Source organism: Bradyrhizobium sp. TM239 (genome assembly GCF_036247985.1).
Taxonomy (GTDB): domain Bacteria; phylum Pseudomonadota; class Alphaproteobacteria; order Rhizobiales; family Xanthobacteraceae; genus Bradyrhizobium; species Bradyrhizobium ottawaense.
In genome coordinates, this window is record NZ_BTIR01000019.1 from 1 (window position 1) to 56722 (window position 56722).

The 56722-nt window shown below is 65.3% G+C and carries 54 protein-coding genes (1 of these 54 cut by a window edge); 32 read left to right on the forward strand and 22 right to left on the reverse strand.

What is annotated here, in order from left to right; genetic code table 11:
- Nucleotides 1–60: 60 nt before the first annotated feature.
- On the reverse strand, nt 61–624 hold the full coding sequence (gene moaB, locus AABA84_RS27830) for a molybdenum cofactor biosynthesis protein B (RefSeq protein WP_212249307.1): 564 nt from the start codon (nt 622–624) through the stop codon (nt 61–63).
- Nucleotides 625–847: 223 nt separating this feature from the next.
- Complete coding sequence (gene ypfJ / locus AABA84_RS27835; RefSeq protein ID WP_338308936.1) at nt 848–1783, reverse strand: KPN_02809 family neutral zinc metallopeptidase; 936 nt, start codon at nt 1781–1783, stop codon at nt 848–850.
- Nucleotides 1784–2196: 413 nt separating this feature from the next.
- Between ypfJ and AABA84_RS27840 the strand changes: the two genes are divergently transcribed.
- The 3 genes from AABA84_RS27840 to AABA84_RS27850 all read left to right on the forward strand — a co-directional run bounded on the left by AABA84_RS27840 (nt 2197) and on the right by AABA84_RS27850 (nt 4653).
- Entirely contained in the window at nt 2197–3327 is a 1131-nt protein-coding gene (locus AABA84_RS27840) for a site-specific DNA-methyltransferase (RefSeq protein WP_283814261.1), read from the forward strand.
- Between the two features lie 188 nt (nt 3328–3515).
- Nucleotides 3516–3842, forward strand: coding sequence for a hypothetical protein (locus AABA84_RS27845; protein WP_338313761.1), 327 nt, complete (start codon nt 3516–3518; stop codon nt 3840–3842).
- Nucleotides 3843–3966: 124 nt separating this feature from the next.
- Nucleotides 3967–4653, forward strand: coding sequence for a glutathione S-transferase family protein (locus AABA84_RS27850; RefSeq protein ID WP_338308934.1), 687 nt, complete (start codon nt 3967–3969; stop codon nt 4651–4653).
- 58 nt (nt 4654–4711) lie between these two features.
- Here the strand turns inward: AABA84_RS27850 and AABA84_RS27855 are convergent, their stop codons facing one another.
- The 5 genes from AABA84_RS27855 to AABA84_RS27875 all read right to left on the reverse strand — a co-directional run bounded on the left by AABA84_RS27855 (nt 4712) and on the right by AABA84_RS27875 (nt 10902).
- Nucleotides 4712–6721 (reverse strand): methyl-accepting chemotaxis protein, encoded by a 2010-nt coding sequence (locus AABA84_RS27855; RefSeq protein WP_212249303.1) that lies wholly within the window; start codon nt 6719–6721, stop codon nt 4712–4714.
- A gap of 265 nt (nt 6722–6986) precedes the next feature.
- Nucleotides 6987–9533 carry an HWE histidine kinase domain-containing protein gene (locus AABA84_RS27860; RefSeq protein ID WP_338313762.1) on the reverse strand — a complete coding sequence of 849 codons (2547 nt, stop codon included), beginning with the start codon at nt 9531–9533 and terminating at the stop codon, nt 6987–6989.
- Nucleotides 9530–10114 (reverse strand): biliverdin-producing heme oxygenase, encoded by a 585-nt coding sequence (locus tag AABA84_RS27865; RefSeq protein ID WP_338313763.1) that lies wholly within the window; start codon nt 10112–10114, stop codon nt 9530–9532. Before AABA84_RS27865 ends, AABA84_RS27860 begins: the two co-directional genes overlap by 4 nt.
- Nucleotides 10115–10240: 126 nt before the next feature.
- Nucleotides 10241–10408, reverse strand: a complete 168-nt coding sequence (locus AABA84_RS27870) for a DUF1127 domain-containing protein (protein WP_338313784.1) — start codon at nt 10406–10408, stop codon at nt 10241–10243.
- Nucleotides 10409–10458: 50 nt separating this feature from the next.
- The gene (locus AABA84_RS27875; protein ID WP_212249300.1) at nt 10459–10902 is read right to left on the reverse strand and encodes a nuclear transport factor 2 family protein; all 444 of its coding nucleotides are present in this window, start codon (nt 10900–10902) and stop codon (nt 10459–10461) included.
- Between the two features lie 91 nt (nt 10903–10993).
- Between AABA84_RS27875 and AABA84_RS27880 the strand changes: the two genes are divergently transcribed.
- Complete coding sequence (locus AABA84_RS27880; protein WP_212249377.1) at nt 10994–11917, forward strand: LysR family transcriptional regulator; 924 nt, start codon at nt 10994–10996, stop codon at nt 11915–11917.
- Between the two features lie 199 nt (nt 11918–12116).
- On the opposite strand, the gene AABA84_RS27885 is transcribed toward AABA84_RS27880, so the two are convergent.
- On the reverse strand, nt 12117–12737 hold the full coding sequence (locus tag AABA84_RS27885; RefSeq protein ID WP_212249376.1) for a glutathione S-transferase family protein: 621 nt from the start codon (nt 12735–12737) through the stop codon (nt 12117–12119).
- A 128-nt stretch (nt 12738–12865) separates the two neighbouring features.
- Between AABA84_RS27885 and AABA84_RS27890 the strand changes: the two genes are divergently transcribed.
- Complete coding sequence (locus tag AABA84_RS27890) at nt 12866–14146, forward strand: flavin-dependent oxidoreductase (RefSeq protein WP_338313764.1); 1281 nt, start codon at nt 12866–12868, stop codon at nt 14144–14146.
- Between the two features lie 704 nt (nt 14147–14850).
- The gene (locus AABA84_RS27895; protein WP_338308930.1) at nt 14851–15309 is read left to right on the forward strand and encodes a hypothetical protein; all 459 of its coding nucleotides are present in this window, start codon (nt 14851–14853) and stop codon (nt 15307–15309) included.
- Nucleotides 15310–15312: 3 nt separating this feature from the next.
- On the opposite strand, the gene AABA84_RS27900 is transcribed toward AABA84_RS27895, so the two are convergent.
- Nucleotides 15313–15732 (reverse strand): PaaI family thioesterase, encoded by a 420-nt coding sequence (locus AABA84_RS27900; RefSeq protein ID WP_338313765.1) that lies wholly within the window; start codon nt 15730–15732, stop codon nt 15313–15315.
- Nucleotides 15733–15784: 52 nt separating this feature from the next.
- Complete coding sequence (mutY, locus tag AABA84_RS27905) at nt 15785–16909, reverse strand: A/G-specific adenine glycosylase (protein ID WP_338313766.1); 1125 nt, start codon at nt 16907–16909, stop codon at nt 15785–15787.
- 199 nt (nt 16910–17108) lie between these two features.
- Between mutY and AABA84_RS27910 the strand changes: the two genes are divergently transcribed.
- The 9 genes from AABA84_RS27910 to AABA84_RS27950 all read left to right on the forward strand — a co-directional run bounded on the left by AABA84_RS27910 (nt 17109) and on the right by AABA84_RS27950 (nt 27250).
- Nucleotides 17109–17600, forward strand: a complete 492-nt coding sequence (locus tag AABA84_RS27910) for a DUF721 domain-containing protein (RefSeq protein ID WP_028141692.1) — start codon at nt 17109–17111, stop codon at nt 17598–17600.
- 138 nt (nt 17601–17738) lie between these two features.
- Nucleotides 17739–18395, forward strand: a complete 657-nt coding sequence (locus AABA84_RS27915) for a DsbA family protein (protein ID WP_038972146.1) — start codon at nt 17739–17741, stop codon at nt 18393–18395.
- Nucleotides 18396–18612: 217 nt separating this feature from the next.
- Nucleotides 18613–22077, forward strand: coding sequence for a chromosome segregation protein SMC (smc, locus tag AABA84_RS27920; protein ID WP_338313767.1), 3465 nt, complete (start codon nt 18613–18615; stop codon nt 22075–22077).
- 111 nt (nt 22078–22188) lie between these two features.
- A complete protein-coding gene (locus AABA84_RS27925) occupies nt 22189–23169 on the forward strand; it encodes a small ribosomal subunit Rsm22 family protein (protein WP_338313768.1) in 981 nt (326 codons plus the stop codon).
- 138 nt (nt 23170–23307) lie between these two features.
- Nucleotides 23308–23868, forward strand: a complete 561-nt coding sequence (locus AABA84_RS27930) for a LemA family protein (RefSeq protein ID WP_212249293.1) — start codon at nt 23308–23310, stop codon at nt 23866–23868.
- 34 nt (nt 23869–23902) lie between these two features.
- A complete protein-coding gene (locus tag AABA84_RS27935; RefSeq protein WP_338308926.1) occupies nt 23903–25129 on the forward strand; it encodes a M48 family metallopeptidase in 1227 nt (408 codons plus the stop codon).
- A 217-nt stretch (nt 25130–25346) separates the two neighbouring features.
- The gene (locus AABA84_RS27940) at nt 25347–26099 is read left to right on the forward strand and encodes a hypothetical protein (protein WP_100176303.1); all 753 of its coding nucleotides are present in this window, start codon (nt 25347–25349) and stop codon (nt 26097–26099) included.
- 60 nt (nt 26100–26159) lie between these two features.
- A complete protein-coding gene (locus AABA84_RS27945; RefSeq protein ID WP_338313769.1) occupies nt 26160–26828 on the forward strand; it encodes a hypothetical protein in 669 nt (222 codons plus the stop codon).
- Between the two features lie 89 nt (nt 26829–26917).
- Nucleotides 26918–27250 (forward strand): GIY-YIG nuclease family protein, encoded by a 333-nt coding sequence (locus AABA84_RS27950; protein WP_338313770.1) that lies wholly within the window; start codon nt 26918–26920, stop codon nt 27248–27250.
- 16 nt (nt 27251–27266) lie between these two features.
- Here AABA84_RS27950 and AABA84_RS27955 read toward each other — a convergent pair whose 3' ends face one another.
- The 6 genes from AABA84_RS27955 to petA all read right to left on the reverse strand — a co-directional run bounded on the left by AABA84_RS27955 (nt 27267) and on the right by petA (nt 34169).
- Nucleotides 27267–27806 (reverse strand): adenine phosphoribosyltransferase, encoded by a 540-nt coding sequence (locus tag AABA84_RS27955; protein ID WP_142251603.1) that lies wholly within the window; start codon nt 27804–27806, stop codon nt 27267–27269.
- Between the two features lie 119 nt (nt 27807–27925).
- Complete coding sequence (locus AABA84_RS27960; RefSeq protein WP_338313771.1) at nt 27926–30091, reverse strand: anthranilate synthase component I; 2166 nt, start codon at nt 30089–30091, stop codon at nt 27926–27928.
- Between the two features lie 302 nt (nt 30092–30393).
- Entirely contained in the window at nt 30394–30555 is a 162-nt protein-coding gene (locus AABA84_RS27965; RefSeq protein ID WP_212249287.1) for a hypothetical protein, read from the reverse strand.
- 4 nt (nt 30556–30559) lie between these two features.
- Nucleotides 30560–31234 (reverse strand): dienelactone hydrolase family protein, encoded by a 675-nt coding sequence (locus AABA84_RS27970; RefSeq protein WP_212249286.1) that lies wholly within the window; start codon nt 31232–31234, stop codon nt 30560–30562.
- Nucleotides 31235–31512: 278 nt separating this feature from the next.
- Nucleotides 31513–33576 (reverse strand): cytochrome b/c1, encoded by a 2064-nt coding sequence (gene fbcH / locus AABA84_RS27975; protein ID WP_338313772.1) that lies wholly within the window; start codon nt 33574–33576, stop codon nt 31513–31515.
- A gap of 62 nt (nt 33577–33638) precedes the next feature.
- Nucleotides 33639–34169, reverse strand: coding sequence for a ubiquinol-cytochrome c reductase iron-sulfur subunit (gene petA / locus AABA84_RS27980; RefSeq protein WP_097666153.1), 531 nt, complete (start codon nt 34167–34169; stop codon nt 33639–33641).
- A gap of 287 nt (nt 34170–34456) precedes the next feature.
- Here petA and AABA84_RS27985 point away from each other — a divergent pair, with 287 nt between their 5' ends.
- The 13 genes from AABA84_RS27985 (at nt 34457) to AABA84_RS28045 (ending at nt 45852) form a co-directional block, all read left to right on the forward strand.
- On the forward strand, nt 34457–34915 hold the full coding sequence (locus AABA84_RS27985; RefSeq protein WP_338313785.1) for a tRNA (cytidine(34)-2'-O)-methyltransferase: 459 nt from the start codon (nt 34457–34459) through the stop codon (nt 34913–34915).
- Between the two features lie 17 nt (nt 34916–34932).
- A complete protein-coding gene (gene queE / locus AABA84_RS27990) occupies nt 34933–35565 on the forward strand; it encodes a 7-carboxy-7-deazaguanine synthase (protein WP_338313773.1) in 633 nt (210 codons plus the stop codon).
- 88 nt (nt 35566–35653) lie between these two features.
- The gene (hemF, locus tag AABA84_RS27995) at nt 35654–36472 is read left to right on the forward strand and encodes an oxygen-dependent coproporphyrinogen oxidase (protein ID WP_445083425.1); all 819 of its coding nucleotides are present in this window, start codon (nt 35654–35656) and stop codon (nt 36470–36472) included.
- A complete protein-coding gene (locus AABA84_RS28000; RefSeq protein ID WP_338313774.1) occupies nt 36469–37203 on the forward strand; it encodes an HAD family hydrolase in 735 nt (244 codons plus the stop codon). The genes hemF and AABA84_RS28000 overlap by 4 nt, the downstream gene beginning before the upstream one ends.
- Nucleotides 37204–37501: 298 nt before the next feature.
- Complete coding sequence (locus tag AABA84_RS28005) at nt 37502–37699, forward strand: YodC family protein (RefSeq protein ID WP_212249281.1); 198 nt, start codon at nt 37502–37504, stop codon at nt 37697–37699.
- Between the two features lie 538 nt (nt 37700–38237).
- Nucleotides 38238–41159 carry a monovalent cation/H+ antiporter subunit A gene (locus tag AABA84_RS28010; RefSeq protein WP_338313775.1) on the forward strand — a complete coding sequence of 974 codons (2922 nt, stop codon included), beginning with the start codon at nt 38238–38240 and terminating at the stop codon, nt 41157–41159.
- Complete coding sequence (locus AABA84_RS28015) at nt 41159–41500, forward strand: Na+/H+ antiporter subunit C (protein WP_212249279.1); 342 nt, start codon at nt 41159–41161, stop codon at nt 41498–41500. Before AABA84_RS28010 ends, AABA84_RS28015 begins: the two co-directional genes overlap by 1 nt.
- On the forward strand, nt 41497–43116 hold the full coding sequence (locus tag AABA84_RS28020) for a monovalent cation/H+ antiporter subunit D (RefSeq protein WP_338313776.1): 1620 nt from the start codon (nt 41497–41499) through the stop codon (nt 43114–43116). Before AABA84_RS28015 ends, AABA84_RS28020 begins: the two co-directional genes overlap by 4 nt.
- On the forward strand, nt 43113–43601 hold the full coding sequence (locus AABA84_RS28025) for a Na+/H+ antiporter subunit E (protein WP_212249277.1): 489 nt from the start codon (nt 43113–43115) through the stop codon (nt 43599–43601). The genes AABA84_RS28020 and AABA84_RS28025 overlap by 4 nt, the downstream gene beginning before the upstream one ends.
- A complete protein-coding gene (locus tag AABA84_RS28030; RefSeq protein WP_212249276.1) occupies nt 43598–43879 on the forward strand; it encodes a K+/H+ antiporter subunit F in 282 nt (93 codons plus the stop codon). Before AABA84_RS28025 ends, AABA84_RS28030 begins: the two co-directional genes overlap by 4 nt.
- Nucleotides 43876–44226 (forward strand): monovalent cation/H(+) antiporter subunit G, encoded by a 351-nt coding sequence (gene mnhG / locus AABA84_RS28035; protein WP_338313777.1) that lies wholly within the window; start codon nt 43876–43878, stop codon nt 44224–44226. Before AABA84_RS28030 ends, mnhG begins: the two co-directional genes overlap by 4 nt.
- 357 nt (nt 44227–44583) lie before the next feature.
- A complete protein-coding gene (locus tag AABA84_RS28040) occupies nt 44584–44754 on the forward strand; it encodes a hypothetical protein (protein ID WP_154694107.1) in 171 nt (56 codons plus the stop codon).
- A gap of 195 nt (nt 44755–44949) precedes the next feature.
- Nucleotides 44950–45852: a universal stress protein gene (locus AABA84_RS28045; RefSeq protein WP_338313778.1), complete on the forward strand. Its 903-nt coding sequence runs from the start codon at nt 44950–44952 to the stop codon at nt 45850–45852.
- A gap of 54 nt (nt 45853–45906) precedes the next feature.
- Here AABA84_RS28045 and AABA84_RS28050 read toward each other — a convergent pair whose 3' ends face one another.
- From AABA84_RS28050 to AABA84_RS28075, 6 genes are all read right to left on the reverse strand, one after another.
- Nucleotides 45907–46083 carry a hypothetical protein gene (locus tag AABA84_RS28050; protein ID WP_162832244.1) on the reverse strand — a complete coding sequence of 59 codons (177 nt, stop codon included), beginning with the start codon at nt 46081–46083 and terminating at the stop codon, nt 45907–45909.
- A 150-nt stretch (nt 46084–46233) separates the two neighbouring features.
- On the reverse strand, nt 46234–47004 hold the full coding sequence (locus AABA84_RS28055) for a sulfite exporter TauE/SafE family protein (protein ID WP_338313779.1): 771 nt from the start codon (nt 47002–47004) through the stop codon (nt 46234–46236).
- Nucleotides 47001–48269 (reverse strand): CCA tRNA nucleotidyltransferase, encoded by a 1269-nt coding sequence (locus tag AABA84_RS28060; protein ID WP_338313780.1) that lies wholly within the window; start codon nt 48267–48269, stop codon nt 47001–47003. Before AABA84_RS28060 ends, AABA84_RS28055 begins: the two co-directional genes overlap by 4 nt.
- A 10-nt stretch (nt 48270–48279) precedes the next feature.
- On the reverse strand, nt 48280–48543 hold the full coding sequence (locus AABA84_RS28065) for a DUF6111 family protein (protein ID WP_097666125.1): 264 nt from the start codon (nt 48541–48543) through the stop codon (nt 48280–48282).
- On the reverse strand, nt 48540–49211 hold the full coding sequence (locus AABA84_RS28070; protein ID WP_212249270.1) for a CoA pyrophosphatase: 672 nt from the start codon (nt 49209–49211) through the stop codon (nt 48540–48542). The genes AABA84_RS28065 and AABA84_RS28070 overlap by 4 nt, the downstream gene beginning before the upstream one ends.
- A complete protein-coding gene (locus tag AABA84_RS28075) occupies nt 49208–49819 on the reverse strand; it encodes a DUF1285 domain-containing protein (protein ID WP_338308911.1) in 612 nt (203 codons plus the stop codon). The genes AABA84_RS28070 and AABA84_RS28075 overlap by 4 nt, the downstream gene beginning before the upstream one ends.
- Nucleotides 49820–50117: 298 nt before the next feature.
- On the opposite strand from AABA84_RS28075, the gene AABA84_RS28080 reads away from it, so the two are divergent.
- The 4 genes in view from AABA84_RS28080 to AABA84_RS28095 are tightly spaced (at most 7 nt apart) and all read left to right on the forward strand, a layout consistent with a single transcriptional unit that may run on beyond the window.
- Nucleotides 50118–51116: an AAA family ATPase gene (locus AABA84_RS28080; protein WP_035699913.1), complete on the forward strand. Its 999-nt coding sequence runs from the start codon at nt 50118–50120 to the stop codon at nt 51114–51116.
- On the forward strand, nt 51116–52060 hold the full coding sequence (locus AABA84_RS28085; RefSeq protein WP_038972158.1) for a DUF58 domain-containing protein: 945 nt from the start codon (nt 51116–51118) through the stop codon (nt 52058–52060). The genes AABA84_RS28080 and AABA84_RS28085 overlap by 1 nt, the downstream gene beginning before the upstream one ends.
- On the forward strand, nt 52057–54861 hold the full coding sequence (locus AABA84_RS28090; protein ID WP_338313781.1) for a DUF4159 domain-containing protein: 2805 nt from the start codon (nt 52057–52059) through the stop codon (nt 54859–54861). The genes AABA84_RS28085 and AABA84_RS28090 overlap by 4 nt, the downstream gene beginning before the upstream one ends.
- 7 nt (nt 54862–54868) lie before the next feature.
- Nucleotides 54869–56722 carry the 5' portion of a hypothetical protein gene (locus AABA84_RS28095; protein WP_212249267.1) on the forward strand. Its footprint extends 210 nt past the window's final position, so the window shows 1854 of its 2064 coding nt (coding positions 1–1854); its start codon is at nt 54869–54871; the stop codon falls past the right edge of the window.

Sequence of the window (56722 nt, forward strand, 5' to 3'; positions counted from 1 at the left end):
CGTGCTTTAATGGTTGCTACCAGACTGATGATGCGGGGAGACGCCGAGAGCTATCCGCAATCACGCCGTCGCGCCTTTCGCCTTCGGCCTTCGCAGATGCTCGTCCAGCCGCGGCATGATCTCGACGAAATTGCAGGGGCGCGTGCGGTAGTCGAGCTGAGCGGCCAGGATGCCGTCCCAGCCGTCGCGGCAGGCGCCGGGGGAGCCGGGCAGGCAGAAGATGTAGGTCGCGCCCGCGACGCCGGCGGTGGCGCGGCTCTGGATCGTCGAGGTCCCGATCTTGGCGTGGCTCAGCATGTGGAAGGCGATGGAAAAACCGTCCATGCGCTTCTCGAACAAGGGCTCGATCGCCTCCGGCGTGACGTCGCGTCCAGTGAAGCCGGTGCCGCCAGTCGTGATGACGACGTCGATGCCGCTATCTGCGATCCAGCGGCGAACGACGGCGCGGATCGCCTCGACATCGTCGGTGACGATCTCGCGCGCGGCGAGACGATGGCCGGCCGCGGCTAGGCGGTCGGCAAGCGTCTGGCCGGACTTGTCATCCGCGAGCGCACGGGTGTCGGACACGGTGAGCACCGCGATGTCGAGCGGGATGAACTGTTTTGCTTCGTCAATGGAGGCCATGACCTTACTCCCGTTTCCCCGACCACCGCCGTTATCCTGAGGCGCTCGGCCTGCGGTGCAAGCGCACCGCGGGACGAGCCTCGAAGGATGGGCCGCGGGCTCGCCATCCTCAAGGGCTCGCCAAGAGGCGAGACTTCAGGATGACGCCACTACTCCCGGATTCCCAGATGGGCAATGGCGCATCATATTTCACGCTGCGTCCGGGCACGGACGCTTGTTGCAACTACTGCCCGCCGCCGAACGTGTTGCAGGCCTGGACCGAGCCCTGCTGGTAGCCGGTCATGAACCATTGCTTGCGTTGCGCGGCCGAGCCGTGGGTGAAGGAGTCAGGCACGACGCGTCCCGTGGCCTGGCGCTGCAGCGTATCGTCGCCGATCGCGCTCGCCGTGGTCAGCGCGGCGTCGATGTCGCCGGCTTCCAGGAAGTTCGGACGCTTCTTCGACTCGCGATTGACCCAGACGCCGGACAGGCAATCGGCCTGCAATTCCACCTTCACCTGGAGCGCGTTGGCCTCCGCCTTCGAGCCCGCCTGCTGCTGCAGCCGCGTCACGCGCGGAATGATGCCGAGCAGGTTCTGGATGTGATGGCCGGCTTCGTGCGCGATGATGTAGGCGGTGGTGAAGTTACAGGCGGACTTGCCGGAGCAGCCGCGGAAGCGCGTCTCGACCTCGCGGAAGAACGAGGTGTCGAGGAAGATGGTGCGATCCGGCGGACAATAGAACGGCCCCATCGCCGACTCTGCCCGGCCGCAGCGGCCGCCATTGGTGACGTTGCGGAACAGCACGACCTTCGGCCCGGTGTAGGACTGGCCCGAGGCCTGGAAGATCTCGCTCCAGCGGTCGTCGATCTCGCCGAGAATGCCGGAGATCATGCTGCCCATCTCGTCGGTCGGGGCGCCGCGCTTGGCGGTCGAAGACGACTGGCGATCGGTCTGGTAGCTCGGCGCCTGGCCGCCGCCGGTGAGGATCTCGGCGCCGCCGATCAGGATGCGCGGATCGATGCCGAAGGCGTAGCCGACGAGGCCGAGCACGATGATGGTGCCGATGCCGAGCCCGCCGCCGCCCATCGGCAGGCCGAACCCGCCTCCGCCACCGCCGCCTCCACCATCATCGCGACGATCCTCGATGTCGTCGCTGCGGCGGAAATCATCGTAGCGCATGGCGGGTTTCCCTCAGTCCTCGATTGGCATCATTTGGGCGCGGAAGCGCGAAAGCTCAACGCGCCACACACGTAAAATTTCCGTTGCTTTTATCAATATCCCGCTCGGCAATTATTGCCTAGTGCGACAGCATGCCGATGCCAGCAATTTTTTCCGAGGGTCGAGCAATTTTTTCCGAGAGAAAATTGACGCCTTTTTGGAGCCATGATCGCTCCCGCAACGCGACGAAACGCGAAATCCACTGCAAAACACGGCGAATGCGCGCGATGAATCGGACGCGGGGAGCGATGCGAGGCCTGCCCACGAAAGCGGCGGGTTAAGTCGATTTTTACTTTGCCGCTTCATTGTAACGGTCAGTCGGTTGTTTGGTCCCGCGTCGCCGACAGCGTCGCCTGAGTCAGAGTTCTTGAGTCATGGTAGTGTCGCGTCGCGGGGCGTCTGCAAGGGCGCCCCGCACAAATTTCGAGTCCGCTTCGCACAGCATCATCCTCGGTGATTGCGTCGCCGAGATGTCGAAGCTTCAGGCTGGTTCGGTCGATCTCGTGTTCGCCGATCCGCCCTACAATCTCCAGCTCAAGGGCGATCTCAAGCGCCCCGACGAATCCCATGTCGACGCCGTCGACGACGACTGGGACAAGTTCGATTCGTTCTCCGCCTATGACGATTTCACCCGCGCCTGGCTGCTTGCCGCGCGCCGCGCGATGAAGCCGTCGGCGACGATCTGGGTGATCGGCTCCTATCACAACATCTTCCGCGTCGGCGCGATCATGCAGGACCTCGGCTTCTGGCTCCTGAACGACATCGTCTGGCGCAAGTCGAACCCGATGCCGAATTTCCGCGGCCGCCGCTTCACCAACGCGCACGAGACCATGATCTGGGCCGCGCGCGACGAGAAGGCCAAGGGCTACACGTTCAATTACGAGGCGCTGAAGGCCGCGAACGAGGACGTGCAGGCACGTTCCGACTGGCTGATCCCGCTCTGCACCGGCGAGGAGCGCCTCAAGGGCGCCGACGGCAAGAAAGTGCATCCGACGCAGAAGCCGGAAGGCCTGCTCGCGCGCGTGCTACTGTCCTCATCGAAGCCCGGCGATCTCGTGATCGATCCCTTCAACGGCACCGGCACCACCGGCGCCGTCGCCAAACGCCTCGGCCGCTCCTATATCGGCTTCGAGCGCGACAAGACCTATGCCAAGGCTGCGGAAGCCCGCATCGCCGCGGTCGAGCCGCTGCCGGAGGCAAGCCTTGCCCCGTTCATGACCGCGCGCGAAGCGCCGCGGGTCGCCTTCTCCGAACTGATCGAGCGCGGCATGATCATGCCCGGCACGAAGCTGTTCGACGCCAAGAAGAAGCTCGGCGCGCTGGTCCGTGCCGACGGCGCCATCATGTTCGGCGACAAGGTCGGCTCGATCCATCGTATCGGCGCGGTGGCGCAAGGCGCCCAAGCCTGCAACGGCTGGACCTTCTGGCACGTCGAGACCAAGAAGGGCCTCAAGCTGATCGACGAGCTGCGCGCCGAAATCCGCGCCGGCATGGCGGCGGAGTGATCCTCTCCGCCGTCATTCCGGGGCTCCCGAAGCGAGAACCCGGAATCCATCCAACCACAGCACATGCGGCCCAATGGATTCCGGGCTCGCGCAAGAGGCGCGCCCCGGAATGACAGCAGTGGTGGTTGAAAGCCGCCCCCGCCAGGACTAGATTCGCCCGATCAGCCCCGTCCTGACCGGTGGGCCCCATGCGACGACAGTCCGAGACTTTGCTGCTGGTGCCGCTGCTGCCGATCTTCCTGCTCGGCATGTTTCCGATGTTCCTGATCGCCCTGCTCGGATTCTTCGGCCTCGCGCTGTTCGGCGTGCTCGTGATTTCTGTCGGGCTCGCCAGCAGCAATGAGGCGCACGACAATTTCAATCACGACGTCATCGTTCACGGCTACGCGCGCGGATCGGAGCGCGCGGCGCGGGCCTCCGACGTGCATCTGGCCACGCGGCTCGGGCTGCGGCTGGAAGCGGTCGGCGCCGCGATGGTCATTACGGCGGCAATCGGCCTTTGTTACGCCGGCTGATCTGCGTGGCGCGCAGATACCGCCCGGCAAACTCGCCGGTTGCCCTCCCGCAACGGGTTCGGGCAAGACAGGCCGCACGGCAATGACGCTGCGTCCGCGCCTTGCAAAAACACTGGGGAGATCGATGCTCAAATTCTATTTCAACGGATCGCCGAACCCGACCAAGGTCGCGCTTTATCTGGAGGAGTCCGGCCTGCCCTTCGAGCCGGTGAAGATCGACACCCGCAAGGGCGAGCAGTTCACGGCGGAATTCCTCAAGATCAATCCGAATGCCAAGGTGCCGGCGATCGACGATGGCGGCACCATCGTGTTCGACAGCAACGCCATCCTGCTCTATCTCGCCGAGAAGACCGGCAAGTTCCTGCCCGCCGCGAGCGTGCGCGGCGAGACGCTGTCATGGCTGATGTTCATCGCAACCGGCGTCGGGCCGTATTCGGGTCAGGCCGTGCACTTCAAGCATTTTGCGCCAAAGGACCAGAACCACGATTACGCCCATAACCGCTACCAGTACGAGACAGATCGCCACTACAGGATTCTCGACGGTCACCTCAAAGGGCGCAGCTACATGGTTGGCGACAGCTATTCCATCGTCGACATGGCGTTGTGGGGCTGGGCACGGATGCTGCCGTTCAAGCTCGGCGACGACGCCTTTGCGCGCTACCCGAACGTGAAGCGGCTGGTCGACGAGATCTCGGCCCGCCCCGCGGCGGCACGCGCGATCGCGCTGAAGGACAAGTTCAGCTTCAAGGCCGAGATGGACGACGAGGCACGCGCCAACATGTTCAAGCACATGGCGACCAAGGTCGCCTGATCGCGCCGCGCCGTTCTCGAGGCCACGCGCATGCGCGTGGCCTTTTTGCGTTCGAGATTCAGGCGGCGTGGACCGAGTTAAGGAACTTGGCCACTTCGAGCTTGAGGCGGTTGCTGTCGGCCGACAGCGAGCGTGCCGCCGACAGCACCTGCGATGAGGCCGATCCGGTTTCGGAGGCGCCACGCTGCACGTCGCCGATGTTGGACGACACCCTCTGCGTGCCATGGGCCGCCTGCTGGACGTTGCGGGAAATCTCCTGCGTCGCCGCGCCCTGCTGCTCCACGGCGGCCGCGACCGTCGACGAAATCTCCGACAGCCGCTCGATGGTGCCGCTGATCTCCCTGATCGAGCCGACCGATTCCTCCGTCGCGGCCTGGATGCCGGAAACCTGCTGGGCGATCTCGCCGGTGGCCTTCGCCGTCTGCTCGGCGAGCGCCTTGACCTCGGAGGCGACCACGGCAAAGCCGCGGCCGGCTTCACCCGCGCGCGCCGCCTCGATGGTGGCGTTCAGTGCCAGGAGGTTGGTCTGGCCGGCGATGGTGCTGATCAGCTCGACCACGTCGCCGATCCGCGCGGCGGCCTTGGAGAGCGCGCCGACACGGTCGTTGGTCCTGCTCGCCTGACCGACGGCCTCGACCGCGATACGGGCGGATTCCTGCACCTGGCGGGCGATCTCCGACACCGAGGAGGACAGCTCCTCGGTCGCCGAGGCAACCGCCTGCACATTGGCCGAGGCCTCCTGCGAGGCGCTGGCGACCTCCGTCGACAGGTCCTGGGCCCGCGAGGCGGTCGTGGTCAAGGTGCCGGCGGAGGCTTCGAGCTCGTTCGATGCCGACGACACGGTGTTGACGATCTCGCCGACCGCCTGCTCGAACTGATCGGCGAGCCTGACCATGTCTTTCTTGCGGTTTTCCGCCTGCCGCGCCTCGACCTCGGTCTGCTCGGCGCGCAGGCGCTCGGTCTCGACCATATTGTCCTTGAACACCTGGATCGCCTTGGCCATGTCGCCGATCTCGTCGGCCTTGCCGCGGCCGGGAATCTCGACCTCGAGATTGCCGCCGGCGATCAGGCCCATCGCGCGCGTCATCGAGGCCAGGGGACCGACGATGCCGCGGGCGATCAGGAAGGCGACGATACAGCCGAACAGGACGGCGAGGCCACCGGCGATCTCCTGAATGGTCGTCGTACCCGCGATCACGGCTTCGGCGGTCGTACGCGATTCCTGATAGTCCTTCTTCAGGGTCGCTTCCGCGGCCTTGAGCCTGCCGACGCTGTCGACGATGAGGGGCGCGAGGCTCTTGTGGTAGATCTCGTCGGCCTGAAGCATCGCGGCGGATGTCGTCTCGAACGCCGATTTGTAGATTCCGAGCGAGGTCTTCACCGGCGCGAGCGTGGATCGCAATTCCGCCGCCTGCGGGCTCTTTTCGATCGCCGCGAGCCGCTGCGCCGCCCTGTCTACGCTCGCCCTGAAATTCGCGGGTCCCTGCGCGTCGCGCAGCGCGAGGAAACGCCAGTTTGCGACCCGAACAAGGAGGATCCTGGATTCGAGGTCGGCGACGAGGGCCGCGGTGTCTTCGTCGACGGCGGCGCGCGCCGCATCGACCAGCTTGCCCATCTTGACGGCGAGCTCCTCGCCGCTCGGCAGCAACGTCGCCTTGCCCGTTCTCGCCTCGTTGACGGCGTCGCCGAGATTGTCACGCAGGCGTCGCATCTTGGCAATGTCGTCGATGAGGCCGTTGTAGAGCGCTCGTCGATCCTCCGAGAGCGTCCCCTTGGCGCCGACCCGCAACAGCTCGGTCGCAGCGGTTTCCCGCTCTTGCGCCTCCTTCATCGCGGGCTCGTTGGCGTCGTAGACGTAACGCAGATTGGCCCGCTGGATCGCCTGAAGCTGGGTCGATATCTCCAAAACCCGCGCCGTGCTGTCCGAAAGTGCGGATTGTCTTGCGACCTGATCCTGCACCGCCCGCAAATTCCAGACGGCAACCACCGCCATCACGAGACCAACCACCACCAAGGCCATGAAGCCTGCGTACAGGCGTCCCCTGATCCGCAAACGAAACTTCGGCATTCCCACTGTCCACCCAGATGCATTTCACTTCGAGCGGCCGAACAATTCCGGCAAATCACCACGACCACCCTGGCAGCCGCGCGTCTTTGCGACCCACGCTGCACTGCGACACAATGGGGGACACTCGTTAATTGAACCTTCAAATTTTTCGCGCGATCTGGATCTGCGGGCGCGAAAACTGCTGCTTTTGTCAGCAGCTATGCAAAGTTCGCGTACGAATCCCGAGCGGGATGCGCAGAGCTGCATGCGTTCACAGGACGAACGACTATTGGGCGCCAGCCTGCTGCAATTTGCCGAGCGCGTGCTCGACCACTTCCAGCGTGTACGGCTTCTGAACCACCGGCGCCGAGGCCAGATCCACCGGAAGCGGCGCGCGCTCGCCATAGCCGGTTGCGAAGATGAAGGGCACGCCGATCTCCTTCAGCTTCTGCGCCACCTTGATGCTGCTCTCGCTGCCGAGGTTGAGATCGAGCAGGGCAAAGCTCGGCCGGGTCCGCTCGATCGAGCGCAGCGCCTGGTCGACGGTCGCGGCGGTGTCGACGTGACGCGCGCCGAGATCGAGCAGGATGACCTCCGCCGCCATTGCGATGATCAGATTGTCCTCGACGATCAGCGCGGTCTCGGAGATCCGGGGCCGGCTGGACTGCTGTTCCTCAAGACGCATGGCGGCTCCTGCTATCGACGGCACCAGCTCGACGAAATTGGGGGGAATGACGAACGTCGCCTGCACGCCCAGAAGGTCGAAGCGGATTTCGGCATCGCCCTTGAGATCGAACGGCACCGAGCGCTCGATGATCGTTGTGCCGAAGCCGCGCCGCGACGGTGGCTGCACCGGTGGCCCGCCGCTTTCCTTCCATTCGATCACGAGGCTCGACGAGGGATCGAGGCGCCAGACTACCTCGACGCTGCCGGTGGAATCGGCGAGCGCGCCGTATTTGGCGGAATTGGTCATCATCTCGTGGACGACGAGGGCCAGCGTGGCGAACGCCTTGGGATCAAGCGCGACGTCCGGGCCGCCCATCTTCACCCGGTCCGCGCGCGCCCCGAGATAGGCGCCGGCCTCCGATTCGAGGAGGGTCCGCAGCGCCACCGGCGCCCAGTTCAGATTGGTGATCTGGTCGTGGGCGCGGGCCAGGGCCTGGATGCGACCGCCGAGAACGCTCGCAAACTCCTCCACGCTCATCGCCGTGTCCTTGCTCTGCGCCACCAGCGCGCGGACCAGGCTCAGGATGTTGCGGACGCGGTGATTGAGCTCGGCGATCATCAGCTCCTGCCGCTCCTGCGCGCCGCGGCGCTCGCGCGCGGCGAGGTCGGACAATTGCAGGATCACTTCCAGCAGTGTGACGCGCAGACTCTCGGCGATGCGGATGTCCGCTGCCGACCACGGTTTCGACTGGCCCGCCACCGTCTCCTGCCAGAGCTCGAAGCTCTTGCGCGGCGTCAGGCGCGGCCCGTTCGGACCTTCGTCGTAGATCTTGTCGGGAGCGCCGGCCCAGTTCACCGACCGCGTAACCTCGCGCCGGAAGAAGATCAGGCAGTCGCGCGGGGTCCGTGAGATCGGAATGGCGAGAAAACCCGCCGCGCGGTCGCGAAAAGCCTGGCCGGCGGCATAGACCTTGGCGATCTCGGCGCTGGCGAAGATCCGGCCCGGCGAGGTCCGGTTGATGAAGGCCACGAGGTCCTTCACCTCGTCTTCGGTCGGCGTGTCTCCCTCGAGAGCGATCTTGTTGTCGGACCACACCGCGACGCCGTCACAGTCGATCATCTTGCGGTAGTCGCCGAGAAAGTCGACGATCGCGCGGCGGCTGTGCTCGTGGGAGGCCGCGATCTCGATCAACCGCTCCTGGACCTGGTGGGCCCGCGCCTCATAGGCGACATCGCCCTCGCGCTCGCGTCCCTCGACGATCCAGGAAAACATCTGCCCGAACAGCTCGGAGGCCGTGCGCTTGTCGAACGAAATGTACCGCGGCGAATAATGATGACAGGCGAACAGACCCCACAGCTTGCCATCGCGCAGGATCGATACCGACATCGAGGCGGCGACCCCCATGTTGCGCAGATATTCGATATGGATCGGCGAGACCGAGCGCAGCACGCTCATCGACAGGTCGAGCAATCCCGCATTGTGCGTGGCGGTCGACATCAGGGCAGCCGACCTGGCGTTGACGTCGGCAATGATGCGCAGCCAATTGCGCTGGTAGAGGGCGCGCGCCTGCCTTGGGATATCCGATGCAGGATAACGCAGGCCGAGGAAGGATTCGAGCCCTGCTTCTGCGGTCTCGGCGATCACCTCGCCCGATCCGTCCGGGTGAAACTGGTAGACCATGACCCGATCGAATCCGGTCAGCACCTTGAGCTGACGCGCCGCCTCCCGCGCGAGCTCGGTCATGCCGCGCGTCTTGCGGATCCGTTCGAGCATCAGGCGGACGAGCTCGCCGGAATTGACGCCGGGCTCGAGGACGCTCGGCTCCGCCTCGACGATGAGGTAGACGCCGGAGAAATGGATCGAGAGATCGTAAAGCGGCTTGCCGGCCTGGAGCTCGACGCCGAACAGGCGCTCGGTCGCATCCGGCCCACTCAAATAGTCGACGCGGCCGCGGATGGTCTCGACAGCGGCTTCGGAGATGGCGCTCGTCAACGGCTGCTGGAGCAGATCGGAGACGTCGCTTCCGAGAAAGCTGCCGACATTGTCCGAGGCCATGCAGATCGTAAAATCCGAGAGCACAGCGAGCATGAACCCAAACGGCTGCACGCTGCCGGGAACGTGGATCGGCTCGCGATCGCAATTGGTGAGATTGACCGCCTCGTTCATGCCCGCTCCGCCGCCCGCTCGAACGCGGCGAAGGCAACCCGCGCCGCCGCGATCGCCTCGACCTCGTCGCAGGCCTCTTCGCCTTGAAGCTTCGACAGGAAACTCTGCCACAGGCGCTTGCCTGCACCATGGCCGAGATAGCTGGTGGCCTCCGTCATGCGCAGGTCGGCGGCCTCCGCGACCTCTTTCAGCAGGAACCTGGCCCCGAGCCGAGAGCCCTCCAGCACGTACATCGTACCGAGCATGCCGCTGGGCGTCAGCGGCGGCACGGATACGGTGGATCGCGCGGCGCTGCCGAGCCGCCCGAGATCAGCCGCGATCGCGGCACTGCGCGACCGCTCCGGCCAGTCCGGAAATATCCTGGCGACGCCTGCGACGACGAGCGCGGCCTCGAGCGGAAGAAGCGCGCCGGCGCTGGCTTGAAGAAAGCGGCGATAGCCCGCCAAGACGGTGAGATCGAACGACGAAAGTTGCGCATCGAGTTCACGGTGCGCAGCCGCAGTCGCATCTCTCAGCCGCTCACGAAGTCCGGGGAAGCCAGGGTTCACCTGTGTCGAGACGTCCGAAACCCCAGCCAGCATGAAATTCCCACACGCGCGCAATGCCGGGGGCGCGATTGCCCCGGAAGCGAAGGAAACGCCGGCGGAATCCGAAGGTTCCGCCGGCACTGGAATATCTGGAGAGGCGCGGGCCGTACCCTCGACTCTTTATTTCCGCCGGCGGGGCTTGTGCAGCTCGTACGCGATCTCCGCCCTGGTCATCCCGCAGTCCAGAAGCTCCCGCTCGCTCATGGCGACGAGTTGATCCCGGGCCCGGGACCGTTCGCGCCTGATACGGACCGTTTCGACCAGCGCCCGCCACGCCCGCACGACCATCGCCGGCTCCGCCCGATGAAACCCGCCGGCGGACGCGACGCGCAATCCACTCAGCTCGCAGCCCTCGCCGGTGCTTGCGGAAAAGGACCGAGCGCCCGCTCGGTCAGGATCGAGTCGCAATACTCGCGGATCTCCTTGATCTTGCCGTCCTCGAGACGAAACACCAGGCAATAATCGTTGTCGTAGCGCACGCCTTCGGGCGTGACGTTGTCGCCCTTGGCCTCCACGACGACCACATCACCGTCAGCGATGAAGCGGTGCGCGACCGTGCGCGTGCGGTCGCGCAGGCGGGTGCGCACATAGCCGTGCAGATCATTGAGGATCGACTCCTTGCCAGAGAAGACGCGCGACCAGGAATACTGGCCGGTCACTATCCATTTGGCATCCTCGGCAAGGCTTGCGGTGAACAGGGCGCGATCGCGTGCGGCCGGATCGGGATTGGCGGCGGCGGCGAAAATGTCCTGCATCAGTTTCTTGTTGGCGCTCGCGTTCATGGCGGCATCTCCGTTTGGTGGGAACGCGCAGATGATCGCCGCGGCATCAAAATTCTTCAAATCGATAGAGAATATGATATCTATTCGCCTGATGAATTTGAATTCGCTTGACCTCAACCTGCTGACCGCGCTCGACGCCCTGCTGCGCGAGGCCAGTGTGAGCCGCGCCGCGCTTCGCATGGGCCTGTCGCAGCCGGCGGCCAGCCACGCGTTGCAGCGCCTGCGCGACATTCTCGGCGATCCGCTGCTGGTGCGCACCGGCGCGCGAATGGAGCTGACACCGCGGGCGCAGGCCCTGCGCGCGCCGCTGGCACAGGCGCTCGATCAGGTGCGCGGGCTGTTCGTGCCTGACGAGTTCGATGCCGCACGCAGCGAGCGGCAATTCCGCCTGATGATGCCGGATCTCGCAGTCGAGCTGCTGATGCCGCCGCTGATGGAGAAAGTGACGCGGGCCGCGCCCAACGTCCGCATCGACGTCGTGCCATGGCGGGGATCGGCGATCTTCCACGCCGAATTCGCCCGCACCATCGACCTCGTGATTTCGATCGGCAACGCCTTCAAGGGCTTTCACCGCCAGTTGCTCTACGTCGACAGCGACGCGCTGGCGGTGCGGCGCGGCCACCCCTTGGCCGCGAAGCTGAAGCGGCGCGAGACGTTCCTGGCCGCGCGCCATGTCGGCGTGATCATCCGAGGCAGCAATGAGGATCTGATCGACACCTGGCTCAGGGCCAAGGGCATCGAGCGGCACATCTCGCTGGTCGTGTCAGGCTATCTCGAAGCGCTGCACGTGGCCGCCCGCACCGATCTCGTCGCCTTCGTGCCGCGCCGGCTGATCGCGGCACTGTCGAAACAGCTCGGCCTCGTCGCGGTAACGCCGCCGCTCGACCCCGGGATCGACGAGCAGTTCATGTTCTACCCGACCCGCGCGCAGATGGACCCCGGCTCGATCTGGCTGCGGCGGCTGATGCTGGAGACGGGGCGGGAGCTGGAGAAGAAAGAACGGCGTGCTGGGTAGGACGCAGCCTCAACAAACACGGTGTCGTCCCGGAAGCGCGCCCCAGGCGCGCGCCGATCCGGGACCCATAACCACAGGATGCGGTCTGGCGAAGACTGGTCGTTCGGGATTTCTACCGATCACAATCGATAGCTTCCGCGGTATGGGGTCCCGGGTCTACGCTTACGCTTGCCCGGGACGACAGCGGAGCATGTTGTCCTTACGCCTTCTGCGCGGCCATCACCTTTGCCACGGCGGGACGATCCGACATGCGCTTGAAATGGTCGGCGATCTTCGGGGTTGCGTTGATGTCGACGCTGTCGCCTTCGAGCCAGGTCGAGAGCGTGTAGAGATAGGGGTCGCAGATCGTGAACTGATCGCCCATCACCCAGGGCCCCCGAAACATCTTCTGCTCGATCAGGGCGAAGCAGGCGGCCATGGTCTTCGGGACCATCGCCTTCATGTCGGCGAACGAGCTCTCCTGCGTCGCCCAGCGCGGGCCGCGCATCTTGTGGGCATGATTGATGTGCACGGTCGAGCAGAGGTAGGAGTTGAACGACTGTACCTGGGCGAAGTCGAAGGGATCGTCGAGCGGCGCGAGCTTCGCCTTGGGAAAGGTCTGCGCGAGATAGGCCAGCATCGCCGGCGTCTCGGTGAGGACGCCGCGATCGGTCACCAGCGCCGGCACACGGCCCTTCGGGTTGATCTTGAGATAATCCGGGCTGCTCTGCTGGTTGTCCTTGAAGCTCAGCCGTTCGGCCGTGTAGTCGGCACCGGCCTCCTCCAGGGTGATGTACGTGGCGAGCGCGCAGGTGCCGGTTGCGTAGTAGAGCTTGAGCATGTCGGACCTCATGGGGAAAACCCGAGGTTAACGGCCCTCCGCCGCGCCGTCCATAGGGGGGCCTCTTCGCAGTTGCCCACGGCCGCCCGGCTGTGCGAAGACGCCGTCAATCGGAGGGGGATTTTGTCATGACCGTACTCATCGCCGGTGGCGGCATCGGCGGGCTGACGCTTGCGCTCAGCCTGCACCAGATCGGCGTTCCCGCAAAAGTCTTCGAAAGCGTCGCGGAACTGAAGCCGCTGGGCGTCGGCATCAACGTGCTGCCGCATGCGGTGCGCGAGCTGATCGAGCTCGGGCTGATGGACAGACTGGACGCCAGCGGGGTGCGGACGCGCGAGCTCGCCTATTTCTCCAAGCACGGCAAGCCGATCTGGAGCGAGCCGCGCGGGCTGGAGGCCGGCTACAAATGGCCGCAATTCTCGATCCATCGCGGCACGCTGCAACAGCTCCTGCTCGACACCGCGATCGAGCGGCTCGGCCCCGACAACATCCTCACCAGCCACCATCTGACCGGCTGGACCGAGACGGCAGACGGCGTGCGCGCCGACTTCATCGACCGGGCGACCGGCAAGGCCGCCGGGAGTTACGACGGCACGATCCTGATCGCCGCCGACGGCATCCATTCCGCCGCGCGCGAAAAGCTCTATCCCCATGAAGGCCCGCCGATCTGGAACGGCCGCATCCTCTGGCGCGGCGTCACGCCCTCCAAGGCCTTCCTGACCGGCCGCACCATGATCATGGCCGGCCATGAGATCCTGAAATTCGTCTGCTATCCGATCAGCAAGGCGCCGGACGCGGCGGGCAACCATCTGATCAACTGGGTCGCCGAGCGCCACATGCCGCCGACCTATCAGTGGCGGCGCGAGGACTATAACCGCACCGCGCGGCTGGAGGAGTTCCTGCCCTGGTTCGAGAGCTGGCAGTTCGACTGGCTCGACGTGCCCGGCCTGATCAAGAACTGCCCGCACGCCTACGAATATCCGCTGGTCGACCGCGATCCGGTCTCGCAATGGACCTTCGGCAAGGTCACGCTGATGGGCGATGCCGCGCATCCGATGTATCCGATCGGCTCGAACGGCGCCTCGCAGGCCATCCTCGATGCCCGCACCATCACCCGCGAGATTCTCGCGCTTGGACCGACGACCGCAGCGCTGCTCGCCTATGAGGCCGAGCGCCGCCCCGCGACCACCGACCTCGTCTTGCTCAACCGCAAGAACGGACCCGAGCAGGTGATGCAGCTGGTCGAGGAGCGCGCGCCCGACGGCTTTGAGGTCGTCACCGACGTGCTGTCGCAGAAGGAACTGGAAGACATCGCCGCCAACTACAAGCGCGTTGCGGGCTTCCAGGTCGAGGCGCTGAACGCGAAGCCGCCGATCGTCAGTGGAGATGCGAAGCGCGCGAGCGCCTGAAGGCGGGGCGGTAAGAGTTGTCCAACCGCCCCGCGTCCGTCACGGCCCGTCAATATCCATACTGTCCGGAACACACCCAATTGCCGTAGGCATCGTAGCAACGGTTGTTGTAGTAGCCGTACGCACCTGCCGCCGCCGCTCCGACTCCTACTGCCGCGGCTCCGTATGCGGCTCCCCGGTAGACGCCTCTGCGCGCCGCAGTACGTGCTACGGGGTACCCTGCTATCGGCCGGGAGACGTGAGCGCGGCCGCCGTAGCGACCAGCGTGAACGGCACCGCCTCTGTAGTGCGCGCCTCCTCCGTGAAATCCCCCTCCCCGATAGCCGCCACCTCCTCCGCGGCCGCCGCGCGCGAGTGCGTCATCGGGAACAAGGCTTGCGCCGACAAGAGCGGCTGCGGCCAAGCCAACCAGAGCATATCGAAACATGGGCGTCCTCCCGTCATTGGAGTGCCGGTTCTATCCGCAGGGTGATGCCGTCAACGGGACAGGCACTTGCCCCATCATTTGGCGCGCCCTGCATGTCCAATTGACCTAGATCAACGCCTGTCTGTTTCAAAGACCCGGGATGGTCCAGCGCTTTCAGGCCGAGGCTGAAGACCATGAGCGGCCGCGACCGCCCGCTGGTGCGCTTCGATCTAAGCCAATCCTTGGATGCGAGAGAAATTTGTCCATTCGATAGACGCGAATAACCGAGGCTGCGATCATGAAGTTCCGGGCGGGGTTGCTTGCGGCGGCTATCTTGCTGGCCGAAGTGCACGCAAGTCATGCGGCGATACGGATCGCTGGCGATCGTGGCGGACTAATCGACACCTATGTTGACAGATATGAACGCCTGCGCACTTCCGGAGAGACCGTCATCATCGATGGACTTTGTGCCTCATCGTGCACCATCGTTCTCGGTGCAGTTGCCGCTGACAAAATCTGTGTGACCTCGAAGGCCGCTCTCGGCTTCCACGCTGCTTGGGATTTCGGTCGGAAGGGAAGGACGATTACCGACCCTGACGCCACCAATTACCTATATTCCATGTATCCCGGGCCGGTGCAGCGTTGGATCGCGGCGCGCGGCGGGTTGAGGCCGCAACTCATCTTGCTGCGCGGCAAAGCACTTCAGGCGTTGTATAAGCCTTGCGCGCAGCACTCCGCGACACGGCCCCGACGGTAACGACTACCGCACCACCCTTGCCGCTTCCAGCAACCGCTCGGTCGCGCTGGCCGTCGCCAGCACCGTGCCGTTCTCCGCCATCAGCTTGGCCTCGACGAACGCAATGGTCTTGCCGAGCTGCGTCACCTTCGCCTCCCCGATGATCGGACCGGGTCTTGCGGGGCTGAGGAAATTCACGGTCATGCTGATCGTGGTGGTGTAGAGCCGGCCCTCGCTCATCACCAGCACCGCCGGGCCCATGGTGTCGTCGAGCATGGCCGAGAGCATGCCGCCCTGGATGAAGCCGGCCGGATTGCAGAACTCCGGCTTGCCCTCGAAGCCGAGCTTGATCCAGCCCTCCTCGGGGCGGGCATCGAGCAGGCGCCATCCCAACAGCTCCGCACAGGGGGGCCTTGTAAAATTGTCGAGCGCGGTCTTGACCATTGGCAGCCTCCATTTCCCACCCCGATAGCGTAGCGCTGCTGCCAGCGTGCTGTCAGGAGGACGAGGACGAGCCCGCTGAAAGGTTGAGCGCGTGCGCGATCACCTTGCGCATGACGTTGGGCAGTGCCTCGTCCGCAAGGGTGGCGACCGGGACCCAGCGCATGCCCTCGGGCGCGCCGGTGCGGGCTGCGGCATTGGCCGTGTAGACCACCAGCTCCAGCGGAAAATGCGTGAAGACGTGGGTGACGACACCCATTTTGCGCTGCCAGCGCGACAGCCCCTTCAGCGCCGGCGCCTGCAGCTTCGCCGCCGCGTCGTCCTGGCCGGCGAGCCAGTCCGAGCCGGGCACTTCGGTCATGCCGCCGAGCAGGCCCTTTTCGGGCCGGCTGCGGACCAGCAGCTCCTCGCCGCGTGTGACGACGAAGGCCGCTCCGCGTCGCAACGTTCCGCTCTTCTTCGGCGCCTTGCGCGGAAAGGTCTCCTGCGTGCCCTGGAGGCGCGCGGTGCAATCCTCAGTGAACGGACACAACGAGCAAGCCGGCTTTTTCGGCGTGCAGATCGAGGCGCCCAAATCCATCAGCGCCTGCGCGCTGTCGCCGGCGCGGGAGTTTGCAAGCAGCGTCGCCGCCCGTTGCTGGATCAGAGGTTTCGCCTGCGGGAGTTCATCTTCAACTGCAAAGAGCCGCGACACCACGCGCTCGATATTGCCGTCGACCGGCATGGTATGGCGATCGAAGGCGATCGCCGCGATCGCCGCCGCCGTGTACGGCCCGATGCCCGGCAGCGCACGCAGCCCCTCCTCGGTGTCGGGAAAGCTGCCGCCATGCTCGCGCGTCACCGCGACCGCGCAGGCGTGCAGGTTACGCGCGCGCGAGTAATAGCCGAGCCCGGCCCACATCCGCAGCACATCATCCTGCGAGGCCCGTCCGAGCGCGGTGACATCCGGCCAGCGCGCGACGAATTTTTCGAAGTAAGGCCCGACCGCCTTCACCGTAGTCTGCTGCAGCATGATCTCCGACAGCCAGACGCGGTAGGGATCCGACGTCTCGCCGGGCGCGGCCCGCCAGGGCAACCGGCGCCGGTGGCGGTCGTACCAGGCGAGCAACGCCACCGGGCGTGATGATGTCTCCGGCTGAGAAGGTTCCGGCTTCGGCTTACGGACGGATCTGGAGCTCATTCCTGCACTGTAACGGCAATGCACCAGCCTCTCTACGTCATGCCCGCGCTCGTCGCGGGCATCCACGCCTTTCTTCGAGCGAAGAACGGGGATGGCCGGGACATAGGCGAGCGAAAGCGACGCCGTCCTTCGGACGGCTAAGCCCGGCCATGACGCGCCGCGGGTCTGTGGTCCGCCCGCCGAAGTGCTATAAGGACCCATGTCCAAATTCCCTCCCAAACCCGGTCCGATCAGCGCCAAGCCGCTGGGTATCCTGCTCAACGACGTCTTTGCCGAGGCCTATGCCAAGCAGGGGTTTGCGGCACGCGAGCTGGTGACCCGGTGGGCGCAGATCGCAGGTCCCGAAATCGCCGCCCATGCCGAGCCGCTGAAGATGCAATGGCCGCGACCGGTGGAGGGCCAGCCGCAGGAGCCGGCGACCCTGGTGCTGCGGGTCGAGGGGCCGATGGCACTGGAGATTCAGCATTCCGCGGACGTGATCCTGGAGCGCGTCAACCGCTTCTTCGGCTGGAGCGCGGTCGGCAAGCTCGCCTTCCGCCAGGCTCCGCTGTCGCGCCCGCGCCGACCGGTCCGACCCGGCCCGCCCGATCCCAAATCGGTGGCCAAGGTGGCGGAGAGCCTGGGCGACATCGAAGATGAACAACTGAAGACGGCGCTGGCGCGGCTGGGGGCCGCCATCAAGCGAAATTGAGCCTTATTTCGCGGCCAATCTGGACCCGTCTCTACCGCTCGCCATTGCCTCAAGCTACGTTTCAAGCTAGCGACAGGCCGCCCGGGCGGGAACTTCATAGACCCCTGGGGCGACATTTTGCCAATTCGGGAGCCGACCTTGATCATCACCCGCCGCGCCTTCACCACGATGCTGTCGCTGACCGGGCTTGCCGCGCTCGCCGGGCTGTCGCCGCTGCGGTTCATCTCGGAGGCTGCGGCGCAGTCCGCCGCCGACGTCACCAAGCCCGTGTCACTGCCCGACATGGCGCTCGGCCCGAACGATGCCGCCGTCACCATCACCGAATACGCCTCGATGACCTGCCCGCACTGCGCCGCCTTCAACGAGCAGGTGTTCCCCAAGATCAAGAAGGAATACATCGACACCGGCAAGGTGCGTTACATCTTCCGCGAGTTCCCGCTCGACATCAAAGCCGCCGCCGGCTCGATGCTGTCGCGCTGCATCGCCAATGGCGACGGGCCGAAATACTTCGCGGTCACCGACATGCTGTTCCGCCAGCAGAACGACTGGGTGGTGAAGAACACCACCGAGACCCTGACGCGGATCGGCAAGCAGGCCGGTCTCACCCAGCAGCAGGTCGAGGCCTGCCTGAAGGATCAGGCGCTGCTCGACAAGATCGCCGCCGACCAGAAATATGCCAGCGACGTTCTGAAGGTGGATTCGACGCCGACCTTCTTCATCAACGGCGAGAAGATCAAGGGCGAGGCCTCGTTCGAGGAATTCGCCAAGAAGATCAATCCGCTGCTGAAGAGCTGATTCGCACGCCCCAATTCTGATTCGCATCTCGAAAGCCGTATCTTTCCCGGCATAAATCCCTTGGGAAAAGCGGCTTTCGCCGGTTGCCCTCGCGGCGCACCGCGGCCATTGTCCAGCCGCATGAGGCGCCTCGCGCGACTCGCCCGGATAGCGACACTGCCTTCCATGGTATTGTCCCGGCAGGGGGATTCGCGCCTGCCAACAGAGATGCGTGTTTATGAAAATCACCCGCCTGCGCCTTCACGGCTTCAAGTCCTTCGTTGAGCCCACGGACTTCGTCATCGAACCCGGCCTGACCGGCGTGGTCGGACCCAATGGCTGCGGCAAGTCGAATCTCGTCGAAGCGCTGCGCTGGGCGATGGGTGAAACGTCGTACAAGAGCTTACGCGCCGCCGACATGGACGCGGTGATCTTCGCCGGCTCCGGCAACCGTCCCGCGCGCAACCACGCCGAAGTGACGATGACGATCGACAATGCCGATCGCACCGCGCCAGCGGCGATGAACGACAGCCAGCTGCTCGAAATCTCCCGCCGCATCGAGCGCGAAGCCGGCTCGGTCTATCGCATCAACGGCCGCGACGTGCGCGCCCGCGACGTGCAGATCCTGTTTGCGGATGCCGCCACCGGCGCGCGCTCGCCGGCCCTCGTCCACCAGGGCAAGATCGGCGAGATCATCCAGGCCAAGCCCGAGCAGCGCCGCCGCGTGCTGGAAGACGCCGCCGGCGTCGCCGGTCTGCACGCCCGCCGCCACGAGGCCGAGCTGCGGCTGAAGGCGGCCGAAACCAACCTCACCCGCGTCGAGGACGTGATCGGCCAGCTCGCAGGCCAGATGGAAGGCTTGAAGAAGCAGGCCCGCCAGGCCGTGCGCTACCGCGAAGTCGCGGCCAAGGTCCGCAAGGCCGAAGCAACCCTGTTCCACCTGCGCTGGATCGGCGCCCATGCCGACGTCAACGAATCCGGCCAGACCCACGATCTCGCCGTCCGCGAGATGGCCGAGCGCACCCAGCATCAGGCCGAAGCCGCTCGCATCCAGGCCATCCGGGCCGCCGAAATGCCGGCGCTGCGCGATGCCGAGGCGCGCGCCGCGGCAGGCCTCCAGCGCCTGACCAATGCCCGCGAGCTGCTCGACCGCGAGGAGGAGCGCGCCAAGGAGCGCGTCGCCGAACTCGAGCGCCGCCTCGCCCAGTTCGAAGGCGACATTTCCCGTGCGCAGCAACAAACCATGGACGCCGACGTCGCGCTGCAGCGGCTCGACACCGAAGACTCGGAGCTGAAGGAAGAGATCAAGTCGCGTGTCGAGAAGCGCTCAGGCGTCGATGAACGCGTCGGCGAAGCCGAGGCGGTGCTGACCGAGACCGAGCAGCAATTCGCCGAGCTCACCACCGCGCTCGCCGACCTCACCGCCAAGCGCAACCAGCTGGAGGCCAACGTCCGCACCCATCGCGACAAGCTTGCCCGGCTCGACCAGGAGATCGCGAACGTCGCCGCGGAAGAGCAGAAGCTTGCCGCCGAGACCGGCGGCTTCGGCGATCTCGACGAGCTGACCGCGACGGTCGAGACCGCGGAGCAGACGCTGGCCGCCTCGGAAGCCGCGGCGCAAGCGAGCGAAGCCGCGCACGTCGCCGCCCGCCAGACGCTGGAATCCTCGCGCTCACCGCTCGTCGAAGCCGACAAGCGCGCGCAGCGGCTCGAAACCGAGGCGCGCACGATCTCCAAGATCCTCAACGGCGAGACCAAGAATCTGTGGCCGCCGATCATCGACGGCATCACCGTCGACAAGGGCTTTGAAAAGGCGATCGGCGCCGCGCTCGGTGACGATCTCGATGCCCCGATCGACCCGTCGGCGCCGATGCGCTGGACCAATGTCGGACACACCGACGGCGATCCGGAGCTGCCGGAAGGCGCCGTGCCGCTCGCCAATCATGTGCAGGCGCCGGCCGAGCTGACGCGCCGTCTGGCCCAGATCGGCGTGGTGCCACGCGAGCGCGGCGCCGAGCTGGTCTCGCAGCTCAAGACCGGCCAGCGGCTGGTCTCGCCCGAGGGCGACGTCTGGCGCTGGGACGGCTTTGTCGCGGCGGCTCATGCGCCGACCGGTGCCGCGCGGCGCCTTGCCGAGCGCGCCCGTCTCGTCGACATCGAGAACGAGCTGGAGCAGGCCCGCATCGACGCGCAGATCAAGCGTCAGGCGCTTGAGAACGCCGAGTCCGAGCTGCAGATGGCAGCGAGCACCGAAGGTGCCAGCCGCGAAGCCTGGCGCGCCGCGCAGCGCGAGCTCAACATCGCGCGCGAGCGTCATGCCACCGCCGAGCGCGAGATCAGCCGCCACGCCGCGCGCAAGGCGACGCTGTCGGAAGCCCACAGCCGTCTCGCCGCCGACCGCGCCGAGGCCGAAGCTGCCTATGAATATGCCGAGGCCGGCATCAGCGAGCTGCCGTCGAGCGAGGATACCGAGACCCGTCTCGCCGCGGTCCGCAGCGACATCGAAGGCCATCGCCGGATGGCCGCCCAGGTCCGTGCCGAGGCGCAGGCGCTGGCCCGCGAGGCCGAGCTTGCCGACCGCCGCGTGCAGGCGATCCTGGCCGAACGCACCGAGTGGCAGAACCGCAAGGAGAGCGCGGCCTCCCACATCGACACCATCCAGGCTCGCATTGCGGAGCTCACGATCGAGCGCAGCGAGCTCGAAAACGCGCCGCAAGTGTTCGCCGAGAAGCGCAGCGCGCTGATCACCGAGATCGAATACGCCGAGAACGACCGCCGCATGGCCGCCGACGCGCTCGCCACCGCCGAATCCCTGATGGCGGAAACCGATCGTGCCGCGAAGCTGACGCTGGAAGCGCTCTCCAGCTCGCGCGAGGCCACCGCCCGCGCCGAGGAGCGTATGGAAGGCGCGCGGCGCCGGCTCGAGGACATCGAGCGCGAGATCCGCGACATGCTTGAGGTCGAGCCGCAGGCCGTCGCCGGCCTCGCCGAGATCGAACCCGGCGCGGAGCTGCCGCCGCTGCACGACATCGAGGAAGATCTCGAAAAGATGCGCCGCGACCGCGAGCGCCTCGGCGCCGTCAATTTGCGCGCCGAGGAAGAGCTGCGCGAGGTCGAGACCCAGCACACCGGCCTCGTCACCGAACGCGACGACCTCGTCGAAGCCATCAAGCGTCTGCGCCAGGGCATCCAGAGCCTCAACAAGGAGGCGCGCGAGCGGCTGCTGACCTCGTTCGAGGTGGTCAACAACCACTTCAAGCGCCTGTTCGTCGAGCTGTTCGGCGGCGGTGAAGCCGCGCTGCATTTGATCGAGAGCGACGATCCGCTGGAAGCCGGCCTCGAAATCATCGCAAAACCGCCGGGCAAGAAGCCGCAGACGCTGTCGCTGCTCTCGGGCGGCGAGCAGGCGCTGACTGCGATGGCGCTGATCTTCGCGGTGTTCTTGACCAACCCGTCGCCGATCTGCGTGCTGGACGAAGTCGACGCACCGCTCGACGACCACAACGTCGAACGGTACTGCAACCTCCTCCACGAGATGACCGGCTCGACCGACACGCGCTTCATCATCATCACGCACAATCCGATCACGATGGCGCGGATGAACCGGCTGTTCGGCGTTACCATGGCCGAGCGCGGCGTGTCGCAGCTGGTGTCGGTCAGCCTGTCAGAGGCCGTGGACATTCTCGACCAGAACGTGGCTTGAGAAGATTGACCGTCATTCCGGGGCGATGCGCAGCATCGAACCCGGAATCTCGAACCACAATCTCTGGATTCCGGGTTCGCGCGTCGCGCGCCCCGGAATGACGTGAGGTTGATGATGATCTCCCCCACCCTCCCCGCTGAACTCAAGGCCGCCCTTGACGGCAAGCTTCAGGGCTTCTCCCGCACCGACGCCGCGCAGCGTTCGCAGAAAATCTCGACCAGCTACCGCACCGGCGGCGGCTCCGGCACGATCAAGTCGGACGCCGATGCGCTCGCCTATGCGCTGGCGCGCATGCCGGCGACCTACGCGGCCGTCGCTGCAAGCCTCAATGCGTTGACGCAGATCGCACCGGATCTCACTCCGGAAACGCTACTCGACGTCGGCGCGGGCCCGGGCACCGCGAGCTGGGCCGCTGCGGAAGCCTTTCCCTCGCTACAGGATTTTACCCTGCTCGACGCCAACGCCGCGCTGAGCCGGCTTGCGCTGGAACTGGCGCGCGGCAGCACGCGACTCCTGGAATGCCGCTATCTGCCCGGCGACGCCGGCGGCAACCTCACGGAGGTCTCGCCAGCTGATCTCGTCGTCGCCAGCTACGTCGTCGGCGAGCTCACAGAAGGCGATCAGCGCAAGCTTGCGGAAGCGATGTGGACGAAAGCGCGTCACGCCCTGGTCGTGATCGAACCCGGCACGCCCGCCGGCTACGCCCGCATCCTCGCGCTGCGTCAGCAACTGATCGCGCTGGGTGCCTTTGTCGCCGCGCCCTGCCCGCACGAAAAGCCCTGCCCGCTCAGCGCGCCCGACTGGTGTCATTTCAACCAGCGCCTGCCGCGCTCGCAGGCACACCGCCAGATCAAGGGCGCCGAGGTGCCGTTCGAGGACGAGCGCTTCATCTACGTCGCGCTGACGCGCACGCCGCCCGCCGTGCGCGCCGCGCGCGTGCTGGCGCCGCCGGATGTCGGCAAGGCTGAGATTACCGCGAAGCTCTGCACGGTGCACGGTGTCGAACTCGCGAAGGTCCCCCGGCGGGACAAGGCCGCCTATGCAGGTGCCCGGCGTTGGCGCTGGGGCGACGCAGTCATTGTCGAAAGTTAACCTCGCGACCCGCTTTTGCCTTGAACTCGGGCGGCTCCCCATTCGACCAAGTCTTACCTTCCCTCTGCGCCGGGCTCTCATCTCGCGTCAATTTGGTCTAGGCTAGCGCCCAGCTTCTTCCCCCATCAGGAGTTCTCCATGTCGACCGGCTGGATCGTTCTCGGCGTCATCGTCGTTCTCGTATTCCTGGCGTTCAGCGCCTACAACCGCCTGGTGGCGCTGAGCCAGCGGGTCGGCCAGGCCTTTGCCGATATCGACGTGCAGCTCAAGCAGCGCCACGATCTGATTCCGAACCTGGTCGAGACCGTGAAAGGCTATGCCTCGCATGAGCGCGGCACGCTGGACGACGTCATTAAGGCACGCAATTCGGCGATGTCGGCGCAGGGCCCGGCGCAGGTGTCCGCGGCGGAAAACCAGCTCTCCGGCGCGCTCGGCCGGCTGATCGCGCTGTCGGAGGCCTATCCCGACCTCAAGGCCAACGCCAATTTCCAGCAGCTCGCATCCGAGCTCTCCGATCTCGAGAACAAGATCGCGGCGAGCCGCCGCTTTTTCAACAACGCGGTCCAGGAATACAACACCGGCATCCAGCAGATGCCCGCGGCATTGTTCGCCGGCATGTTCGGCTTCACCAGGAAGGACTTCTTCGATCTCGGCGCCAGCCGCACCGAAGTCGAGGCCACGCCGCAGGTGAAGTTCTAAAGTTGAGCCGATAGGCCGGCAGGGCACCCGCGTCATGGCCGCGTATGGTCTCTACACGCATATCGCCTCGAACAAGTTTCGTTCGATGCTGCTGCTCGCCGGCCTGTTCGCGCTGGTCTATGTGCTGGTCTATGCCGGCGCGCTGGTCGCCGAAGTCGTCATCAACAGCAATGAGACCGTCGTCTATTATCTAAGGCGCGCCCTCCACGATCTGATCGTGGCCGCACCGGTCGCGACGGTCGTGGCGGCGGTCTGGGTCGTGATCGCCTATTTCTTCCACCAGTCGATGATCGACGCGGTGACCGGCGGCCACGACGTCACAAGGCAGGAGGAGCCGCGGCTCTACAATCTGCTGGAAAACCTCTGCATCTCACGCGGCATCACCATGCCGAAGCTGAAGATCATGGAGAGCCCGGCGCTGAATGCGTTCGCGACCGGCCTCAATCCGCGGCAATATTCGATCACCGTCACCACGGGTCTGCTCGATGCGCTTGATGACAAGGAGATCGAGGCGGTACTCGGCCACGAGCTGACCCACATCAAGAATGGCGACGTGCAGCTGATGGTGGTCGCCGTCATCATCGCCGGCGTGGTCGGTTTCTTCGGCGAATTGTTCTTCCGCCTGTTCACGAATTTGAGCTGGAACTCCGGCGGCTCATGGTCCTCGGGCTCCTCCTCGTCGTCACGGTCGTCCTCGTCATCGAGCGACAGCAAGAGTTCCGGCGGCGGCGCGGTAATCGTGATCATCATCGCGATCGTGCTGATCGTGGTGGCCTGGCTGCTGTCCCAGGTGGTCAAGCTCGCACTGTCACGTTCGCGCGAATATCTCGCCGACGCAGGCTCCGTCGAGCTGACGAAAGATCCTGATGCGATGATCTCGGCGCTGCGCAAGATCGAGAATCGCGGCGAGCTGCCCGGCGCGACCTCGGCCGTGATGGAGCTCTGCGTCGACAATCCCCGCGAGGGCTTTGCCGATCTGTTCGCGACCCACCCCTCCGTGCAGTCCCGGGTCGACGCGCTGGTCAAGTTTGCCGGCGGCCACGATCCCGGTCCACTGCCGCTCGCCGAGGGAACGGACGAGCCCGAGGGACAAGCTGACCAGCAGGACGCCCCACCCCCGCTGCGTCATGGCCCGTGGGACGATGCGAGCGGCCCGGCCGCTCCCCCGCCCCTGCCGGCACCGGGCTCCTCCGGGACCGCGAGCAGCAAGCCGGCGGGCAATCGCATCGGCAATCCGATGGGTCCCTGGGACCGTCATTAAGCACGCGATGTCCCGCCATGCGTGGCGCGTTTCACCGCGATTGGGAAAAACTTCGGGAATTGCCGTATCGACGTGCCGAGGATTTGAATTCTCCCTTGTTTCTGCCATGTTCGCGCCCAACAGCAGACTTGGGACACCCCTGGGGACATCCTTGGGACATCGATTTGGGGCCCGGCCGATTGCGACCTCGCGATCGGGGGCGCGTTAGGGGACAGCAATGGCAAAGCCGGCAGTGGTTGTGGTGGGCGCGGACAAGGGCGGGGTCGGCAAGACCACGGTATCGCGCACCTTGCTCGATTATTTCTCGGCCAACAACGTGCCGACGCGCGCCTTCGACACGGAATCGCCGCGCGGAACCCTGAAGCGCTTCCACCCCGACATCACCGAGATCGTCGACATGACGACGACGGCCGATCAGATGAAGATCTTCGATACGCTCAACGCGACCAGCCCGTCGGTGACAGTGATCGACGTCCGCGCCGGCCTGCTCTCGCCGGCGCTCGCCTCGCTGCGCGACATCGGCTTCTTGGATGCCGCCAAGGCAGGCCAGATCACCTTCGCGGTGTTCCACATCCTCGGCCCCTCGATCGCCTCGCTGGACGAGATCGCCGAGACCGCGGGCTTCATGACCGGCGCAAAATATTTCCTGGTGAAGAACTTCATCAACGACACCCAGTTCTTTCAATGGGACCAGGCGACTTACAATTCCTACTTCCACCGGATCAAGGACGCGACCGAGCTGACCATCCCCAAGCTCAACGAAATGGCCTATGAGCAGGTCGAAGTGTCGTCGGTCCCGTTCCTGAAATTCGTCGCCAACAAGGGCATCAACGACGAAGCCGCGAATTATTCGTTCGTGCTGCGCGGCTATGTCCGACACTGGCTGGCGAATGTCTGGAGCGAGTTCGACCGGATCCGGCTGACCGATATCGTGGGTTCGAAGCCCGTCACCCGCAACAGCGAAAAATAGTTGCGCAAGCAGGGCTGATACGGCTGGATTGGTCGCCAGGTTCGACTGATATAGCTGCCGATGCCCGCAACGCCCGTCTACATCATCTGCTCGCCCCGCCCGCAGGTCGGCAAGACGCTGCTGGCGCGGCTGCTTGCCGAATTTCTGCTGCTTAAGAACGGCAATGTCGCGGCCTTCGACGTCAATCTGAAGGAACCGTCGCTGCTCGACTACCTGCCAAAGATCACGGAGACCGCCGACGTGATCGACACCTACGGCAAGATGCAGCTGATGGACCGCGTCATCGTCGATGACGGCATGGCCAAGGTGATCGACCTCGGCTTCCACGCTTTCGACGAGTTCTTCAAGATGACCGACGAGATCGGCCTGCTGAAGGAGGCCGCGCGCCGCCACGTCGCACCACAGATCCTGTTCGTCGCCGACACCGACCGCGCCTCGGCCCGCGCCCACGAGATGCTGCGCGGGCAGATCCCGCGGATGAACCTGATCACGGTGGACAACGAATACGTCATTCGGGGCGAGCTCCCGGCCACGATGGCCGGCGGCCGGCTGTTCCGCCTGCCTGCCTTGCCCGGCTTCCTCAAGACTTATGTCGACCGGCTGAACTTCTCCTTTACCGGCTACCTGCGCCAGGAGAAGGACGCCTCGACCGAGCTGCACCAATGGACCAGGCGGAATTACTTTGCCTTCCGCGAGCTCGAGCTCAGCCTGATCCTGCAGCGGTCCTGATCTTTATTTTATCCGGGTAATATTGACTGCGGGCTGGAGCGGGCTTATTGAGGCAGGCATCGATATCCCCTCAGTAAGGCCGTCACCCCGTGAGCATCGACCGGAAAGCAGCGATCGCCGCCTACAAGGAGCGCAAGACGATTGCGGGCATCTACGTCGTGCACTGCGCGGCGTCGGGGCAGACCTGGGTCGGCCAGGCGCCGAACCTGGAGACGATCCAGAACCGCATCTGGTTCTCGCTACGTCAGGGCAGCCACACCTGCCGCAGCCTCCAGGCCGCCTGGAACACGCATGGCGAGACCGGCCTGACCTTTGGCAAGTGCGAGCGGCTGGAGGATGAGGAGACCGCCTATGTCAGGAACGCGCTCCTGAAAGAGCGCATGCTGCATTGGCGGGATGAACTGAAGGCCGAGGTGATCTGAGGATCGCAGCGACCTCTCAGTGCCCCTCGAACGTCATCAGCGTGCGCACCGGCACGTCCATGGCGCGCAGCTTGGCGGCGCCGCCAAGCTCGGGCAGGTCGATGATGAAGCAGGCGGCGACCACGTTGGCGCCGATCTGGCGCAGCAGCTTCACCGCGCCTTCCGCGGTACCGCCGGTGGCGATGAGGTCGTCGACCAGGATGACGCGCTCGCCGGGCGAGATGGCATCGACATGCATCTCCATCTCGTCGATGCCGTATTCGAGCGAGTAAGCGATCCGCACGGTGGTGTGCGGCAGCTTGCCCTTCTTCCGGATCGGCACAAAGCCGGCCGAAAGCTGGTGCGCCACCGCGCCGCCGATGATGAAGCCGCGCGCCTCCATGCCGGCGACCTTGTCGATCTTGTTGCCGGCCCAGGGATTGACGAGCTCGTCGACCGCGCGGCGGAAGGCCCGCGCGTCCGCGAGCAGGGTCGTGATGTCGCGGAACATGATCCCCGGCTTGGGATAGTCAGGAATGGTGCGGACGCTCGCCTTAATATCGTGGTCAAAGGTCATTCGGTTCTCATCTCAGTTGTCATTCCGGGGCGATGCGTCAGCATCGAACCCGGAATCTCGGGATTCCGGATCTGGTGCTAACGCACCATCCCGGAATGACGAGGTGAAATATCCTGCACTCAATTCGCCCCAGCATCCAGCCGGAACGCATTCTCGACAATACGTAGTCCCACCTCATTGCCGAGCGACATCAGCGATTCCGGGTGGAATTGCACGCCCGCGACCGGCAGCGTCTTGTGCTCCAGCGCCATGGCGACGCCGTCCTCGGTGCTGGCGGTGACGGACAAGACCTCCGGCATGCTGTCGCGCTCGACATAGAGCGAGTGATAGCGGCCGATGACGATCTCGTTCGGCAGATTGCGCATCAGGCGCCCGCCGCGCACCTGCACCCGCGAGGGCCGGCCGTGAGCGGGATGGGTGAGCTGCCCGAGCTCGCCGCCGAAATATTCGCCGATGGCCTGCACGCCCAGGCAGACGCCAAACACCGGCAGCTTCTTCTCCAGCGCCGCGTCGATCGTCTTCTTGATCCCGAAATCCTCAGGCCTGCCGGGACCGGGCGACAGCACCAGCAAATCCCATGGCTTTCGCTTGAGCATGTCGAGCGCGTGCACATGGCGGACCACGGTGACGTCGGCGCCGACCTGGCGGAAATAATCGGCGAGCATATGGACAAAGCTGTCGTCGTGGTCGATCAGCAGCACCCGCTTGCCCGAGCCGGTCGCGTCGGGCGCAAAGGTCGATAGCGGCTTTGGCGGATCGCCGCGCAGCGCCTGGAACAGCGCGGCGGCCTTGACCTGACACTCCCGGTCCTCCGCTGCAGGATCTGAATCGAACAGGCAGGTCGCGCCGACGCGCACTTCCGCCAGACCATCCTTCATGCGGATGGTGCGGATGGTCAGGCCGGTGTTGATGCTGCCGTCGAAGTTCACTGCGCCGATCGCGCCGGCATACCAGCGGCGCGGCGAGCGCTCGTGATCCTCGACGAACTGCATCGCCCACAGCTTGGGTGCGCCGGTGACGGTCACGGCCCACGCGTGGGTGAGGAAGGCGTCGAGCGCGTCGAAGCCGGGACGCAGCATGCCCTCGACATGATCGACGGTGTGGAAGAGCTTTGAATAGGTCTCGATCTGGCGCCGCGCCAGCACCTTGATCGTGCCGGGCACGCAGACGCGCGCCTTGTCGTTGCGGTCGACGTCGGTGCACATGTTGAGCTCGAACTCGTCCTTCTCCGAGTTCAGGAGCTGGCGGATCTGCTCGGCATCGCCGATCGCGTCGGTGCCGCGCGCGATCGTGCCTGAGATCGGGCAGGTCTCGACCCGACGTCCGTCCGAGCGCACGAACATCTCGGGCGAAGCCGAGACGAGAAACTCGCCCTCGCCGAGATTCATCAGCGCGCCGTAGGGCGAAGGGTTGATGACGCAGAGGCGCTGGAACACTTCGGCCGGCGAGCGATCGCAGGGCTCGGCGAACAGCTGGCCCGGCACGGCTTCGAACAGATCGCCGCGGGCAAAGGCCGCGCGCGCCGTCTCCACTGTCGCCTGATATTCGCCGGGGGCGTGATCGGCAAAGCCCTGGCGTGGCGTCTTCAGGTACGGGCTTTCGGCGGTCTCGCGCGGCAGGCCCTCGGTCGACTTGCCCTTCCAGGCAAAATCGTAGCTCAGCACCACGCCGCGGCCGGTGGCGCGGTCATAGGCCAGCAGGCGATCGGGCACGTAGAGAACGATGTCACGCTGGTCGCTCTCTCGTGCGCGCTTCTGCACGAGGTCCTCGATCTGGAACACGAGGTCGTAGGCGAAGGCGCCGAACAGGCCGAGCAACCCGTCGTCATTGGCCGAGAAGGCGGCAATGATATCGCGCACCAGCGACATCACGCTGGCGCGCCGCGTGCGCTGGTCTTCCTCGACCGGGGCATCGCCGCGGATGATGTGGCCGGCAAGGCGCGAAGCCGTCTTCTCGGAGATCACGACGCAGGGCTCGCGCAGCACATCGCCGAGGAAGGCGATCAGCACCTGCCCGCGCGCGTTCAGCGCCTCCAGCTTGAAATTGACGCCAGATGTCTCGAGCTTGAGCGGGGGATCGGAGAAGCCGAGATCAAAGCTCTCGTAGCGGCCGGGCACGGTCGTGCCCGAGGACAGCACCACGCCGCGGCGGCGGTCGAGCAGGTTGATCAGGTCGTCGAGCCTGTTGGCGCCGCCGGTAAACTGCTCCGCCACGCGCGTGATCGCCAGACCCGCGCGGGTCACGTAATCGCTTCTGGCCGGGAGGGCAAAGACTGTCCTGTTCATGTCGTCCTCTTACGAAACTTGCTGAGGGAACGCCACACAGGACAAACGAGAAGGCCGCCGCACTGTGCAGGCGACCTCAGACGATTTGGGAAAGGTAAATCGCACCGGCCACCTCGTTAGGAGGTGCGCCACCAAAGACGGGCTGGGCAGGCTGCGGTGCTCATGGGCGGATACTCACCATGGCGCGGGGGCGGCGTCAAGGGTGGCGCTGGAGCCGTAGCCTGGATGGAGCGCAGCGCAATCCGGGTTCGTGCCGCGATGAGACAGCCCCGGATTACGCTGCGCTCCATCCGGGCTACAGATCAGAGGCCGCACCGCTTCCAAAGCGCGGCCATCTCCTCATCGGTAGCGAACTCGCCTCGATCCGCCTGATCAAGGCCTTCGAGAACGGCTGCCCGATGCTCCTCAGGGACGTTGAAGACCTCACGCTCTGAAGGCGCATCGGCTTCGATTCTGTCCTTCATTCGCCTACCCCAGATGCTTCCTGAAAAACTCCGTCGCCCGTCCCCAGGCGAGTTCGGCGGCTTCGCGGTCGTGCACGGCCTGGCGCTGCTCGTTGACGAAGGCGTGCTCGGCGTCATAGCGGAACAGCTCCAGCGACTTGCCGGCGGCCTTCATGGCCTTCTCGAAGCTGCTGACCAGCTCCGGTGTGCACCAATCGTCCTTGTTGGCGAAATGGGCCTGGAGCGGGATCTTGACGTCGGCGGGCTTGGCCGCCTGCTCCGGCGGAATGCCGTAGAACACGACGCCGGCCGCGAGCTCCGGGATCTTGGTCGCGCCGATGATGGTGACGGCGCCGCCGAGACAGAAGCCGGTCAGCCCGACCTTGGCGCCGTTACGCGACAGATATTGCGCGGCGCCGCGCACGGTCTGCGTGGTGGCGTCCATGAAGTCGAGCGAGTTCATCTCCTTGTTGGCGCTGTCCGTGTCGTGATACGGCACCACCTTGCCCTTGTAGAGATCGGGTGCCAGCGCATCGAAACCGGACAGGGCGAAGCGGTCGCACAGGCCCTTGATCTGGTCCGACAGGCCCCACCATTCCTGGATCACGACCACGCCCGGCGCGTTGCCGCGCGCGGCATTGGCGAGATAGCCCGAGGCGTCCTTGCCGTCCGGGCGCTTGAAGGTGATGGCGGTTCCCATGGTGTCCTCCGATGAGTTTTGTGGGAGCGGTTGGCGGGTATTGTGGCGGGTGTACTCGCGCGACGCAATCGCGCCAAACAACACACTCTCGTGCCCCGGATGCTATGCATTGCGCCGCCCTTCGCGGCGTAGTGCATTGCTGATCCGGGGCCCAGCCTCGAGCAAGATGGGTCCCGGCTCTGCGCAGCAGCGTTACACGCTGCAGCGCGTCCGGGACGCGGCACCAACAAAAAAGCCCCCTTGCGGGGGCTTCTTCATTTCGTCGCGTCAGGCGCCGCTCAGTGCGAGCTGGCCCAGACCTTCTTCTTGGTGAAGTACATCAGGCCCGCGAACAGGATCAGGAACACGAAGACCTGGAATCCGAGGCGCTTGCGCGCTTCCATGTGCGGCTCGGCGGTCCACATCAGGAAAGTGGTGACATCCTTGGAATACTGCGCGACCGTGGTCGGCGATCCGTCGTCATAGGTCACCTGGCCGTCGCTGAGCGGTTTCGGCATCTTGATGGCGTGGCCCGGGAAGTACTTGTTGTAGTACGAGCCCTCCGGAATGGTCACGCCCTCGGGGACGTGATCGTCAAAACCCTGCAGCACCGCCGAGACGTAGTCCGGGCCCTGCTCCTGGAACTGGGTGAAGAAGTCGAAGATGAACCAGGGGAAGCCGCGGCCGTAGGAGCGCGCTTTGGTGATCAGCGACAGATCGGGCGGCGCCGCGCCACCATTCGCAGCACGAGCGGCCTGCTCGTTCGGGAACGGTGAGGGGAAATAATCCGCCGGACGGCCGGGGCGCTCGAACATGTCGCCCGCATCGTTCGGGCCGTCCTTGACCTTGTACTCGGACGCGAACGCTGCCGCCTGCGCCACGGAATAGCCGGGTCCGCCGGCTTCGGCGAGGTTGCGGAAGGCGATGTAGGACAGGCCGTGGCAGCTGGCGCAGACTTCCTTGTAGACTTTCAGGCCGCGCTGGAGCGCGCCGCGGTCGTACTTGCCGAAGGGACCTGAGAACGACCATTTGTTGCCCGGCGGCTTGTCGCTGCCCTCGGAGGCGCGGGCATCCTGCAGGCTGCCGAGGAACAGCGCGCTGGCGGCAACCAGCGCCACCGCGACCGAGGCCACGGCCTTGCCGCTCTTGGCGAGGATCGCCTCCGAGATCGAGTTCGGCACCGGCCGCGGCCTCTCGATGCGAGCGAGCAGCGGCAGCACGATCAGGAAGTAGGCGAAGTAGCAGACCGTCAAGACCCGGCCGGCGATCACGTAGATGCCTTCCGGCGGCTGCGCACCGAGATAGCCGAGCAGGATGCAGACCACGACGAAGATCCAGAAGAACTGCTTGGCCAGCGGACGATACTTCGACGACCGCGTCTTCGCTGCGTCGAGCCAGGGCAGGAAGCACAGGATGATGATCGCCGAGAACATCCCGATGACGCCTGCCAGCTTGTTCGGGATCGAGCGCAGGATCGCGTAGAACGGCAGGTAATACCATTCCGGCACGATGTGCGGCGGGGTCACGCCCGGGTTCGCCGGAATGTAATTGTCGGCGTCGCCGAGATAGTTCGGCATGTAGAAGATGAACCAGGCGTAGAGCAGCAGGAAGCAGGCGACGCCGAAACCGTCCTTGATGGTCGCATGCGGCGTGAACGGCACCGTGTCCTTTTCCGTCTTCGGCTCGACGCCGTCGGGATTGTTCTGGCCTGCGACGTGCAGCGCCCAGACGTGGAGCACGACGACGCCCGCGATCAGGAAGGGCAGCAGATAATGCAGCGAGAAGAACCGGTTCAGCGTCGGGTTGCCGACCGAATAGCCGCCCCATAGCAGTGTCACGATGCTCTCGCCGAAATAGGGAATGGCGGAGAACAGGTTGGTGATGACGGTGGCGCCCCAGAAGCTCATCTGCCCCCAGGGCAGCACATAGCCCATGAAGCCGGTGGCCATCATCAGGAGGTAGATGATGACGCCGAGGATCCACAGCACCTCGCGCGGCTCCTTGTAGGAGCCGTAATAGAGGCCGCGCAGCATGTGGACGTAGACTGCGAAGAAGAACATCGACGCGCCGCAGGCGTGCATGTTGCGCAGCAGCCAGCCGTAGTTCACGTCACGGACGATCAGCTCGACCGACTTGAAGGCGAGATCGGCATGCGGCGTATAGTGCATCGCCAGGATCACGCCGGTCACGATCTGCATCCCCAGCATGAAGGAGAGGATGGCGCCGAAGGTCCACCAATAGTTCAGGTTGCGCGGGGTGGGATAGACGACGAAGGAGGAGTGCATGAGGCCGAGGATCGGCAGGCGCCGCTCGATCCATTGCAGGGCCGGATTGCTCGGCTGGTAGTCGGATGGTCCGCTCATGATGCGATCCTGAGGAAATAGTACGACGAGACGGCGCGAAGCTTCGGACGAGGGTCCGAGGCTCAGCCGATCTGGATTTTGGTATCGGAAACGAACTGGTACGGCGGCACTGGCAGGTTCGCGGGCGCGGGCCCCTGGCGGATGCGGCCGGACGAATCGTACTGCGAACCATGGCAGGGGCAGAAGAACCCGTCGTAGTTGCCCTCATGGGCGATGGGGATGCAGCCGAGATGGGTGCAGATGCCGATCACGACCAGCCATTGCTCGTGGCCCGACTTGACCCGGGCCTCGTCGGTCTCCGGATCGGGCAGGCTCGCGACATTGACGCCGCGCGCCTCGTCGATCTGCTTCTTGGTGCGATGGCTGATGTAGATCGGCTTGCCGCGCCAGAACACCTTGATGTCCTGACCTTCGGCGACCGGACTGAGATCGACCTCGATCGGCGCGCCGGCGGCGATGGTCGAAGCGTCAGGATTCATTTGGGAGATGAAGGGCCAGAGCGCGGCTGCGCCCCCTACTGCTGCAGCTGCCCCGGTTGCAACGAATAAGAAATCACGGCGTGTCGGATGGTCCGCCGAAGACGCTGTCGTCACGATTCCAACCCTTTCTTCTTACGCCACCGGTGGAACCGCTCCGGGAGCCCCCAAGGTCCCCGGAACAGTCTGCCGGCGCCCGCGGCCCCCCGCGGCGGCAGAACTTCGCTTATCCACCTCTAAACAGGCGAAACAGCAGTCCAGAATCGTTCTATTGGCACCCTTGCCGGGCGAGCGCAAGCCCGCTATCGGCGCGGGAGCGTGCCATGCACGAATTCCCGGGCGGGCGATGTTTTATTGAGACATTTCCGGCCCGCATCGCCCCCGATCCAGCCCTCGCACAACCCATGCAGATAGCACTTTTCCAACCCGACATCGCCCAGAACACCGGCACGATTCTCAGGCTTTGCGCCTGCCTGGGCATCGCCGCCCATATCATCGAACCGGCGGGCTTCCCCGTCTCCGACCGCCTGTTCCGCCGGGCGGGAATGGACTACCTCGACCATGTCAGCCTCATCAGACACGACTCCTGGGCCAAATTCGAGGACTGGCGCGCAGCACATCGCTACCGCCTGCTGCTGTTCACCACGAAAGCTGCCACCGACTACCGCGATTTCCGTTACCAGACGTCGGACATCCTGCTATTCGGACGCGAGAGCGCCGGTGTCACCGACACGGTGGTCGAGGCTGCCGATGCCCGGCTGGTGATCCCGATCGCCCCGGGACTGCGGTCGCTGAATGTCGCCATGACCGCGGCCATGGCCGCCGGCGAGGCGCTGCGGCAGATCCGGAACCCGCAAGTCTGATATGTTGGGAGAGACGATTGAGTTACGCGGTCAAGGAAATCTTCCTGACCCTGCAAGGCGAAGGCGCCCATGCCGGGCGCGCGTCCGTGTTCTGCCGTTTTGCCGGGTGCAACCTCTGGAGCGGCCGCGAGGCGGACCGTCAGGACGCCACCTGCAAGTTCTGCGATACCGATTTCGTCGGAACCGACGGCACCCTCGGCGGGCGCTACGGCTCGGCCGCGGAGCTCGCCGACACCATCGCCGCGCAATGGACTGCCACCGCGGCCAACCGCTACGTGGTGCTGACCGGCGGCGAGCCGCTGCTCCAGGTCGACGCCGCGCTGATCGAGGCGCTCCACGCCCGCGGCTTCGAGATCGGCGTTGAGACCAACGGCACCATTGCAGCTCCGGACGGGCTCGACTGGATCTGCGTCAGCCCCAAGGGCGGTAGCGAGCTGGTGCTGCGCCGGGGCCACGAGCTGAAGCTGGTCTATCCGCAGGCCCTCGCCGCGCCCGAGACGTTCGAGGGCCTCGCCTTCGAGCGCTTCTCGCTGCAGCCGATGGACGGGGCCGAGGTCATCGCGAACACCGCACGCGCGATCGACTACTGCCTGCGCCATCCGCAATGGCGGCTCAGCGTGCAGACGCATAAATCGCTCGGCATCAGATAGGACGCGACCGGGAATGCAGATGGACATGTCGACGATCGAAGACCGCAAGGCCCGCGCCCGCAGCTGGTTCGAAGCCTTGCGCGACGACATCTGCGCCAGCTTCGAGAAGCTCGAGGACGACGCCCCGCAAAGCCTCTACCCAGGCGAAGCCGGCCGCTTCAAGCGCACGCCCTGGCAGCGCACCGACCATACCGGCGCGGCCGGCGGTGGCGGCGTGATGTCGATGATGCATGGCCGCCTGTTCGAGAAGGTCGGCGTGCACTGCTCGACCGTGCACGGCGAGTTCGCGCCCGAGTTTCGCGCCCAGATCCCCGGCGCCGCGGACGATCCAAAATTCTGGGCGTCCGGCATCTCGCTGATCGCGCATATGCGCAATCCCAACGTGCCCGCCGTGCACATGAACACCCGCTTCGTCGTCACCACGAAAGCGTGGTTCGGCGGCGGCGCCGATCTCACGCCGGTGCTCGACCGAAGGCGGACGCAGGACGATGCCGACACCATCGCCTTCCACGCCGCGATGAAAGAGGCCTGCGCCGGGCCGAACGGCGTTGCCGACTACGACAAATACAAGAAGTGGTGCGACGAGTATTTCTACCTGCCGCACCGGAAAGAGGCGCGCGGCATCGGGGGCATCTTCTACGACTGGCACGACAGCGGCGACTGGGACGCCGACCTCGCCTTCACCAAGGACGTCGGTCGCGCTTTCCTGACGATCTACCCCGACATCGTCAGGCGCAATTTCGCGGCGGGCTGGACCGCCGCAGACCGCGAGGAGCAATTGATCCGGCGCGGCCGCTATGTCGAATTCAACCTGCTCTATGATCGCGGCACCATCTTCGGGCTCAAGACCGGCGGCAATGTGGATTCGATCCTGTCGTCGATGCCGCCGGAGGTGAAGTGGCCATGACTGTTTCGAGGCCGCTGCCGCGCGCCATGCTGATCGACATGGACGACACCATCCTGTCGGCCTATGGCCGGCCCGAGATCGCCTGGAACACGATCGCGAACGAGTTTGCCGAAGAGCTGGCCCCGTTGCCGCCGCGAGAGGTCGCAACCGCGGTGCTCGCGTTCGCGCGAAACTTCTGGGCGAACGCGGAAGCCGCATGGCGGATGAAGCTCGCCGAGGCGCGGCACCTGACGGTCAAGGGCGGCTTCGCCGCGCTCGCGGCTGCCGGCCACCGCGCCCTGCCCGACGACCTTGCCATCCGCCTCGCCGACCGCTTCACCGCCTATCGCGAGGAGGAGATGTTCGTCTTCCCCGGCGCGCATGAGGCGATCGATCAATTGAAGGCGCGCGGCATCAAGCTCGCGCTGGTGACCAACGGCGCCGCCGACACCCAGCGCGCCAAGGTCGAGCGCTTCGAGCTGGCGCACCGCTTCGACCACATCCAGATCGAGGGCGAGCACGGCTTCGGCAAGCCGGAGGAGCGCGCCTATCTGCACGCGATGGAGGCGCTGGGCGTCTCCGCGAAGGACACCTGGATGATCGGCGACAATCTGGAATGGGAAGTGGTGACGCCGCAGCGCCTCGGCATCTATTCGATCTGGATCGACGTGCACGGCGACGGCCTGCCCGAAGGCTCGAGCGTCAGGCCCGACCGCATCATCCGCTCGTTGACCGAGCTGGTGCCGGGCTGACCCAACCAGGGCGCAAAAACAAAAAATCGAAAAACAACCCCATGCACAGTAGGGCGCTGCTGCAAAATCAATAGCTTACGGATTTTTCGAATCGGCATGGCTTCGTCGGGCAAAACAGGGGTATGATGCCATCGTCGACGCTTGCGATGAGCGCCACTGAAGTGGCGTTCCGGCACCGAGACTTGATGCATCGGACAGCGCAGCCCGTCTCGAGCTCCTCTCCCGGCGGCCTCCGTTTTCCGCGTGTCATGACAAGTTGCTAGCCTCCTCGGGGTCGATCAACTCGAAAGGACAATCCATGGAATTGAAAGCCGGCGATGTCGTGATGCTGAAATCCGGCGGCCAGCCGCTGACCGTCGCTGAGGTGAAGGAGGACGGGGTGCTCTGCCTCTGGATGGGCATGGAAGGCGACCTGTTCCGCGAGACGCTGCCGCTGGCCACGCTCGTGCAGGTGGAAGAGGATGACGAAGACGAGGACGAAGACGACGAGGAGTAGGCACGCCTAAGACCGCATCCTAGTCAGGCCGGAGCGCTCCGCTCCGGCGCACCTGATGTCCGCTTCTCTGCCAATAACGGCGCAATAGCGGACATCGCCAGATGTCGTGAAAGTCCACAGGCCTTTGTAGACAGCTCGTCTGATTTCGAATCATGCTGGGCGCGCGTCGCTAAAGGCGATCATTCGCTCTCCAGCAGACAGGGGCGACAGTTTGACGCGACTGTGAGCCGCAATTTTGGACCGCGGTGGATATAGTCGAACGCAGCATCCACGCGCACCTGCGATGGAACAATCGAACGTTCCGGCAGATAGCGTGACACCGTTCCGAATTTCCACCACGTCGAGATGAGTGGTTGGCGCACATCGCGCTCCGCGGCTTCTATGCTTTGCGCGGCGCTCTCGCGGCCGCAGTTTCCGCCCGCTCAAGTCGGCACCATCGCGAAAATCTAGCAGTAGAGATATCCGCCTGCGTCGGCTAAGCAATTGAGGACCAGCGGACGACCTCTCGCCACCTCGCAGTTTGGGGCAATGAACGCAAATGTTCCTCCTTGCCGTTCTCGTCCTTCCTTTCGCCGGAAGCTGCATTGCCGCCCTCTTGCAGGTCAATGCGCGCAACGCCGAGGCATGGCTCGCCGGAGGAGTTGCACTCGCCGCGTTCGGCCTCATCGCCACGGCTTATCCCGATGTCGCGAATGGTGGCGTCATCGGGTGGCGAACGGAGTGGGTGCCCGAACTCGGACTCGCGTTTGCGCTGAGACTTGATGGCTTCGCGTGGGCCTTCGCAATGCTGGTCACCGGAATTGGCTTTCTGGTGGTGCTGTATGCCCGCTACTATATGTCGCCCAGCGATCCCGTTCCGCGCTTCTTTTCCTTCCTGCTCGCGTTCATGGGCGCAATGCTGGGGATCGTATTCTCCGGCAACCTGTTGCAACTGGTTTTCTTCTGGGAACTGACCAGCCTGTTTTCGTTCTTGCTGATCAGCTACTGGCATCACAATTCGGCTGCAAGGGACGGCGCACGAATGGCGCTGGTGATCACTTCGACCGGCGGACTTTGCCTCTTCGCCGGCGTGCTGCTGATCGGTCACATCGTAGGCAGCTATGACCTGGACAAGGTGCTCGCTTCCGGAGATGCGATCCGTTCGCACGCGCTCTATGTCCCTGCACTCGTGCTGATCCTGCTCGGCGCGCTGACCAAGAGCGCTCAATTTCCGTTCCATTTTTGGCTGCCGCACGCGATGGCGGCTCCGACGCCCGTATCCGCTTATCTCCATTCGGCAACGATGGTGAAGGCCGGCGTGTTTCTTTTGGTCAGGCTCTGGCCGGCCCTGGGCGGATCGAACGAATGGTTATGGCTGGTGGGATCGGCTGGTTTGATCACCTTTCTCTTGGGCGCATTTCTCGCGGTGTTCCAGCAGGATTTGAAGGGGCTGCTGGCCTACTCGACGATCAGCCATCTCGGCTTGATCACGCTCCTGACCGGACTGGACACGCCGTTCGGGCAGATCGCAGCGATCTTCCACATCATGAACCATGCCACGTTCAAGGCATCGCTGTTCATGGCCGCGGGCATCATCGATCACGAAACCGGCACTCGCGACATTCGCCGCTTGAGCGGTCTCTGGGCGTTCATGCCGATCACGGCGACTCTGGCCATGGTCGCCGCCGGGTCGATGGCCGGTGTGCCGCTGCTGAACGGATTCCTCTCGAAAGAGATGTTCTTCGCCGAAACGATCGAGATTCATGACAACTCGCTGGTCGATCGAGCGCTTCCCTATATCGTCACCGCCGCGAGCACTTTCAGCGTGGCCTATTCGCTCCGGTTCATTCGCGACGTGTTCTTCGGCCCGCCCCCCGTCGACCTCCCGCGCACGCCTCACGAGCCCCCGCTCCTGATGCGACTTCCGGCCGAGCTTCTCGTGCTCGCATGTATCGTCGTGGGCATCGCCCCCGCGTTAACCGTTGCACCTATCCTCGATACCGCTGCTGGAGCAGTTCTCGGTTCCAGGATGCCGGAGTACAGCCTGAGAATATGGCATGGCTTTACCCCCGAGCTGCTGATGAGCATCCTGGCGATGGTGGGTGGGGTGGGCGTCTATGTGATGCTGCGCTCCTACCTCCTCGTCAACGAGGGGCCGCCCTTGCTCGGCCGCTTCAGCGGCAAGCAGATCTTTGACTGGATGATGGTGACGTTATCCTGGCGACTTGCACGCTGGCTGGCGAGTAAGCTCGGGACGAGACATCTCCAGCCACAGTTGAGGATCCTGGCCGGCGTGGCGTTCGTCGCTGCTCTGCTGCCACTCTATTCACGTGGCATCATGCTGGCGAATCCCCTAGCGGCCAAGTTTGACCTCGCCTTTGCATTGCTCTGGGCGGTGGGCGCTGCCTGCGCCATCGGCGCTGCGGTCCAAGCTAAATTCCATCGCGTCGTCGCGCTGATCCTGCTCGGGACTGCCGGTCTCGTGACCTGCGTCAGCTTCGTGTGGCTGTCCGCTCCCGATGTCGCGCTGACGCAGATCGTCGTCGAGACGGTGACGACGGTTCTCCTGTTGCTCGGCTTGCGATGGTTGCCGAAGCGCGTCGCACCGGTCGGCGCGAGCCAGGCCGCCGGCAGGATTCGATTGCACCGCGTGCGTGACTTCGCCATCGCGCTGTTCGCCGGCGTCGGGCTGGCCACGCTCGCGCTGGCAGTGATGCAGCACCCGGCTACGGACAGCATCTCGCGATACTTCGTCGAGAACGCGTACACGAAAGGTGGCGGAACCAACGTGGTCAACGTCATCCTGGTGGACTTCCGCGGATTCGATACGATGGGCGAGATCACGGTGCTCGCGGTCGTTGCACTGACCGTCTACGCGCTCTTGCGCCGCTTCCGTCCGGCGCCCGAGAGCATTCCCGTTCCCGAACAGCAGCACGCCCAGGATAGCCACGACGAAGCGCATCCCGATCGACAGAAGGGAGACACTGCCAAGGATACAACGGAGACTGCGGCGCTGATGATGGGGCTGCTGTTTCCGGTGATCGGCGTCGTGGCGATCTTCCTGCTGTTGCGCGGACACGACCTTCCGGGCGGAGGCTTCGTGGCAGGCGTCGCAATGGCGACCGCATTCATCCTGCAGTACATGGCTCGCGGCACGGCATGGGTGGAAGCTCGTCTTCACGTCATGCCCGTGCGCTGGATGGGCTTCGGGCTCCTGTTGGCGGGGGGCACGGGGGCCGCCGCCTGCGTCTTCGGCTACCCCTTCCTGACCTCGTACTTTGCGTATGCCGAGCTGCCTCTGGTCGGCCGTGTCCCGATGGCCAGCGCCTTCCTTTTCGACATCGGCGTGTTCTCGCTCGTGGTCGGTGCCACGGTGCTGATGCTCATCGCAATCGCGCATCAATCGTTGCGTCGCTACGGAGGTCCACTCCAGACCGGCCAGCGCTTGCCCGGCGAGCGGTCGAAGGAGGAACTGGTCTGATGGAGCTCGTGCTGGCGATCGGTATCGGTACGCTTGCGGCGTCCGGCGTGTGGCTGATCCTCCGGCCGCGCACGTTTCAAGTCATCGTCGGGCTGTCGTTGCTCTCTTACGCCGTCAATCTCTTCATCGTGACCGTGGGGCGGGTGCGGAGCGGGGCTCCGGTGCTTATCGCAAAGGAGATCGGCGATGTCGCCAAGCATGCTGATCCGCTCCCGCAGGCGCTGGTGCTGACTGCAATCGTGATCAGTTTCGCGACCACCGCTCTGTTCCTGGTGGTTCTGCTCGCATCGCGCGGCCTGGCACGGACCGATCATGTGGATGGTCAGGAGCCGGAAGCGTGAGCGGCGCTGCAAGTCTGGTGATCGCGCCAATCCTCCTGCCTTTGCTGGCTGGTGCCGGCATGCTGCTGCTCAACGGAGAAAGACACCGGGCCATCGTGGCAGGGCTCAACGTCGCCGGAACCGTTGCACTCGTTTGCATCGCGGTGATCTTGCTCGGAATGTCCGATGCAGGAACCAGGGAAGTCTATCGTCTGGGCAATTGGCCTGCTCCGTTCGGAATCGTCCTCGTTCTCGATCGGCTGTCCGCCCTCATGCTGCTCCTGACCAACGTCCTGGCGCTGGCCTCGGCGGTGTTCTCTCTTGCCCGTTGGCACCGGGCAGGGGCGCATTTCCATTCCCTGTTTCAATTCCTGCTGATGGGCCTCAACGGCGCCTTCCTCACCGGCGATCTTTTCAACCTGTTCGTGTTCTTCGAGCTGTTGCTGGCGGCATCATACGGCCTTCTGCTGCACGGTTCCGGCATTGCACGGGTGAAGGCGGGGCTGCATTACATCGTCGTGAACCTGGCGGCGTCGCTGTTGTTTCTGATCGGGGTCAGCCTGATCTACGGCGTCACCGGGACGCTCAACATGGCAGATCTCGCGGCAAGAGTGCCCGCCATCGCCGCCGAGAGCCGGGGCTTGCTCGAAGCAGGTGCGGGCGTGCTGGCGGTCGCCTTCCTGCTCAAGGCCGGAATGTGGCCTCTGAGCTTCTGGCTCCCGACGGCCTACGCAGCCGCAAGTCCGCCGGTGGCGTCGATCTTTGCGATCATGACGAAGGTCGGCGTGTATGTCTTACTGCGTCTGTCGCTTTTGCTTTTCGGCGAAGGCGCCGGCGCATCGGCCGGCTTCGGCAGCGACTGGTTATTGTGGGGCGGCTTGGCGACGACCCTATTCGGAGCGATTGGCACGTTGGCATCGCAGGATACCGCACGCCTCGGCGGCTTTTCGGTGCTTGTATCCTCCGGAACGGTGCTCGCTGCCACGGGGATGGGACAGGTCGGCATCACCAGTGCAGCGCTCTTTTACCTGGTCAGCTCGACGCTCGGCATCAGCGCCTTCTTCCTTCTCGTCGAGCTCATCGAACGCGGCCGCGAACCTGGAGCGGACATGATCGCCGTCACCCGGGAAGCCTATGGAGAAGAGGACGAGACAGACGAAGCGGAAGAGGACGTCGGCACCGCCATCGTAGCCACGATGGGCTTACTCGGCGTCGCTTTCATCGGCTGTGCGCTGGTCATTGCCGGGCTGCCTCCGCTGTCCGGCTTCATCGCTAAATTCGCGCTGCTCGCGGCGGCACTCAATCCGGCAGCGCATCAAAACGGCGGCGTACCCGGCAGCGGATGGGCGCTTCTCGTCGTGCTGATCTTCTCTGGTTTCGCGACGTTGGTCGCGATGGCCCGCGCGGGAATCCGCATCTTCTGGGCCTCGCCCGATCGCACCGTGCCGCGCGTGCGCGTGATCGAGATGGCGCCGATCATGTTCCTGCTGACCATCTGCGCCGCCCAGACGGTCCTGGCCGGTCCCGTGATCCGTTTCATGCAGGCCACGGCACAATCTCTGCACGCGCCGGCGGGCTACGTCAGCGACGTCCTGGAGGCCGCCCCCCAAGGCAGCCGAAAAGCGGAGGGCAAATGACACGCTTTCTGCCCTTTCCGATCGTGAGCTTCTGCCTGCTCGCATTGTGGCTTCTGCTCAATCAAGCAGTGTCGTTCGGGCACATCCTGCTCGGCTGTGTCATCGCGATCGTCGGCGGGCGGATCCTCACCGTGCTGGAGTTACCGAGCGTGCGGGTCAGACGACCCCGCGTCATTCTGCGACTGTTGGGGCTGGTAGCGGTCGACATCGTCCGCTCCAATCTGGCGGTTGGACAGATCGTTCTCGGTTTTGGACGGCGACAGCGAACGTCGGGGTTCGTGAAGATTCCCCTCGACATGCGCAGCCCGTACGGGCTGGCCTCATTGGCTTGCATCATCACGTCGACCCCCGGAACGCTGTGGGTGAATTTCGACGCTCAGAAGGGTTCATTGATGATCCATGTTCTGGACCTCGTCGATGAAGACGAGTGGATCCGCACGATCAAGGACCGCTACGAACGTCGTCTGCTGGAGATATTCGAATGAGCCAGCTCATGCTGACCTACTCGCTCAATGCCGCGCAAGTGCTGCTGGGGTTGGCGATCGGCTGCGGCGCTTTCCGCATCTTTCTCGGGCCGCGGGCACAGGATCGCGTCCTGGGCTTCGACACGTTGTCCGTGAATGCGATGTTGTTGCTTCTGACGTTCGGGATTCGATCCGGCGAAGCGCTTTATTTCGAGGCGGCTCTGGCCATGGCGCTGTTCGGTTTCGTCGCGACGGTTGCACTGGCCAAGTTTCTGCTCCGCGGCGAGGTGATCGAATGAACGGCATCGAACAATTGCCACCCTGGGCTGCAGTTTTCACGGCGGTTCTTCTGCTCACTGGCGCGGCCGTCACGCTGGTCGGTTCGCTCGGCCTGTTGCGTCTCGGCACATTTTACGAGCGGGTCCATGCGCCGACGCTGGGGACGACGCTCGGCACCGTCTTCATCGCGGCCGCTTCGATGGTCTACTTCTCGGTCCTGCACAGCAAGCCGGTGCTGCACGAAATCCTGATTGTAGGGCTTGGCGTCGTGACCACCCCTATCGCGCTGACTGTGCTGGTCGGTGCAGCCCGATTCCGCGATACCGCCGAACAAAGTGCGCCGGCGCGCGAACCAGAGAATAATTAGGGCGAAGCACACGACCACGCGCTGATTGCAGGCGGCTCTGCGGATCGGCCAAGGCCGGCTAAATGTCGCATTTGATTCTCGCGGCGAATGCCTACGTCTAGTGCGTGGATGATGCTGAGCTGCGCGCGAGTTCGCCGCAACCTTCAGCCGGCCGTGCGACCGGAGCAACTGGCTCGGCGTTCGGCACGCGCGGCGTTTCCGAGGGGCGAGGCTTCAGACACGCCATCAATGCGGGATGCCGCTCGGAAATCGGCCGCATCCCAAACAGAGGCCGTGATGACCAAAGTGCTACGAGATCGAATTCAGGGGAACCGGCTGCAGATCGGCCGGTGACCCGGGCGATTGCGGATCGCCCGGGTGCGGCAACTCGACGATTCCAAACCAAGCCGGGAGTTCCTCATGTCGGTATTTTCAGCGCTGCTCGTCCTGACCTCGTGGATGATGTTCATCTGGATTTGCGATCCCGACGGATTCCGCGCGGCATTTGCGCGCCGTCCGCCGCCGATTCCTCGCGATCCGAAAAGGTGACGTTGGAGGGTGCTTTGTCACCTTCTGCCGCCCTGTACACCATTTGCTTTTGACCGCGACGCGTTACCGCGCGCCGCAGCTCGCGCCGCAGCTCGCGGCGCGTCCGCGCGTTCGCGGGCTGCTTCCTAGCCAATCGAATTACCACCGCTGGCACGAAATCGACCTGCCATCGTTGACCAATATGAGGGTCCTGACATGATCATCGTCGCTGCGACGGATTTCTCCACGCGCTCCCATCGCGCGCTCCGGCAAGCTGGCCTTCTGGCTCGCTCCCGCCGTGCCGAGCTGCACCTTGTTCACGTCGTTGATGAAGACCAGCCGGCCGATCTGGTCCGCATGGAAGAGCGGGAGGCACAACGGGTGCTGGTGGAGCAGATCGGGTCCATGCCCGAGCTGCATGACGCTCGCTGCTATCCGACCGTCGTCAAGGGCCATCCCTTCGACGGGATATTGCGCGCGGCCGCAGCAGTCGGCGCAGATCTCATCGTGATGGGCGGCCATCGCAAGCAATTTCTGCGCGATATCTTTACAGGGACCACCATCGAACGTGTCATCCGCGGAGGAAAATATCCCGTTCTGATGGTGAACAACGAGGCCCAGCGGCGCTATGAACGTGTTCTGGTGCCGGTCGACATGTCAGAAACATCGGCTGAAGCAATCCGCATCGGCCTGTCCACCGGACTTCTGGAAGAAGACGGAGCGACGCTTCTTCACGCCTTCTCGCCGATGGCCAAGACGCGATTGATCAGCTCTGGGGCTAGCTCGGCCGTCATCACCGGATATGTCGAGAGCGAACGTCACAGGGCAATGGAGGAACTGACCAGTTTTCTGGTGACCAACGAGTTCGGCACGCGGCGATGGTCTCTTCGCGTCGGCGAAGGCGGACCCATGCAGATCATCACCCGTGCCGTCGAGGAGAAGCGGCCCGACATGCTCGTGATGGGTACGCACGGCCGATCCGGATTGCTTCGGGCGTTGATCGGGAGCGTAACGGAGGAAGTCCTGCGCTCGCTGAACGTGGACGTCCTGGTCGTCCCTCCCGCCAGCCCCAAGCTCGGGATGGCGAAGGAGGCAGCCGCGTCCGAACCGAAGGCGTGAGGCGTGCCGTGGCTCATCCCCGTGCCGTTCACAGGGCCGAGAGGGGCGCCGAACCTAGCGGCGTCGTCGTTCGGCGTCGCGGGCAGCCAACCTTGGTGCGGTTCGTTTGTTCGGACTCCGGGTGATTTTCAGCGGATCACTGGCTGGAAACGTCTGCTGCAATTGTCGATCGAGTTCCTCGTCGAGTTCACGCTTCTCCCGCTGCTCCGGCGTCTCGTACTGCTTGGGCATAGCCTAATCTCCACGTCTGGCACTTGGCTACCAACCAGGTCTGCCACCAGGATTGTGACGCCAAAGTCCAGAGTCAACGCAATGAAGCGAAAGGTGTTGCGTTCAAGCTTCAACGATATTCAGACGAGTCCTCGGCAATGAAGGAAGCAGCTACCCGATCAGTTGCCTCGCAGCTGCCGAGATCATCACCAGCCCGCCCGTGATCACCGCGACGTCGAGGATCGCGGCGTGGATGTGCAGCGGCATCCGCTCGACGAAAGCCTTAGCGAGGAACGCGCCGGGGATCGCGATCGCGCCGATCAGCAGCGCGAAGGCCAGCACCTGCGCGGTGACGGCGCCGGCGAGGCCGAACACCGAGAGCTTGATCAGGCCGGTTCCGAGCGAGATCATCGCATCGGTCGCGATCACGGCGGCGCCCTCGAGGCCTGCGGCCATCAGCAGCGAGAGCAGGATCACGCCGGAGCCCGAGGTGCCACCGACCAGCACGCCGTAGCCGACGGAGCCGGCGGCAAGGCCGCCGTCGCCGATCCGCACCTTTCGGCGGCGAAGCACGCGGCGCAGCGGCACGCTGAGGATCAGCATGGAGCCGATCACGAGCGCCGCGCCGGCGTTGGTGAGACGCGTATAGCCGTAGGCGCCGAGCGCGGTCGTCAGCGCCGCGCAGGCGAGCACGATCAACGCACGACGGCGGTCGGCGTAGCGCAAGTAAGCAACGGCGCGGCTGGAATTGGTGAAGAGTGCGGAGATCGCGATGATCGGCACCACGGGCTCGGCGCCCACCAGCGGCACCAGCACCAGCGGCATCAGGGCGCCGGTGCCGTAACCGGCGAGACCACCGATGATCGAAGCAAACAACGCCATCATTGCTACCAGCAGGAGCTGAAAGACCGAGATGTCGGCGAAGCCTGAGACGATGGTCAATTTCTCTCATCGCGGCTGATTCGTGCCGCAGCTTGATCGGCGATGGCAGCGAGTGCGGCTTCCTCTAAGGGAAAATCCGCCGCAAGCCAAGCGTCCTCGGCAAGCGTCAACACATGTCCGAGCGCGGGCCCTTCCGCCAGACCGCGCGCGATGAAATCGGCGGCCTTCAGCGGAAATTTCGGTGCGGTCCAGCGCTGCGGCAGTTCTGCGAGCGCGCGCCAGCGCATCGAGGTGACGTCGCCGCCGGCCCGCGCCCAGCCCAGCAACACGCGATCGTGATAGCGCTCGGGGCCGAGCCGATAGAGCAGCCGCCGCGCATTGGCCTCGTCCTTGGCGGCGAAACGCCACCAGCGGTGGCCCATCGAATCCAGTGCCTTGGTCTCGGCACTGGAGAGCCGCAAGCGCGCGGCAACGCGTTTGGCATCTTCGGTCACCGCGACCGTCAGCGCGGCCAGGCGCCGCGTGCTGCTGGCGGCGAGGCCGAGCTCGCGCTCGATCGCGATCATCGCCGACAGCGGCCCGGTATAGGCAACGCCGCCGATCAGCGCTTGCAGCAATCCGCCCTCGGCCATGGCCAGCGCGGCCGCGGATGCGCCGCCGGCCACCAGCAGTTTCAGCATCTCCATGCGCACCCGCTCGGCCGAGAGGCTGGCGAGGCCCGCACGCCCCCGGATGCAGGCGAGATAGCCGTCGCGGTCGGGATCGCCGGCACCGAAGGCGGCATGGATGCGGAAGAAGCGCAGGATGCGCAAATAATCCTCGGCGATGCGCTGGCCGGGATCGCCGATGAAGCGCACGCGACGCGCCCTGGCATCCGCGATGCCGCCGACATGGTCGTAGACGACGCCGCGCGCATCGACCGACAGGCCGTTCATGGTGAAATCGCGCCGCTCGGCGTCCTTGACCCAGTCGCGGCCGAACGCGACCTTGGCCTTGCGGCCGAAGGTTTCGGTGTCCTCGCGCAGCGTCGTGACTTCATAGGGGTGGCTGTCGATCACCAGCGTGACGGTGCCGTGATCGATGCCGGTCGGCACGCTCTTGATGCCGGCAGCCTTGGCGCGCCGGATCACCTCCTCCGGCCGCGCGGTGGTCGCGATGTCGATGTCGCCGGGCTGAAGACCGAGCAGCGCGTTGCGCACGGCGCCGCCGACCACCCGCGCCTCCTCGCCGTCGACATTGAGCAATTGCAGGACGCGCGCGGTCCCGCCTGCGGTGAGCCAGGGCGCATCGGCAAGAATCGGCGCAAGGTGCGGCTCCGCGCTCATCGTGCTGCCCCTATTTTTCCACGCCCGGCACCAGCCGGCCGTTCTCGATATGGGCGGGAACGTAGGTCGAATCCGGGGCGGCGCCGGAGAAATGCGCAAAGCCGATCAGCCCCGCAATCACCAGCACCAGCGCCGCCAGGACGAGGCGGGCGACGATGGTGACCGGCCAGGACGATCGCGCGAACAGGCCGGACCGCGTCGCGGCCAGGAACAGCGCGTAGACGGCAAAGGGAATGAGGAAGATTCCGATCTCGGTCAGAACCGGCCGGATCATGACGAATAGATCCGCTCATACAGCACACGCAGCATGCCCGCCGTCGCGCCCCAGATGTAGCGTTCCGCGAACGGCATCGCGTAGTAGAACCGCTCCATGCCGCGGAATTCCTTGCTATGCACCTGATGGTTCACCGGGTTCATCAGGAAGGATAGCGGCACCTCGAACGCATCATCAACCTCGGAATGGTTGATGGCGAGTTCGAAGCCGGGCCTGACCCTGGCGACCGTCGGCAGGATGCGGAAGCCGAAGGCGGTGCCGTAGAGATCGAGATAGCCGATCGGCTCGACGAAGTCTCTGGACAGCCCGACTTCCTCCTCGGCCTCGCGCAGCGCCGCATCCAGCGGCGAGGAATCGGTGGCGTCGATCTTGCCGCCGGGGAAAGCGATCTGGCCGGCATGGTCGTTGAGATGCGCCGAGCGCTGCGTCAAGAGGATGGTCGGCTCGGGATGATCGACCACCGCGATCAGGACCGCTGCGGGGCGTACCGGCTGCTCGCGCGCGACGATCTCGAGCATCTTGTCGGTGCCGGGATCGCCCGAGGCGGGAATGATGTTGGGATCGTAGAGGCCGAGTGGAACGTCGAAGCCGAGCTTTGCCTTCGAGCGGGCGAAGAAATCCGCCGCGCCGAACGCAACCGGATCGCTTTTCAGGATAGGCTTGTTCAAAGCGCGGCCCTCACCTCGTCCGCATCGGCCATGGCGAAGAATTCGCCTGATGATTCGACGCCGAACATCGGCTGGCCATCGACCATCCGCTCCTCGCCCATGTCAACCAGATCGTAATAGAGCGCCCTTGTGACCTTGGCCCAGAGCTCGGCCCGAACATGCAGATAAGGCGTCAGCCCGCCGTCTTTGGCCTGCTCGAAGCGCAGCCGGTGCGCGGCATCGCAGGTGACCCAGTCGTCGACATTGGTGCGGAAGCGCAGCACGCGATGGTTGCCTTCGCCGTCCTTCTGCATCTCAACCGCCATGAAGGGCGCATCGTCGACGCGGATGCCGACCTTCTCCACCGGCGTGACCAGGAAATGCTTGTCGCCCTCGCGCTTGAGGATGGTCGAAAACAGCCGGACCAGAGCAGGGCGCCCGATTGGCGTCCCCAAGTAGAACCAAGTACCATCGGAGGCGATTCGGATGTCGAGATCGCCGCAAAACGGCGGATTCCACAGATGCACCGGAGGCAGACCCCTCTTGGCGCCTTCGGCATTGGCAGCACTTTTGGCGGCGGCAGTCAGCCCCTCAAGACCGCGATCGGCGCTCTGCCCTTGGTTCGCCATGGTTTGCCCTGACTTTGTCCTCTGGCACGATTGGTGCAGGTCTAACTTGTACGTCTACGTTGTAATCGGGTGCGCGGTTCCACCCCGGATTAGTCCGGTGTGGGAGGTCGCCACTTCGTGATGCCCTACATAACCCGAAGCCGATAAGGTGGGGATAGGTTAATTCAACGAATACATGGCCTTCCTGCAAGTCTAGCATAGGCCCCATGAGTTGACGTGATGATCTGACGTGATGATCCGTGATGTGGTGACGTGACGACGCAAGCAAGCGGCGCGGCAGGCTGAAGGAGCTAAACGGATGGCGGAGAGTGTCGAGAAACTCGAGGACGGGATCGTTCGTTCGGCCGAGCAGGTGTCGAGCCAGATTCGCGCGGCGAAGGATGCGATCGCGTCCGTGATCTTCGGCCAGGATCGCGTGATCGAGAACACGCTGGTCACCATCCTCTCCGGCGGCCATGCGCTGCTGATCGGCGTGCCCGGCCTTGCCAAAACCAAGCTGGTCGAGACCCTGGGCGTGACGCTCGGTCTCGATGCCAAGCGCATCCAGTTCACGCCCGACCTGATGCCGTCGGACATTCTCGGCGCCGAAGTGCTCGACGAGAGCACCGCCGGCAGGCGCGCCTTCCGCTTCATCGCAGGTCCGGTGTTCGCGCAGCTCTTGATGGCCGACGAGATCAACCGCGCCAGCCCGCGCACGCAGTCGGCGCTGCTGCAGGCGATGCAGGAGCAGCACATCACCGTGGCCGGCGCGCGCCACGATCTGCCGAAGCCTTTCCACGTGCTGGCGACGCAAAACCCTCTGGAGCAGGAAGGCACCTATCCGCTGCCCGAAGCGCAGCTCGACCGCTTCCTGATGGAGATCGACGTCGACTATCCCGATCGCGACGCCGAACGCCGCATCCTGTTCGAGACCACCGGCGCCGAGGAAACGCTGGCGAGGGGTTCGATGACCGCGGACGCGCTGATCACGGCGCAGCGGCTGATCCGGCGCCTGCCGGTCGGCGATTCCGTGGTGGAAGCGATCCTGTCGCTGGTCCGCTCGGCCCGTCCCGGTCCGGACGCCGGCGAAGCCGGCAAGTTCATCGCCTGGGGCCCCGGCCCGCGCGCCAGCCAATCCTTGATGCTGGCCGTGCGCGCGCGCGCGCTGATCGACGGACGCCTGGCGCCGTCGATCGACGACGTGCTCGACCTCGCCGAGCCCGTGCTGAAGCACCGCATGGCGCTGACGTTCCAGGCGCGCGCCGAGGGCCGCACGATTCCGGACGTGATCCGGCAATTGAAGACACGGATCGGTTGATGGCAGCGGAGAACGGGCACACAGCGAAGGAGATCATCGCGATCCGACGTGCCGATGGCGAAAGCCGCACGCTCGCAGCTTCCTTGCCGCGCCTGGTGCTCGAGGCCCGCCGTATCGCCGCCAACGTCATCCACGGCCTGCACGGAAGGCGCCGCGCCGGCTCCGGCGAGAATTTCTGGCAATACCGCCGCTTTGTCTCCGGCGAGCCGGCGCAGAACGTGGACTGGCGCCGCTCGGCGCGCGACGACCATCTGTATGTCCGCGAGCTCGAATGGGAAGCCTCGCACACGGTGTGGATCTGGCCGGACCGCTCGCCGTCGATGGCGTTCGCCTCGAAGACCGCGCGCGAGTCCAAGCTCGAGCGCACGCTGATCGTCGCCTTCGCGCTGGCCGAGCTGCTGGTGTCCGGCGGCGAGCGCGTCGGCATTCCCGGCCTGATGGCGCCGACCGCGAGCCGCAGCGTGATCGACAAGATGGCGCAGGCGATGCTGCATGACGATGCCGACCGCCTCAGCCTGCCGCCGTCCTTTGTGCCGGCGGCGCTGGCCGAGATCATCGTGCTGTCGGATTTCTGGTCGCCGATCGCGGAGATCAAGACGACGCTCACAGGCCTCTCCGGCTCCGGCGCGCATGGCACCATGGTGCAAATCGTCGATCCCGCCGAAGAGTCGTTCCCCTATTCCGGCCGCGTCGAGTTCGTCGAGCCCGAAGGCTTCGGCGTGATCACCGCCGGCCGCGCCGAGAGCTGGGCGCAGGATTACACCGCGCGGCTCGCGCTGCACCGCGACCAGATCCGCGCCGAGACGAACAAGCTGGACTGGCTGTTCACCACGCACGCCACCGACCGCTCCGCCGCCGAGCTGCTGCTGTTCCTGCATGCCGGCATGCAGGTGAGCAAATCGGGCGCCCGCACCACGACGATCAAGGTGGGGCCGGCCGCATGATGGGACTGCCGCTCGCCTTCACTGAACCGCTGCTCCTGATCGGCCTCGTCAGCCTGCCCGTGCTGTGGTGGCTGCTGCGCGTGATGCCGCCGCGGCCGCGCCGCATCGAGTTTCCGCCGACGCGCCTGTTGTTCGACATCGCCCCGCGGGAGGAGACGCCCTCGCGGACGCCGTGGTGGCTGACCGCATTGCGTCTCCTGGCTGCGGCTCTGGTCATTTTCGCGGCTGCCGGCCCGATCTGGAATCCGCAAGTTGGCGCAGCCGACAGCAAGGCGCCGCTGATGATCATGCTCGACGACGGCTGGAGCGCCGCGTCGCACTGGGACGTCAGGATCAGGGCCGCCGACGAGCTGATCGCCAATGCCGAAAACGACCGCCGCGCCATCGCGCTGGTGCCGCTATCCGAGCCGAACCGCGACATCACCCTGATGCCGGCGGGCGCGGCGCGCGTCGCGCTGCGTCAGCTCGCGCCAAAGCCCTATTCGATCGACCGCGTCGAGACGCTGGCCGCGGTCGATCGCTTCCTGAAAGCCACCGGCGACTGCGAGATCGCCTGGCTGTCCGACGGCGTCGACACCGGCCGCGGCGAGGACTTCGTCGCTGGCCTCGGCAAGACCGTCGGCGATCGCAGCCTGACCATATTCGAAGGCGGCACCTCCTCACCGCTGGCGCTGGTCGCGGCCGAGAACGCCGCGGCGAAGATGACGGTGAAGGTGCTGCGCACCGACAGCGGCATCGCCATGGGCACCGTGCGCGCGCTGGACCAGAAGGCCTCGCCGATCGGAGAGGCCCGCTATACGTTCGGTCCGCAGGACAAGGAGACCGACGCGGCGTTCGATCTGCCGGTCGAGCTGCGCAACGACATCACGCGGCTCGAGATCTCGGGCGAGCGCTCCGCCGGCGCGGTGCAGCTGCTCGACAAGCGCTGGCGCCGCCGCGCCATCGGCATCGTCTCGGGGGCGACCAGCGAGACCGCGCAGCCGCTGCTGGCGCCGACCTTCTATCTCACCCGCGCGCTGGCGCCGTTCGCCGACGTCAGGCTCGCCGACAAGGGCTCGCCGCAGCAGGGCATCACACAATTTTTGGACCAGAAACTGCCGATGATCATCCTTGCTGATGTCGGCACCATCGCGCCGGAGCTGCGCGAGCGCCTCAATGCCTGGGTCGACCAGGGCGGCGTGCTGGTGCGCTTCGCCGGTCCCCGGCTGGCGCAGGCCGAGGACGACCTCGTGCCGGTCAAGCTGCGCAAGGGCGGCCGCACGCTCGGCGGCAGCCTGACCTGGGAGAAGCCGCAGCATCTTGCGACCTTCGCGGCCGACGGCCCGTTTGCCGGCGTCGCCGTTCCCAAGGACGTCACCGTGAGCCGCCAGGTGCTGGCCGAGCCCGATGCCGTGCTCGCCACCAAGAGCTGGGCCTCGCTGGAAGACGGCACGCCGCTGGTCACCGGCGAGCATCGCGGCAAGGGTCTCGTCAGCCTGTTCCACGTCAGCGCCGACATGCGCTGGTCGGATCTGCCGATGTCGGGCACCTTCGTCGAAATGCTGCGGCGGGTCGTCGACATGTCCGGCTACACGTCAAAGCCAGGCCCAGGCGTTGCCAGCGAAGCGACCACCGAGACGGTGGCGCCTCTGCACATCCTCGACGGTTTTGGCGCGTTCGGCCCGCCGCCGGCGACCGCAAAGCCGCTGCCCGCGGATTACCGCGACCGCGCCACGTCAGATCATCCGCCGGGCTTCTATGGCCCGGCCGAAGGACCGCTCGCCGTGAACACGCTTGCCAGCGCCGACCGCATCGCCGCGCTCAACACCGCGAGCCTGCGCGCCCGGCACGCCACCTACACCAATGCCGAGCCGCAGGATCTGCGCGGCTGGCTGCTGTCGACGGCGCTCGCGCTGTTCCTGGTCGACGCCATCATCGTCGCGGTGCTCGGCGGCGGGATCGCCGCGCTGCTGCGCCGCCGCGCCGCGCCCGCGATGATCGTGCTTGGCCTGCTGTTCGCCTCGCTCTCGCCCGCGCCGTCACACGCCGACAGCGCCGCGGACGATTTCGCGATGAAGGCGACGTCGCAGACCCGCCTCGCCTATGTCGTGACAGGCAATGCCGACGTCGATTCCATCGTCAGGGCCGGCATGTCCGGACTGACGCTGTTCCTGGCACAGCGCACCGCGCTCGAGGCCGGCGATCCCGTCGGCATCGACCCCGCGCGCGACGAGCTCGCCTTCTTCCCGCTGATCTATTGGCCGATCGTGCCGGGCGCGCCCAAGCCGCCGCAGGACGCCATCAACAAGATCGACGCCTACATGAAGCAGGGCGGCACCGTGCTGTTCGACACCCGCGACGCGATCGAAGCGCCACCCGGCGCCAACGGCGCCGCGCAGACCCCGGGTATGCAGACGCTGCGCGAGATCCTGTCGTCGCTCGACGTGCCCGAGCTCGAGCCGGTGCCGCGCGAGCACGTGCTGACCAAGACCTTCTACCTGCTGCGCGACTTCCCCGGCCGCTTCGTCACCGGCCAGACCTGGGTCGAGACCCTACCGCGCGACGAGGACGAGGACAGCGCGCAGCGGCCGGCGCGGGGCGGCGACGGCGTCTCGCCGATCATCATCACCTCGAACGACCTTGCCGGCGCCTGGGCCGTGCGGCCCGACGGCCAGGCCATGCTGCCGGTGACCGGCGGCGACACCCGCCAGCGCGAATTCGCCTACCGCGCCGGCGCCAACATCGTGATGTACACGCTGACCGGCAATTACAAGGCCGACCAGGTGCACGCTCCGGCGCTGATCGAACGGCTGGGGCAATAGGATCGCCATGAATTACGGCATCGCATTCACGCCGCTTGTCCCCACGATCGTGCTGTGGATCGCGCTCGCCGCGATCGTCGTCATCGCGCTCGTGCTGCTGGTTGCGCGCGCGCGCGGTGCCGCCGTGCGCGTGGCCGCGCTGGCGCTGTTCCTGCTCGCGCTCGCCAATCCCTCCTTCACCCGCGAGGACCGCGATCCCCTCACCTCGGTCGCGGCCGTCGTCGTCGACAAGAGCCCGAGCCAGAATTTCGGCAACCGCAATCGCGAGGCTGCGCAAGCGCAGGAAGCGCTGGTCGACGGCCTGAAGAAGATCAAGGGACTCGAAGTCCGCGTCGTCGAGGCCGGACAGGCCGATGGCGAGACCGACGGCACCAAGCTGTTCGGCGCCCTCGCCTCGGCCTTGTCGGACGTGCCGGTCGACCGCGTCGCCGGCGCGTTCCTGATCACCGACGGCCGCGTCCACGACATTCCGGCCAGCGCCACGGCGCTCGGCTTCCAGGCGCCGGTGCATGCGCTGATCACCGGCCAGAAGGACGAGCGCGACCGCCGCATCGCGATCACCGCGGCGCCGCGCTTCGGCATCGTCGGCCAGACCCAGACCATCAGCTACCGCCTCGACGACCAGGGCGTCACGGGCGAGCGCGCCAGGGTCACGATCCGCAGGGACGGCGAGGTCATCAACGAGCGCACGCTCTCGAGCGGCCAGGCCGCGAGCGTCGACGTCGACATCAAGCATGCCGGCCCGAACATCGTCGAGATCGAGGCCTCGCCGCTCGAGAGAGAGCTGACGCCGGTGAACAACCGCGCCGTCGTCGCCATCGACGGGGTGCGCGACAAGCTGCGCGTGCTGCTGGTCTCGGGCGAGCCGCATTCCGGCGAGCGGACCTGGCGCAATCTGCTCAAGTCCGACGCCAGCGTCGACCTCGTGCATTTCACCATTCTGCGTCCGCCGGAGAAGCAGGACGGCACGCCGATCAACGAATTGTCGCTGATCGCGTTTCCGACCCGCGAGCTGTTCCAGCAGAAGATCAACGAATTCCAGCTGATCATCTTCGATCGCTACGCCCGCCAGGGCGTGCTGCCGATCGCCTATTTCGACAACATCGCGCGCTATGTGCGCGGCGGCGGCGCGGTGCTGGTCTCGGCCGGCCCCGACTACGCCTCCAACACCAGCATCTGGCGCACGCCGCTGGATTCGGTGCTGCCGGCCGAACCGGTCGGCGTGACGGAAAAGCCGTTCTATGCGCACCTGTCCGACATCGGCAAACGCCACCCCGTCACGCGCGCCCTGGAGGGCTCCGCCAGCGAGCCGCCGCACTGGAGCCGTTTCTTCCGCACCGTCGACACCCGCAATTCCGTCAACCCGCCGGTGATGACCGGGGCGGACGGCAAGCCGCTTCTGTTCCTGTCGCGCTTCGGCGAGGGCCGCGTCGCGCTTCTGCTCTCCGACCACATCTGGCTGTGGGCGCGCGGCTATGAGGGCGGCGGCCCACATCTGGATCTGCTCAGGCGGATGTCGCACTGGCTGATGAAGCAGCCGGACCTCGACGAAGAGGCGCTGCGTCTGCAGGTGCAGGGCAAGAATCTCGTCGTGGTGCGTCAGACCATGGCGGACAGCGTCCAGCCGGTGAGCGTGACCTCGCCATCAGGCGTGTCGCAGGATCTGACGCTGAGCCCCGGCGATCCCGGCGAATGGCGCGCCAGCCTTCCCGCGAGCGAGCTCGGCCTGTGGCAGGCCACCGACGGCACGCTGAAGGCGCTGATCAATGTCGGCCCGACCAATCCGAAGGAGTTTTCGGAGGTCACCTCCACCATCGATACCTTGAAGCCGTTGACACAGGCGACCGGCGGCAACGCAGTG

What these genes read in the sequence shown, in the direction of transcription:
- moaB (WP_212249307.1), bottom strand. Translation starts at nt 624, where the DNA reads ATGGCCTCCATTGACGAAGCAAAACAGTTCATCCCGCTCGACATCGCG.
- ypfJ (WP_338308936.1), bottom strand. Translation starts at nt 1,783, where the DNA reads ATGCGCTACGATGATTTCCGCCGCAGCGACGACATCGAGGATCGTCGC.
- AABA84_RS27840 (WP_283814261.1), top strand. Translation starts at nt 2,197, where the DNA reads ATGGTAGTGTCGCGTCGCGGGGCGTCTGCAAGGGCGCCCCGCACAAAT.
- AABA84_RS27845 (WP_338313761.1), top strand. Translation starts at nt 3,516, where the DNA reads ATGCGACGACAGTCCGAGACTTTGCTGCTGGTGCCGCTGCTGCCGATC.
- AABA84_RS27850 (WP_338308934.1), top strand. Translation starts at nt 3,967, where the DNA reads ATGCTCAAATTCTATTTCAACGGATCGCCGAACCCGACCAAGGTCGCG.
- AABA84_RS27855 (WP_212249303.1), bottom strand. Translation starts at nt 6,721, where the DNA reads ATGCCGAAGTTTCGTTTGCGGATCAGGGGACGCCTGTACGCAGGCTTC.
- AABA84_RS27860 (WP_338313762.1), bottom strand. Translation starts at nt 9,533, where the DNA reads ATGAACGAGGCGGTCAATCTCACCAATTGCGATCGCGAGCCGATCCAC.
- AABA84_RS27865 (WP_338313763.1), bottom strand. Translation starts at nt 10,114, where the DNA reads ATGCTGGCTGGGGTTTCGGACGTCTCGACACAGGTGAACCCTGGCTTC.
- AABA84_RS27870 (WP_338313784.1), bottom strand. Translation starts at nt 10,408, where the DNA reads ATGGTCGTGCGGGCGTGGCGGGCGCTGGTCGAAACGGTCCGTATCAGG.
- AABA84_RS27875 (WP_212249300.1), bottom strand. Translation starts at nt 10,902, where the DNA reads ATGAACGCGAGCGCCAACAAGAAACTGATGCAGGACATTTTCGCCGCC.
- AABA84_RS27880 (WP_212249377.1), top strand. Translation starts at nt 10,994, where the DNA reads ATGAATTTGAATTCGCTTGACCTCAACCTGCTGACCGCGCTCGACGCC.
- AABA84_RS27885 (WP_212249376.1), bottom strand. Translation starts at nt 12,737, where the DNA reads ATGCTCAAGCTCTACTACGCAACCGGCACCTGCGCGCTCGCCACGTAC.
- AABA84_RS27890 (WP_338313764.1), top strand. Translation starts at nt 12,866, where the DNA reads ATGACCGTACTCATCGCCGGTGGCGGCATCGGCGGGCTGACGCTTGCG.
- AABA84_RS27895 (WP_338308930.1), top strand. Translation starts at nt 14,851, where the DNA reads ATGAAGTTCCGGGCGGGGTTGCTTGCGGCGGCTATCTTGCTGGCCGAA.
- AABA84_RS27900 (WP_338313765.1), bottom strand. Translation starts at nt 15,732, where the DNA reads ATGGTCAAGACCGCGCTCGACAATTTTACAAGGCCCCCCTGTGCGGAG.
- mutY (WP_338313766.1), bottom strand. Translation starts at nt 16,909, where the DNA reads ATGAGCTCCAGATCCGTCCGTAAGCCGAAGCCGGAACCTTCTCAGCCG.
- AABA84_RS27910 (WP_028141692.1), top strand. Translation starts at nt 17,109, where the DNA reads ATGTCCAAATTCCCTCCCAAACCCGGTCCGATCAGCGCCAAGCCGCTG.
- smc (WP_338313767.1), top strand. Translation starts at nt 18,613, where the DNA reads ATGAAAATCACCCGCCTGCGCCTTCACGGCTTCAAGTCCTTCGTTGAG.
- AABA84_RS27925 (WP_338313768.1), top strand. Translation starts at nt 22,189, where the DNA reads ATGATGATCTCCCCCACCCTCCCCGCTGAACTCAAGGCCGCCCTTGAC.
- AABA84_RS27930 (WP_212249293.1), top strand. Translation starts at nt 23,308, where the DNA reads ATGTCGACCGGCTGGATCGTTCTCGGCGTCATCGTCGTTCTCGTATTC.
- AABA84_RS27935 (WP_338308926.1), top strand. Translation starts at nt 23,903, where the DNA reads ATGGCCGCGTATGGTCTCTACACGCATATCGCCTCGAACAAGTTTCGT.
- AABA84_RS27940 (WP_100176303.1), top strand. Translation starts at nt 25,347, where the DNA reads ATGGCAAAGCCGGCAGTGGTTGTGGTGGGCGCGGACAAGGGCGGGGTC.
- AABA84_RS27945 (WP_338313769.1), top strand. Translation starts at nt 26,160, where the DNA reads ATGCCCGCAACGCCCGTCTACATCATCTGCTCGCCCCGCCCGCAGGTC.
- AABA84_RS27955 (WP_142251603.1), bottom strand. Translation starts at nt 27,806, where the DNA reads ATGACCTTTGACCACGATATTAAGGCGAGCGTCCGCACCATTCCTGAC.
- AABA84_RS27960 (WP_338313771.1), bottom strand. Translation starts at nt 30,091, where the DNA reads ATGAACAGGACAGTCTTTGCCCTCCCGGCCAGAAGCGATTACGTGACC.
- AABA84_RS27965 (WP_212249287.1), bottom strand. Translation starts at nt 30,555, where the DNA reads ATGAAGGACAGAATCGAAGCCGATGCGCCTTCAGAGCGTGAGGTCTTC.
- AABA84_RS27970 (WP_212249286.1), bottom strand. Translation starts at nt 31,234, where the DNA reads ATGGGAACCGCCATCACCTTCAAGCGCCCGGACGGCAAGGACGCCTCG.
- fbcH (WP_338313772.1), bottom strand. Translation starts at nt 33,576, where the DNA reads ATGAGCGGACCATCCGACTACCAGCCGAGCAATCCGGCCCTGCAATGG.
- AABA84_RS27985 (WP_338313785.1), top strand. Translation starts at nt 34,457, where the DNA reads ATGCAGATAGCACTTTTCCAACCCGACATCGCCCAGAACACCGGCACG.
- AABA84_RS28000 (WP_338313774.1), top strand. Translation starts at nt 36,469, where the DNA reads ATGACTGTTTCGAGGCCGCTGCCGCGCGCCATGCTGATCGACATGGAC.
- AABA84_RS28005 (WP_212249281.1), top strand. Translation starts at nt 37,502, where the DNA reads ATGGAATTGAAAGCCGGCGATGTCGTGATGCTGAAATCCGGCGGCCAG.
- AABA84_RS28010 (WP_338313775.1), top strand. Translation starts at nt 38,238, where the DNA reads ATGTTCCTCCTTGCCGTTCTCGTCCTTCCTTTCGCCGGAAGCTGCATT.
- AABA84_RS28015 (WP_212249279.1), top strand. Translation starts at nt 41,159, where the DNA reads ATGGAGCTCGTGCTGGCGATCGGTATCGGTACGCTTGCGGCGTCCGGC.
- AABA84_RS28025 (WP_212249277.1), top strand. Translation starts at nt 43,113, where the DNA reads ATGACACGCTTTCTGCCCTTTCCGATCGTGAGCTTCTGCCTGCTCGCA.
- AABA84_RS28030 (WP_212249276.1), top strand. Translation starts at nt 43,598, where the DNA reads ATGAGCCAGCTCATGCTGACCTACTCGCTCAATGCCGCGCAAGTGCTG.
- mnhG (WP_338313777.1), top strand. Translation starts at nt 43,876, where the DNA reads ATGAACGGCATCGAACAATTGCCACCCTGGGCTGCAGTTTTCACGGCG.
- AABA84_RS28045 (WP_338313778.1), top strand. Translation starts at nt 44,950, where the DNA reads ATGATCATCGTCGCTGCGACGGATTTCTCCACGCGCTCCCATCGCGCG.
- AABA84_RS28050 (WP_162832244.1), bottom strand. Translation starts at nt 46,083, where the DNA reads ATGCCCAAGCAGTACGAGACGCCGGAGCAGCGGGAGAAGCGTGAACTC.
- AABA84_RS28060 (WP_338313780.1), bottom strand. Translation starts at nt 48,269, where the DNA reads ATGAGCGCGGAGCCGCACCTTGCGCCGATTCTTGCCGATGCGCCCTGG.
- AABA84_RS28065 (WP_097666125.1), bottom strand. Translation starts at nt 48,543, where the DNA reads ATGATCCGGCCGGTTCTGACCGAGATCGGAATCTTCCTCATTCCCTTT.
- AABA84_RS28075 (WP_338308911.1), bottom strand. Translation starts at nt 49,819, where the DNA reads ATGGCGAACCAAGGGCAGAGCGCCGATCGCGGTCTTGAGGGGCTGACT.
- AABA84_RS28080 (WP_035699913.1), top strand. Translation starts at nt 50,118, where the DNA reads ATGGCGGAGAGTGTCGAGAAACTCGAGGACGGGATCGTTCGTTCGGCC.
- AABA84_RS28085 (WP_038972158.1), top strand. Translation starts at nt 51,116, where the DNA reads ATGGCAGCGGAGAACGGGCACACAGCGAAGGAGATCATCGCGATCCGA.
- AABA84_RS28090 (WP_338313781.1), top strand. Translation starts at nt 52,057, where the DNA reads ATGATGGGACTGCCGCTCGCCTTCACTGAACCGCTGCTCCTGATCGGC.